The following is a 50133-nucleotide window of genomic DNA, read 5'->3' as shown; positions in this document are numbered from 1 at the left end:
GTTAAGCCTGTACAAACTGCCGCTATCCCGAACATCAAGGTTAAGCCGGTACTAACAGCCGCTATCCCAAACATTAAGGTTGTTAACCAAGCATCAGCTTAGTTAAGGAGAAGCATCATGATTGACTCAATTATTAAAGCACTTGGTTTTGTAAAACCTGTACGCAAAAAAGAACCATTACCTGCGGGGTTAGAACATCTAACTGTTGTTCCAGCTAAACGTTGGTGGAACTAAAAAAATAGCGAGGTGAAATTATGTTTAATTCGTTATTAGTAATGCTTGGACTAGCAAAGCCAAACCGTAAAAAAGTTAAGCTTCCTGAAGGGTTAAACCATTTAGAAGTGATCCCAGCTAAGGGCTGGTGGGGTTAAACTTAACGATAGAGCAATTTCATATTGCCTGAAAGCAAAAAAGGAGCCTAGGCTCCTTTTTGTTTTTATCATTGAATGACTTTACAAACAGATCGATATCCCCTGTTTTCCCATCGCTTTACGATAGGCTAGCTGTTTATGCGAGTTTAATAGTGGGTATGCCACTGGCCCAACAAGCAAACCTAAAAACGCCCAGCGCTTTACAGGTAATCCAGCGTTAAAGGCACTGTTACCAATCAAGTAACTCGAATAAGCTAATATTACGCAAATAACTAGTTCCACTTATCTACTCCCCATTACAAATAAGTAGCCATCCTAGCTAAACAGTCATAAAGGGTATTGTACAAGCAAACCGCACCTTAAACGAACATTTTTTAGGCACATCTTTACCTTGCGCATAAAAAAATGCGGCATTATGTTGCCGCATTGTTAATTAACCTAATATCGTCGATTCGTCACTTATAGAACTAGACGATTATGTTTGGCTCATTTGTAGTGAGTTAATTAAAAAACTTAGCTCCGTCTGCAGCCATCTGTTTCAGCTTTTCTGCAGGTTCAAATCTGTCACCATAACGGTTTTTATAATTTTCTAAGATATTAACTAAATTCTCTGCGCCTAGTGTATCGATATAGTGGAAAGGACCGCCTAAGAATGGCGGGAAGCCTATACCAAAAATCGCACCAATATCACCATCACGCGCTGAAGCGATAATTCCTTCATCAAGACAACGAACAGCCTCATTGAGCATCTGTACTACGCAGCGCTGGGCGACTTCTGAAGCTTCAGTATCTACCCCCGGCTTAAGGCCTAAAACAGTGTAAACTGTTTCATCGACTTCTTTAGCCTTCTTCTTGCCACCATAGAAATAGAAACCTTTACCATTTTTACGGCCTTTTCTATCATCTGCTAATAACTTATCAAATGCTGCCGGAGCCATAAAACGTTCACCTAGCTCTTTCTCTAAGATAGGCGAAATTTTAGCACCAACATCAATACCAACTTCATCAAGCAATGTCATTGGGCCAACAGGGAAACCAAATTTAACCAACGCTTTATCAAGATGCTCAACACTCTGCCCTTCTAGCAAAAGCTGAGCGGCTTCATTCATGTAAAGCGCTAAAATACGATTAACATAAAAGCCTGCACCATCTTGCACTACGATGGGTGTCTTGCCTTGCTTTTTCGCAAATGCAACTGTGGTCGCAATGGTTTCTGCTGATGTTTTTTCGTGGGCAATCACTTCTACCAAAGGCATTTTCTCTACAGGAGAAAAGTAATGCAACCCAATAACATTTTCAGGTCGGCTTGCAGCTTGTGCAATTTGCGAGATTGGTAAAGACGATGTATTTGAAGCAAAAATAGTATGCTCGCCACACTCTCGCTCAACATCTTTAACCATTTGATGTTTCAAACTTAAATCTTCAAATACTGCTTCAACAACAATATCAGCATCTTTGATGCCTTTATACTCTGTTGTTGTGGTCATTAATGCCATGGTGTTATCACGCACAGCTGGCGTCATATGGCGGCGTTTCACGCCTTTATCAAGCAGTTTATACGCGTAAGCCAAGGCATTACTCAAACCTGCCTGATTAATATCTTTAACCCGCGCAGGTATTTTTGCTTTAGTCGTTGTAACCGATGCAATGCCGCCGCCCATAAGACCACCGCCTAACACCATAGCCTTTTTAATCTGACGTGGCTTAGCATCACCTGCACCAGACTCTTTTTTCATCTCTGTTGTAGCAAAGAAAATACTGCGTAGCGCAGCAGACTCTTTCGACATAACCAGTTCTGCAAAATGACTAGCTTCAACTTCAAGCCCTTTAAGCATCCCCTTAGTCATACCTTGTCTAACACAATCAATAATTTTGTTTGGCGCGGGATAATTACCTTGAGTCTTCTTAGCAACTTGTTTAGCAGCCTGATCAAAAATAATATTGCGCCCTGCACTAGTCCCTTCTAATAACTGATTAATTAATGACTGTTTTTTCTTCTTTGCAGGACGTTTGCCCGCCAATGCCATTTCAATTGCAGTACGTAACAGAATTGATTCAGGCACAGCATCATCAACCAAGCCTAATTTAACAGCTTGCTTAGGTCGAAGTTGCTTACCAGTTAGCATCATATCTAGTGCCTTGGTCACGCCAACCAAACGCGGTAAACGCTGAGTTCCACCGCCGCCAGGTAGCAGGCCTAATTGCACTTCAGGTAAGCCCATCATGGTTTTACTATTTAACGAACACACACGCTGATGGCAAGCCAGTGCAAGCTCTAAACCACCGCCTAAACAAGCACCATTGATTGCAGCAACAACGGGGATTGATAAGTTTTCAAGCTCATTAAAAACCACGTGTCCTTGTTGCGACAACAACTTAGCATCTTCTACCGTATCACAGGCATCTAGCATTGAAATATCAGCGCCGGCGACAAAAGAATCTTTTTTACCTGAGATCAGGACTAAACCTTTAATACTGCTATCAGATTTGACTTCAGCTAATACATCAGAGATTTCAGGACCAAACTCGCTACGCAGTGTGTTCATGGTTTCACCAGGAACATCCATTGTTAAGATCGCAATGCCGTCTTCACGGCGGCTTAAATTAAATGTCTTTTCCATGTGATTACTCCACCTCAACAATCATAGCTGCACCTAAACCACCCGCAGCACATGCTGTTGCGAGACCTGTACCACCACCGCGGCGTTTTAATTCATGGCATACTTGTGTTACCAAACGCGTGCCTGTTGCAGCGAATGGATGACCATAGGCAAGTGAGCCACCAAGTACATTAAACTTAGCCATATCAATTTCACCAATTGCACGGTTACGGCCAAGTTTTTCTTCGGCGAACTTCTTTGAAGCAAACATCTGCATATTCGCTAATGTTTGTGCCGCAAATGCCTCATGCATTTCAATAAGCGTTAGATCTTCAAGCTCCATACCCGCTCGTTTTAACGCTAGCGGTGTAGCATAGGAAGGCCCCATCAGCATATCTTCCCATACATCAATAGCAGTAAACGCATAACTGCGAATGTAGCCAATTGGCGTGTAACCTAAGGCCTTAGCGCGCCCCTCACTCATTAACAATACAGCAGAAGCACCATCGGTTAATGGCGTACTATTTGCGGCCGTAACAGAACCATGCTTACGATCAAATGCTGGACGCAATTTAGCGTATGATTCAAGTTTAGAATCTTCGCGAATATTATTATCACGTTCAATAAATGCTTTGTATGGCGGAACATGAGCAGTCATGACTTCTTCTGCTAGTTTTCCAGCGTTCCAAGTTTCAGTGGCCAGCGTGTGAGAGCGATGAGCTAACGCATCTTGATCGGCACGGCTAATATTATAAGTCTTAGCCATCTGCTCAGCTGTTTGCCCCATTGATAGCCCGGTAGAGTATTCAGCAACAGCCGGCGGCACAGGTAACAAATCTTTAAGCCCTAAACGACGGAAAATAGCCAGCTTTTGACCAAAGCTGCGAGCTTTATTGAGATCGACTAATGCGTGGGCGAGTTTTTTTGATACCCCAATTGGTAATACTGAAGAAGAATCGGCTCCACCAGCAATACCAATATCAATGTTACCAGTGATGATTGATTCAGCGACGTTAGCCGTTGATTGAAAACTCGTCGCACAAGCGCGAGTGACACTGTAAGCATCAGTGCTAACATTCATGCCAGTGCCCAGTACGATTTCACGGGCGATATTTGGCGCCGCAGGCATTTGCACTACTTGACCATACACGAGTTGTTCAATCTCTTTAGGATCAAGCTCTGAGCGAGACAGCAGCTCGTTAACAACCATCTTGCCCATATCCAGTGCTGATACACCATGAAAGGCTGTCGCTTGCTTTGCAAATGGTGTGCGCAGGCCGGAAACTATCGCTATCCGCTCACCTCTAGCATTTGTCACCTGTTGTCTATCACTCATTTCTTGCCCTCTTATTCTACATGTCGTTTTTTGACATGCTTTTTTATATCCTTGAGAAACCTATTTGCCGCTTATTAAACAGGTCTGACCATTTAAAGTGTGATCTGATTCTAACTTCTTAACGGCAAGTTTTAAACACCTGTTTGTTTTTTTGTCTATAAAATATAAGAAAAATGTTAGTTAACAATGATTAATCATTGGCTTTCACCCTCAACCTTTGAGTTATCCACCGCAATAAAAGCTTTGTAAAGCAAAAGCTAGCGATCAAGGCAGCTATTTTCTCAGCAACTAAAACACTTGCAGGTTTATTAACATCAATTGCCACTAGCCAAACCCATAGGGAATTTTTTACTATGTCGTTGGTCTATACCTTACTAACTTTAAATAAACCGAGTAGCATCATGCCTTTGAGTCGATTTCACGCGTTACGCGAATACTTAAATACTGTCATTCTAGGACAGCCTATTCTCACCGAGAATCTACTAATTGCATTAATTGCCGACGGACACTTATTAGTTGAAGGCCCACCAGGCCTTGCAAAAACTCGCGCCGTTAAAGCACTGTGTGACGGTGTTGAAGGAGATTTTCACCGTATTCAATTTACACCAGACTTATTGCCTGCAGATTTAACTGGTACCGATATTTACCGAGCGCAAACCGCGACTTTTGAGTTTGAGGCGGGCCCAATTTTCCATAACCTGATTTTGGCCGACGAAATCAACCGAGCACCCGCTAAGGTTCAATCAGCGTTATTGGAAGCCATGGCAGAAGGCCAAGTAACGGTCGGTAAACACAGTTACCCGCTACCTGAACTGTTTTTGGTAATGGCAACCCAAAACCCATTAGAAAATGAAGGTACTTATCCGTTGCCTGAAGCTCAGTTAGACCGTTTTTTAATGCACTTGAATTTAGATTATCCAAGTGCTGAAACTGAGTTTGAGATCATGCGAATGTCGCGTAACGAAGCGCTAAAACAAGCAGCCCCGCACGTAGAACCTATTATTCAGGGTGATATATTTGCTGCCCGTGAACATGCACTACAGATCTACTTAGCTGAGCCTTTAGAGAAATACATCGTTGATATTATTATGGCAACCCGCAAACCCGAAGCTTATAGCCAAGAGTTGGCTAGCTGGCTTGAATACGGTGTAAGCCCACGTGCCACCTTATCATTGGAGCGCTGTGCCCGCGCTCGTGCTTATTTGCATGAACGCGACTTTGTGTCTCCAGAAGATATTCAAGCCGTTGCGCCTAACGTATTGCGCCATCGTTTGCTATTGAGCTATCAAGCACAAGCAGACGGTGTTAGCGCTGATGACGTAATTAACCATATTCTTTCTCAAGTTGCGGTTCCTTAATGGTCGATACAGCACTGCCGTTGTTTAGCGACGGCATTCATATTACAGAAAAAGAGCTACTTGCCTGTCAAAGTCTTGCCAAAGCATTGCCAGAAAAACGCGCCAAAGCTAAGGCCAGCCTTGCTGGTCATAGAGCTAGCTTGATTAAAGGCAGAGGCATGGAGTTTGCTGAGGTTCGCCACTATCAAAGTGGTGACGATGTACGCACCATAGATTGGCGTGTCACAGCGAGAACCGGTCAGGCTCATACCAAGCTTTTTGTCGAAGAGCGCGAGCGACCAGTGCTTCTGTTGCTCGATCTAAGCAGCAGCTTATATTTTGGCTCTAGCTTGATGTTGCAGTCGGTCCAAGCCGCACACCTTGCAACGACATTAGGTTGGAATGCTGTAATGCATGGTGACAGATTAGGTGCATTAATTGCCACAGAAAGCGAGCATATAGAACTAAAGCCCCGTAGTCGTCAACAAGGCATTTTACAAGTCGTATCAGCGATTAAAAAGTTACATCACAACCAATTACAACATCTTGCCCAAGAGCCTGAACCTGAACATATGGTAAAAGCGTGCCAACGTTTACGCCGCCTAGCAAAGCCCGGCTCTTTGATTTGGATTGTGACTGACGGTAGCCACTTTTCACCAGCTTGTTTAGCTGCACTTTCAGATCTAAAACGCCATTGCGATATTGGTGCGTTTTTAGTGACCGACCCATTGCGTCAAGGTGAGCTAAATCTGCCTAAGCATTTTCAACTACCGGTTAGAGAAGGCGCAAAAGAGCTAATCATTGATCGTCACAGCTACGAACAATGGCTATTGGGCCAAAAAACACTGCAAAACAACTTTATTGAAATGATGCAAAAATTAAACGTGCAAACTCGTATCGTCGATGCTGGGCGTCGTTTAAATCAACAATTAGAGGCGTTGAGATAAATGACCACCCAAGCAAACCCAGCACTGGCAGCCCTACAAGATATACAAACTCCTGTAGAAATCGGCGCCTGGCCATTAGCATATGGCTATTGGATTACGCTAGCCTTAATTATTTGTAGCCTTGGCCTAATTACATATTGGCTAATAAAGCGACGCCAAACTCATGCAGCAAAAAATGCAGCACTAGCTGAACTTGCAGCGCTAGAGTTGCAGCACGAGCAATTCGTAGATCAGGTCAGTAGTATCTTAAAACGCGCCGCCTTAAGTTACTCACCACGCACTCAAGTTGCGCAACTTAGTGGTGATAATTGGTACAAGTGGTTAAATGCTCAAGTCAGTAGCCCACAAAATGAGTTGTGTGAATTATTAGCGAAGCGCTTTCAGGCCAACCCATTTAGTGACGCAGAGAAATCCAAGCTGAGAGCAAGTGCTCAGCGCTGGATAAAATCTGCTTTACCGTTAAAGAAAGCCGCTAAAAGTGAGGAAAGCACATGTTAACCCTTGCTTGGCCTTTCTTATTACTATTATTGCCTTTGCCGTTTATTTTTAAGAAAAAACAGCAAACCAAACCCATGACAGGACATTTAGTACTACCAGGTGCGAGCCAGTCGTCAGCATTGGCAAGTACTACAACACGTCAGTCACTGCAAAAACGCTACTGGGTGGTCTGGTGCCTATTGGTATTAGCTTGCGCCCGACCGCTCTGGGTTGGAGAGCCGATTGAATTGCCGAGTAAAGGACGTGATTTAATGTTATCAGTCGATCTCTCTGGCAGCATGCAGATTGAAGATATGGTACTCGACGGCAAAGCGGTTGATCGCTTTACGCTTATTCAGCATGTTATTAGCGACTTTATTGAACGTAGAAAAGGCGACCGCATTGGTTTGATCCTATTTGCAGATCATGCCTACCTACAATCGCCGTTAACCCAAGATAGACGCACAGTTGCGCAATACTTAAAAGAAGCGCAAATAGGCTTAGTCGGTAAACAAACTGCGATTGGCGAAGCGATTGCACTTGGGGTGAAGCGCTTTGATAAAGTAGAGCAAAGTAACCGAGTACTGATCCTGCTCACTGACGGCTCTAACAATGCCGGTGCAATCTCGCCAGAGCAAGCTACAGCCATTGCTAAGCAGCGCGGGATCACCATTTACACAATCGGTGTCGGCGCCGATGTGATGGAACGACGCACCCTATTTGGAAAAGAGCGTGTTAATCCGTCGATGGATCTAGATGAAGCCCAGTTACAGCAAATAGCCAGTACTACAGGTGGACAGTATTTCCGTGCCCGTAACACCGAAGAACTTGAAAAAATCTATCAAGTCATCGATAGCCTTGAGCCCGTCGCCCGGGATCAACTGAGCTATCGCCCGCAAGCAGAACTATTTTACTGGCCACTAGGTTTGGCCCTTTTAGCTTCAATTATGATCTCTTTTGGTTATGTATCTTTTGGTTTCAAGCGTAATAGTAAAAACGCTAACAAAGGGGGACGCTAAACATGCATTTTTTACGTCCTGAATGGTTTATCGCACTGGTTCCACTCGCCTTGCTATTACTCATATTGTTTAAAAGCAAAGCTGCTAGATCAAGCTGGGATAACTATATAGCGCCACATCTTGCCAAAGTTTTAGTCAATGGCGTTAGCGGCAAAAAACGCAACAATGTCTACTACCTAGCAATAGCCTGGTTAGTTGCTGTATTTGCATTATCAGGCCCGGCACTGGAAAAACGCTCATTACCTGTTTATGAGTCAACGCAAGGCCGCGTGCTGGTGATGGACATGTCTCTATCTATGTATGCTGATGATTTAGCTCCTAATCGTTTAACCCAAGCTAAATATCGCGCAACCGATTTAATAGCTGAGCTCAGCGACGGTGAAACCGGTTTAATTGCATACGCTGGCGATGCGTTTGCCATCAGCCCATTAACTCGCGATAAAGCAACCTTATTAAATTTGTTACCTACGTTAACCCCCAATATTATGCCAACAAGAGGTTCAAACTTGGAGGCGGCGATAACTCAGGCACAGTCTTTACTTAGCCAAGGTGGCCACCTTCGCGGCGATATAGTGTTATTTACTGATGGCGTCTCAGCCGCACAATTTAAACGTGCAGAATCGGTGTTAAAAGATAGTCCATATCGCCTTGCTATCATGGCTTTTGGTAGTCAACAAGGCGCACCAATCAAACTGCCAGATGGTCAATTACTTCGAGATAATGCTAATCAGGTGGTTATTGCTAAAACTGATTATGCCCTACTTGATGAATTAGCCAATAATGCCGGTGGGATCATGGTGGCTAATCGCGCTGACGGCAGCGATGTTACACAAGTTAAACAATGGCTTGCAAACACCAAAGATACTAAAGCTAGCGATTTGCAAGGGGAGACATGGGTCGATCTAGGGCCTTATATTGCACTGCTTTTATTACTCCCCGCGCTGTTGAGTTTTAGAAACGGCATGTTAGCTACGTTAGCGCTGTTTGTTATCCTGCAGCCAAACGGTATTGCTGAGGCCAGTACTTGGGACAATTTATGGCAAACTCAAGATCAGCAAGCGATGCAAGCTTACAAAGCAGCTGAGTATGAAGCCGCTGCCAACCAGTTTATCGACCCGCAATGGCAAGCAAGTGCCTTATATAAAGCTGGGCAATTTGAACAAGCGCTAAACGGTTTTGAGCAAGATAGCTCAGCAAAAGGTTTATATAACCAAGGTAATGCACTAATGCAGCTTGAAAAATATCAACAAGCACAAAAACGTTATGAAGCAGCACTAGAGCAACAGCCCGACTTTGCCCAAGCAAAAAGCAATTTAGAGTTAGCTAAAAAGCTACAACAGCAACAGCAGCAACAGCAGCAACAGCAAGATAACGATCAAAATCAAGGTTCAGATCAGCAAAATCAAAGTGATGATCCTCAACAGTCACAGAATGAGCAATCACAAAAGCAAGAACCACAAGATCAACAATCGCAAGATAGTCAGTCACAAGGGCAACAAAATCAATCAGATAACGGACAGCAACAAGATAATCAGCCCAACTCAGAGCAATCTGAGCAGCAATCCGAAAAAACTGATGATGCTTCAAAGCCAAAAGAACAGCAACAGTCGCAGTCAGATGAAGCCCAAGAGCAGCAGAATAATAGTGAGCAGCAAGGCAATCAAAGTACGGACAATGAGCAGCAGCCCAACAATGATGCCGAAATGCAAGCTCAAGCCAGTGAACCACAAGCTCAGCAAACTGATGAAGCTAAAGAGCCATTAGCGCAACAAGCTCAACAAGGCGCAGCGACTAAAACGCAAGATCAGCCAGAGCAAACTGACAATGAAACTCAGCAAGTTGCCGCAACCGCGCTGCCTACTGACGAACCGCTGCCACCAGAAATGGAGCGAGCACTGCGTGCTATTGCAGATGATCCGCAAGTATTATTACGCAATAAAATGCAACTTGAATATCAGAAACGTCGCCATCAAGGCATCAATTCGAAGGAAACAGAACAGTGGTAATACGCTCAATTTTTGTGTTAGCGCTTCTCGCCCTAACCGCCTTTCCAGCAAGTGCGCTTACTCAGCTACAAGCATCAGTTGATAGCAATCCGCTTATGGAAGGAGAAACACTCGTTCTTACAGTAATTGCAGACGATGATTTAAATAGCGGTAAACTCGATACCTCTGCCCTACTTAAAGACTTTATCGTAGGACGCACCAGTATTAGCCGCAGTAAAAAAATCATGAATTTTGATGCGAGTAACGAAACCCGTTGGCAGGTTTTACTTTCGCCAAAATCTGCGGGGAATATCGAGATCCCTGCTTTTACTATTGATGGTGTCAGCTCAAATCCTATCACCTTATCTGTGCTAAAAGCTGGCTCCCAACCTCAACAGATGCAGAATATTTTTATGCGTGCCAGCCTTTCTAATGATGAGGCTTATGTCGGTCAAATGCTGACCTACAAGGTGAAGTTGTATCTAGCGCTCGAATTACAACGAGGCGTATTAAATGCACCAGATTTGAGCGGCGCACAAATAAAACAGCTGGGTGAGGACAGCGATAGTACCGAAATTGTAAATGGTCGCCGTTATCGCGTCATTGAACGTAATTACTCCATTATTGCCGATCAAGCCGGAGAGCTTAATATAGTCGGAGCCAGCTTTGCTGGAGATGTATTGGTGCAATCAAGACGCAGTGGTGCCATGTTTTCGTTTAACGAAAGTAAACCGACACAAACCAAAGCACCGGATATCAAGGTACATATAAAGCCAATTCCAGCTGACTATCATGGAGAGTGGCTAGTATCAGATTTAGTGGTGTTGAAAGAAGACTGGCCTGATACCGCAGTAGAATACAATATTGGTGATCCTATTACTCGCACCATCACTCTTTTGGCTTCCAATACCGATGAGACGAGTCTGCCTGAGATTAACCTAGCGACGCCGGCTGCATTAAAAACCTACCCAGAAAAGGCACAGCGCAATACCTTTTTACGTGATAACCAAATGGTCGCTCAGCTAACCCAAACCACGGCTATTGTTGCAACCAGTGGCGGCACTTATACGCTGCCAGAAGTTAAAGTACCTTGGTGGAATCCACATTTAAACAAGCAGCAATTCGCTACACTCCCTGCGCGCACTATTACGATTAAAGGAGCTGTGGCAGCCGAGCCTTCGCAGCAAGCAATGCCTCAACAAGCAGCAGTGACAACCACTACTGCTGGCTTTTGGCCGTGGCTATCTCTTATATTTGCCATATTATGGCTAGTCACCTTAATGTTATGGCTTAATGCCCGCAAACAAAACTCAAGGGTAACAGCGGCTAAACCATTTGCAGCAGCTCCAGCCTCAAGCTCAACCTTTGCTGAACTTAAAGCAGCCTGTGATGCAAAACAGCCGACTCGCGTCTTAAACAGTTTAACTCGCCACTATACAGAGCTCTATCAACAGCCTATGTCGTTAAACCAAATCGGCCTCACCGACGAGTTTATGCAAAACTGTATCGCAATGCTGCAAAAATCTGCATACAGTCAGAGCAAAACAGATGCACAACCTCAAGCCGATACTATTGATTACAACAAGTTAGTTAATATTGTTAAAGCAGCAAGGCCAATGCAAAGTCGCCATAGTCACTCAGCATTAAGTCAATTAAATCCTTAAGTTCGCGTCTATATTTGTTTCCCCTTTAGCGACAATCGAGCTAAAGGGGATTCTTCAGCCACTTGTCACTAGACCATAACCCCCACCACTTTTCTCATTAGACAAGAGTTCATTATTGGCAAAGTATCTGTAACAAGGTTAAGCTTGCGTTATCGCTCCAATTAGAAAAATAAAAAATGTTTGCAAGTTGGCGAAATAAAAAATCTAAATCCACGGTCTCTTCAGACATGGTTAGTAAACAACGACGATACGATAGCCTTGTCAGGGCACTTCATGCTGATATTTATCGATTCGCCTATTGGCTTTGCGGCGATAAACATATAGCAGAAGACATCACTCAAGAAACCTTTCTGCGTGCTTGGCGGTCGCTTGACTCATTAAAAGATGAGAAAGCGGCTAAAGCGTGGTTAATCACCATTTTGCGCCGGGAAAATGCCAGACGTTTTGAGCGCAAGCAGTTTAATTACTCAGATGTCGAACAAGAGTTTATCGAAGACACTTTTTCAGGTAGCACCGAAGAACATGCTGAGCAACATCTATTGCGTAGACAGATAGCAAAACTTGAACTCGAGTACCGTGAACCGCTTTTATTGCAAGTGATCGGTGGTTTTAGTGGAGATGAAATCGCCAGTTTACTCGACTTAAACCGCAATACCGTAATGACGCGATTATTTCGTGCACGCAACCAATTAAAAGATGTACTTGAACAACCAAGCCACAGGGGGCAGTCCAATGGATGATCTTAAGTTTCGCCGCCAGGCCTATAGTGATCCGCATAATCAAGATCCTGAGTTTTTAAAAGCTGCAATGGGATCCCCCGAGCATGATGCGTTTTTAAATGATCTTAGAAAGCTAGATAATAAAATCGAACAAGCATTAAAAGTTGACGTGCCTGATGATTTGGCTGCCAAGTTACTGCTAAAACAGCAACTGCAACAGCATCATTCACAGCGCCGCAAAACAGGATTTGCTTTTGCTTTAGTCGCCTCAGTTGCCTTTTTAGCGGGTATGACGTTTACCCTACTCAGAATGGCGCCAGTTGATTTAAGTCAACACGCTCTCGCTCATGTGTATCACGAAGATAAAGCGCTACACATTGATGAAGATGTTCAATTTGAACAAGTTAATTTTCAGCTAGCATCTTTAACTGGCAATCCAAGTATGCGATTTACTCAACAGCCCGGTAAGGTGTTTTATAGCACCTATTGTGATTTCCAAGGCGTACAAAGCTTGCACTTGGTCATGCAGGGTGAGCAAGGTAAGGTCACTTTGTTTATTGTTCCACTAGAAGACAGGTTAGTACTTGAAGAGGCATTTGCCGATAATAAGTACAAAGGTATGGGATTTGCTACCGATAATGCCTACATGTTACTTGTTGGTGAGCAGAAGCAAGATCTCAATTTTGTTAAAAACGAAATAAAACAAAGCTTCATCTAAATCCTTAACAACCAGTAATGCCCGAGTGGCATTATTGGTTGTATTCCATCATATTTCCGCCCTTTATTGGGCTCAAGCTCACACTTCTGTTAACATAGCGCTCCCACACATAGAAAACACAAGAAGCGTGAATCACACATGACAATTGAATTACCCATTTTGATTACTTTTATAGGCTATCTCTCTTTAATGATGGGAATTGGCTTATGGGCTTATAAAGCCACAGACTCTGTCGACGACTATATTCTTGGCGGTAGAGGCATGGGACCAGGAGTCACCGCATTAAGTGTTGGTGCATCAGACATGTCTGGCTGGTTATTACTTGGCTTACCCGGCGCGGTATATCTTGGCGGACTGGGGGAAGCTTGGATTGGTTTTGGCCTAGTATTTGGCGCATGGTTAAACTGGTTGTTTGTTGCTAAACGCCTTCGCGTTTATACCCAATTTACTGATAACGCCCTCACCTTACCTGATTTCTTTGAAAAGCGATTCGAAGATAACAAAGGCATACTAAAGCTGGTTTCTGCTATAACAATTTTAGTTTTCTTCACCTTCTATGCATCGTCAGGCATGGTCGGCGGAGCGATTCTATTTGAGAAAGTATTTGGCCTAGATTACACCCTAGCGCTTGTCATCGGCTCAACCATTATTGTTGCTTATACATTCGTTGGTGGTTTTTTTGCCGTTAGCTGGACCGATTTTTTCCAAGGCTGTTTGATGTTAATTGCGCTATTAATAGTACCTATTGCTATTATGAGTCAGCCAGAAACACAAGCAGGATTGGAAAACATCGATCCAAAAATGCTTGCGTTTATTAGTGACGACACAACTGTTGTTGGCATTATTTCACTACTTGCGTGGGGCTTAGGTTACTTTGGCCAACCGCATATTTTGTCACGTTTTATGGCGATAGCCTCGCCTAAAGATATTCCGGTATCACGACGTATTGCTATGAGCTGGATGTTGCTTGCTCTTGTCGGTGCACTAGCCACCGGTATTGCAGGTAGTTTGTATTTCGCAGCAGAGCCACTTACTAACCCAGAAACAGTATTTATCCATTTAGCTCATGCAGCATTTAATCCTTGGATTGGCGGCTTGCTGATTGCAGCCATTCTTTCAGCAATTATGAGTACTATCGACTCTCAATTGCTCGTATGCTCAAGTGTTATCACTGAAGATTTCTATAAGAAATGGCTACGCCCACAAGCACAAAGTAAAGAGCTGATGCTAGTGGGTCGGATCGGTGTACTTGCTATTGCCGTAATTGCCGGCGTTGTAGCCCTCAACCCTGAAAGCAGCGTTCTCGGATTAGTAAGCTATGCTTGGGCTGGTTTTGGCGCAGCATTTGGTCCTGTGGTTTTGTTAGCCCTATTTTGGCGCGATTATAGCCGCAACGGCGCTGTTGCCACCATCGTAGTAGGTGCGTTAACGGTTGTGGTTTGGAAGCAACTAGAAGATGGTATTTTCAGCATTTATGAAATCTTACCAGGGTTTATTTTAGCGACGCTTTCAGGTGTGATTGTTAGCATGATTAACCGCCCTTCAGATACGATAAAACAACAGTTTGATCAATTTGAAGCTAAGCTGTAGTCTCAAAAATTAACCGAAATAGATAAAAAGCGTACACTTGTACGCTTTTTTTATTTTCAAAAATTCGTCCTTAGATTTCTTACAGTTACATCTCATTAACTAATAGTGAAACCTGCTGGTTACTGCAAGTCCGTGTTGGCTATACTTTCTTTTTGCTGTTTCAATTGTTCGCGTGTTATATCACCAACTAAGAATTCGTTAATTAACTAATAATTAACAAAAAACAACTTCTGGTCGGAGTTGTTAGCTTGCCATCTACTACCTACTATGCACGGGTCTAAAAAGTGGATCTTGCCGTCAATCACAATGAATTGACCTAGAATAAGCAAGACCAAAAATAATAGAGATGAATAATAATGAAGTATTTCAACAAGACTCTTATTGCAGTATCAGTAGCTCTAGCAAGCACACAGACAATGGCGGCTGGCTTTCAACTAAACAGCCAATCAGCAACCGGTATTGGCCGTGCATTTGCTGGTGATGCTGTCATTGCAGATAATGCATCAGTTCTATCACGCAACCCAGCCGCTATGGCGTTGTTTGATGAAAAACAACTTTCTATGGGTTTAACTTATGCAGACGTACAAGTTGAAGTACAAGATGTATTTGTAAACTCAAACTTAGGTGAACTTCACTACGGCAGCATCGATGATGCCGCTGAAGCGAAAGTTATCCCTAACTTTTACTATGTTAGCCCAGTAAACGATAAGTTTGCTTACGGTGTGGCTATGTTTAGTAACTTTGGTACAGGTACTGATACTAGCGATCTATCGAAGCCAAAATCTATCTTAAATGGCGCAGCTCAGATCCCTGCTCCAGTTGATCTTCTTGGCAAAACCGAAGTGACCACAATTAACTTCAACCTAAGTGCTTCTTACCGCTTTAATGATCACTTCAGCGTTGGTGCTGGTCTTGACGTAATTTACGGTTCTGGAGTGTTAACTCGCTCTGGTGAGCTACCATTTGGCGAAAATGGTGCATATGTACCTGTAGATTTAGTTGATGTTGATGCTGATGGTATTGCCTTTGGTGGTATTGTTGGTGCGGTTTACGAAATCAATGCTGACCACCGTTTTGGTGTGAGCTATCGTTTCAGCCCAGAGTTCACTGCTGATGGTACAGTGAATTATGGCGGCACTAACTTTGAAGAAATCAATATCCCAATTCCAGATATCTTCCAAGTTGCCGGTTTCCACCAGCTAACAGATACATTTGCATTGCACTACACTGCACAGATGACAACTTGGGGTGATTTCCACGAAATCACAGTTAGCGATCCTGCAGAAGCACAACTTAAAAAGTACGCTTGGGATGATTCTTGGTTATTCAGTGTAGGTGGTACTTACACGCTAAATGATAGCTGGACATTACGTGCTGGTTACATGTTCGACCAAGGTGTTGTTGGTGAAGTAAGCTCTATTTCAATTCCTGACTCAGATCGTCAATGGTACACAATGGGTGCAACTTACAACCTATCTAAGCACACCAGCTTAGACTTTGGTATCGCATTCGTTCGCGGTGAAGAAACTCAGCTTACTGAGCAAAGTGCGGTACTTGCGCAAGTTGGTCAGCAAATGCCAATCTTGGGTAATGACTTAGGTACAGTGCACGCGACAACCACGTCAAATGCAACTTACTACTCTATCCAATACAACTACAAATTCTAAGCTAAACGCTGAATTGTTGATTGATAAAAGCCGCACTCAGTGCGGCTTTTTTATACGTAAAACTAATTTCATTTGTCTTACTTGGTCAATCCTTGTTAACGTAAAGGCATAATTTTTCAGCGAGAAAATACCATGCCTAAAAACAATGCCCTACCAGCACTTATCCTTGGCAGCTTATTATGTCTTGGCCTAATCATGTTAGGCACGACAGTTGGCGATAAGCTAATAAAAATGAAAGCAATGGAGAGAACCGTCACCGTTAAAGGTTTAGCTGAAAAAGAAGTACGTGCCAATGTTGCCATCTGGCCAATTCGCTTTACTGAAGTAAGTAACGATCTCAATCAGCTCTATCAAACAGTAGAAATCAAAACCAATAAAGTGGTCAGCTTTTTAAAGCAGCAAGGCTTTAGTGATGATGAAATTACTGTGGCACTTCCAGCGATAGATGACAGACAAGCTCAAGGTTATGTCGATCCCAATGTGAAATACCGTTACGCAGCAAAAGTCTCTATCTCTTTATATACTAACAAAGTCGATTTACTCTTAAGCACCCGCACAAACATGCTTAGCCTAGCAAAAGATGGTATCGCTATTTCAGATCAAGATTACAACAGCAAGGCACAGTTCTTATTTACCGAACTTAATAATGTCAAACCTGAAATGGTTCAATCTGCCACCCAAAATGCACGTCAAGTTGCAGAAAAGTTCGCTAAAGATTCCGACTCAAAACTGGGGAAAATTAAGAATGCTTCCCAAGGCCAATTTAGCATTAGCGATCGCGACAGTAATACACCGTACATTAAAAAAATAAGAATCGTTTCTACCTTAACCTACTACCTTAACGATTAGTCGAAATTGTTATGTGTGGCTCAGCTTTATAGGACATAAGCTGAGTCACGTCACTGCGCTAAGCCAACTCTCCACCTCAATGACTCAAGCCAAAACTTGGCTTATCTAAACTAACAACTGCAATTAAAAACAACAGTATAACCTCAGTAACTTGAAGGGTACTCCCACGCTCTAGTCATACCAAACCAATTCATCGTATTTTCCTAATAAATAATTATTGCATACAAGTTAAGCTTCCATTAGAATTTTTGCATGGAATGAATTTGGTGAAATTACTATGCTAAAACAGAAAAACAAAAAGGCAGTTATCGGGCTTTTTCTCGGTACATTGCTCACAACACAGCTATCTGCAGCATCTTCGCTTGCAGCTGAAACCATCGAATCAATTCAAATTAAACCACGTTCTATTGCAACTCGCGTAACTCTCGACGCCTACATAGAGCCTGTTAAGGCTGCAACGGTATCAGCGCAAACATCCGGTCGTATTATCAAGCTCAATTATGATATTAATGATGTGGTTGATGCAGGTTCACCATTGTTAGAAATCACTAATATCGAACAAGGCGCGCAACTCTCTGCGGCAAATGCGGAATATGCCAAGGCACAAGCAATCAATATCGAGACCCAACGTCAACTCGCTCGCTATCAAACACTGTTTCCACAAGGCGCTATTTCTCAAGGTGCGATGGATGAAGCACTGGCCAATGCCAAAGCTGCAGAGCAACAGCTCAGTGCTGCTAATGCTAAGGTCGCTCAAGCTAAAGAGTCAGTAAAATACACTGTGGTAAATGCGCCGTTTTCAGGAGTAGTGACCCAACGACACGTAGAGGAAGGTGAAACGGTTAGCCCCGGACAAGCTCTGTATTCAGGCTATTCATTAAGCCAAATGCGTGCTGTCACTCACATTCCGCAGCGCTATGTTGCAGCAGTAAAACGTCAACCGCAGTTTCGCTTAATCTTGGCAACGGGTGAACAGATTGAAAGCGATGAATTGACCCTATTTAGCTTTATCGATCCCAATACCCATAGTTATAAAGTCCGAATCAACCTGCCGCAAAACCAAACAGATGTTATTCCCGGCAGCTTAATCAAGGCGCAATTTGTTAGTGATAACCGCACAGCAATATACATTCCTAAATCATCAATTATGACCATGAATGCGCTTGATGCTGTGTACCTTAAGCAAGATAAAAACTGGGTCCTCACCCAAGTAAGAGTCGGCAGTAGCGATAACGGCCAAATAGAGATATTAGCGGGATTATCTACTGCTGATGTCATCGCTAAAGACGCCTATCAAGCGCTACAAATTCTCAATAACCACCATTAGCTTATTGATGAATTACCACAACAAAAGCAACAGCGTGTTTAGCTATCAAACATCAAGCCTTATTACTTGCCGATGTTTTAGCTCTACCAACAGCTTACCTAAGCACAATGTTTGATTGAAAAGTTAGTACTAGGATAGTTTATATGCCAACGCCAGCCAATTTAGGAATTTCAGGGCGCATTGCCCAGACCTTTCAAGCAAATGCCATTACACCGTTATTAGCACTGTTAGGGTTACTATTCGGACTCTTTGCCATTGTGGTCACGCCAAAAGAGGAAGAACCACAAATTGATGTCACCTTTGCCGATGTATTTGTCCCCTTCCCCGGTGCAACACCAAGGGAAGTTGAAAGCTTAGTGACCTTACCAACCGAGCAGATTATTTCAGAAATCAAAGGCATTGATACCCTATATTCTTTCTCTCAACCTGATGGCGCACTGTTTATTGTGGCATTTGAAGTCGGAATTTCACGCAATGATGCGATTGTAAAGCTCTATAACCAGCTCTATTCAAACCAATACAAGTTGCCGCTTGCTGCAGGCGTCGGCGAACCGCAGATTAAGCCACGCGGCATCGATGATGTACCGATTGTGAGTCTAACCTTATGGTCAAAAGATCCATCAATGTCAGCAGAAACGCTTACTCAAGTCGCAAATGGATTAGAAACTGAAATTAAACGTATTCCTGGCACCCGAGAGATCAGCTCATTTGGCGATCAGCAGTTGAGTTTAAACGTCAGGATCGATCCGGTAAAAATGAATTACTACGGTGTATCCTTCGATGAAATGAACCAAAGCTTACTCAACAACAACCACATTTCAACGCCAAGCTCACTGGTGCAAGCTAACCAAGAAATTAAAGTGCAAGCAGGACAATTCCTACAAAATATTGAAGACGTTAAACAACTCGTTGTTGCAGTAAAGCAAGACCAGCAGGGTCATTTAGCGCCTGTATACCTCGCTGACTTTGCGGATATTAGCCTCAAAGCAGCACTACCGACTCAAAGTGCTTGGCATAGTGATAAACAAGATATCTATCCAGCTGTCACTATCGCCATAGGCAAACAACCCGGTGAAAATGCCGTTGATGTCGCCAATAACATTATGCAGCGGATCGACAAGGTACAAAACCTACTAATCCCAAAAGGGGTTGAGATCAGTGTTTCACGTAACTATGGCGAAACCGCTGGTGAAAAAGCCAATACACTTATTTTAAAACTGATGTTTGCTACCGCGGCTGTCGTACTATTAGTTGTAATGACTATGGGGCTGAGAGAATCAGCTGTCGTTGGCATTGCCATTATAATCACCTTAGCACTCACTTTGTTTGCCTCTTTGGCGTGGGGCTTTACCTTAAATCGTATTTCTCTGTTCGCACTGATTTTTTCGATAGGTATTCTCGTCGACGATGCCATTGTTGTCGTTGAAAATATTCATCGCCATATGGCAATGGGCAAACGCTCATTCACTGAGTTAATCCCTGTCGCCGTTGATGAAGTTGGCGGCCCCACGATTTTGGCGACCTTTACTGTGATTGCAGCGCTATTGCCTATGGCCTTTGTGTCAGGACTAATGGGGCCTTATATGAGCCCTATTCCAATTAACGCCAGTATGGGAATGCTAATTTCACTCGCGGTTGCTTTTTTGATAACCCCATGGCTTAGTCGTAAGTTCTTACGCAAAGCCGCTGGTATGCACACAGAGAATCATGCCCTTGATGATAATCAGGGCCTGATGTTTAGGCTGTTTAATCATTTAATCGGCCCCTTTGTACAGGGGCGACATGCTCGCAAAGCACGATTTGGCTTAGCCGCGGCTATTTTCGTTTTAATTGCTGGCGCCGTTGCTTTACCCATGGCAAAACTGGTGGTGCTTAAAATGCTACCTTTTGACAATAAGTCAGAATTTCAAATCTTAGTCGACCTACCTGAAGGAACACCGGTTGAACAGACTCAAAAAGCGCTAAAAGAGCTTGGCCGTTATCTCAATCAAGTAGAAGAAGTTGCAAGCTATCAACTCTACGCTGGTACCAGTGCGCCAATAAACTTTAATGGTTTAGTGCGTCACTATTTCTTACGTCAAACCCAAGAACTTGGTGATATTCAAGTTAATTTAGTTGATAAGAAACAACGTGATCGTGACAGCCATACAATTGCGCTTAGTGTAAGACAACCACTGCAAGCTATAGGCAAAAAATACAATGCCAATATAAAAATCGTTGAAGTGCCGCCTGGCCCACCGGTGTGGTCACCTATTCTTGCAGAGATCTACGGTCCTAGCGAAGCTATCCGTGAACAGGCCGCAAATCAGATCTTAGGCATATTCAAGCAAACTCAGGATGTCGTCGATATTGACATCTATCTACCTGCAGCAGCGCAAAAGTGGCAAATTATCATAGACAGAACTAAAGCCAGCTTATTAGGCGTACCATATCAGCAAATTGTTGACTTAATCGCTACCTCTGTTGGTGGCAAAGATGTCAGCTATCTACATAAGCGTAATCAAAAATACCCTGTACCAATTAACCTACAGTTACAGGAAGGCGCAAAAGTTGATTTAGACCAAGTGTTAAACCTCACATTACGCGGCACTAACGGACAAACAATAGCTGTATCAGAGTTGGTGAAGATCAACAAAGAGCATATTGATGCGCCTATTATCCATAAAAATATGATCCCGATGATCATGGTGGTTGCCGATATGGCGGGGCCACTCGATAGCCCGCTGTATGGCATGCTCGATATGGTGGGACAAATCAATAAGCAAAATGAATCGAATCACCATTCAGGCTTTACCTTTCAACAGCATTATGTAGAACAACCTAGCGGTATAGATAACGTAGCAGTACTTTGGGACGGCGAGTGGAAAATCACCTACGAAACCTTTAGAGACATGGGCATAGCTTATGGCGTAGGTATGATTGCTATCTACCTGTTAGTCGTCGCCCAATTCAGATCTTATCTGGTACCACTCATTATCATGGCGCCTATCCCGCTTACCATCATAGGGGTAATGCCCGGCCACGCGTTGTTAGGGGCACAATTCACTGCAACCTCAATGATAGGCATGATTGCTCTTGCAGGAATAATTGTACGCAACTCCATACTCCTAGTGGACTTTATTCAACAAGAAACCGCGGCAGGAGTTCCGTTTCAACAGGCGGTAATCCATTCAGGCGCGGTGCGGGCAAAGCCCATCATGCTTACAGCTCTCGCGGCTATGATAGGAGCATTATTTATTATTGATGACCCTATTTTTAATGGACTCGCCATTAGCCTTATTTTCGGCATTTTGATCTCCACCCTACTTACATTAGTGGTGATCCCTGTGCTGTATTTCGCCGTGATGAAAAAGCGTTACCCGTAATTTATGACTAATAACAGCTTGGTTCGCTAGAGCCAAGCTAACTTGCCAAAACTAATCACTCAACCAAAATCAACAATAAGGAAGCACTATGTCAGTCGAACGCGTAACTATGGCTTTTGCCGGATTAATGGTATTACTGTCTGTTATGTTAACTATATGGATTAACGATAATTTTATCTGGTTCACAGTTTTTATAGGGGCAAATTTATTCCAAAGCGCCTATACTCAGTTTTGTCCCGCGGCGATTATTTTACGCAAAATGGGCTTTCAATCTGAAGCCCAATTAGCAAGAGCCAAACAACATTTATGAATAACAAAAATAAGGTATTTTGATGAGTAACGCGTTTAAATTAAACTATTCACAGCCAAAAATAATGGCTGTTTTATTAGGGTTAGGCCTACTACTTACAGTATTTAGCTCTGTAGTCAGTGCCGCAGAGCTTGACGCAAAAGTCGCTTGGCAAAAAATTGACTCAGGCGCACTGATTGTCGATGTGCGTACACCTGAAGAGTTTGCCCAAGGCCATCTGCCAAATGCCATCAATATTCCTTACCAACAGATTAACCAAGCCTTTAGCCAGCAACAAATAGCCAAAAACCGCTCAGTAGTGGTTTACTGTCGCAGTGGTAATCGTAGTGGTATCGCTGACAAAATGTTAGAAAATGCTGGTTACACCAAGGTGTATAACGGTGGTGGCTATCAAACATTAATGATGGAAAAACGTTAAAACCAAACCACTTTCTTTAATTTACGCCCAAAAAAAGCTGCTTACGCAGCTTTTTTTATATGGAGGACATCTTGGTTTTATAAAAACAATTAAATTAGCGAGTTCACCCACCAGCTTTATTCTAAATAGCAATAATATATAACAAGAATTGCATTCTCTATTTCAACTATGATTTCAGGCACTTAATATTAGTTGAATCTAAATAAAACTTTTTGACTACTTTATACAAATAAAGCAAATCATAAATTGAAAAATAACCACCGACAATACTAACTCACCAAAATCGACTAAAAAACCAAATAGAACACATAGTAAGCATAAATAATCATTATCTGTTTTTAATATGCCTAGTATTTTCTATTTATTCCTTCGCCACCATTTAGTTAACATTTTATTTACATTTAACATTCCCACGGATACATTCTTTATCCCAAGAGCAATATTTCAATATTTTGCTCTGCAAAAAATACTAAAAACAAATAAATAACCTAACAAACATGGAAGACAGTAATGACTATAAGACATGTCAAACAGACAGCGCTATCGCTTTCAGTAGTAGCACTTGCTATCTCTACAAGCATAAATGCGGCCCCCTCTTTGAACTTAACCCTTCAAGGTAATTCCCAGCAGCTCACTCAAGAAAACCCTTTACCTAAGCGTTATATCGTCAAATTTAAAAATGCTAGCCCTAGCGCAGGATTTACCCAATCTATTGATCAAGTTGCAAATGCGCAATATGAACCAAGAACCAATGAGGTGTTCTCACATTTTCGTGCTCTTAACAGTGTTGCAGCGAAAGAAATGAAACGTATCGGTCGCAGTAATAGTTACTCTGTAAAATTAGATGATAACAAGCTTCAGCAACTACGATTTCGCGCCGATGTAGACTATGTAGAAGAAGATGTTCCGCGCAGATTATTAGCAGAAACAACTCCTTGGGGGCAAACCTATGTTGGAGCAACCAGCATTAGCGATAATCTAGCAGGTAACCGCACAATTTGTATTATTGATTCAGGATATGACAGAGCTCATAACGATCTTAACGCTAACAATGTAACCGGCAGCAATAATTCAGGGACGGGTAACTGGTTTGATCCCGGTGCTGGTAACGCTCATGGCACACACGTAGCAGGTACCATTGCCGCAATAGCAAATAATGAAGGCGTAGTGGGTGTAATGCCGAATCAAAATGCCAATATTCATGTGATTAAGGTGTTTAATGCGTCGGGATGGGGTTATTCATCATCGTTGATCTCAGCAGTAGATACTTGCGTCAATAATGGCGCAAATGTAGTAACAATGAGTTTAGGCGGAGCAAGCTCAAGCAATAGCGAAAGAAATGCATTTTCTGCGCACCAAGGTAATGGCGTACTGTTAATTGCCGCCGCAGGTAACGACGGTAATAGCAGCCATAGTTACCCGGCATCATATGATTCGGTGATGTCTGTAGCAGCGGTTGACAGTAATAAAGATCACGCAGCGTTTTCACAATATACCGACCAAGTTGAAATATCTGGCCCAGGTGAAGCAATTCTTTCTACAGTTACTCGCGGCGAAGGACGCCTCGCAGATATCACCATAGCAGGCCAGTCATATTTTGATAATGGCATCGTCCCCCACAATCGTTATGTAAGATCAGGAACCAGCCATGTAAGCTCACCATTTATCGGCACTGCCAGTGGGACGCTAGCTGAATGTAGCGTCAATGGTAGCAGTTTTAGTTGCGGCAACATGAGCAATAAAGTCTGCTTAGTTGAACGTGTCGGCAATCAGGGAGCCAGTTACCCTGAAATAGACGCAGTAAAAGCCTGTGCTAACGCTGGCGCACAAGCCAGTATTGTCTACAGTAATAGTGCACTACCCGGCCTTCAAAATCCGTTTTTAGTCGACAGTAATAACGAAGCCCCAATTGTATCCGTCTCTGTTGATCGCGCTACAGGTTTAGCACTGAGAAATCAATTAGGTAACAATGTTACTGTGTCTAATACAGATAATGAAGACTACGAATATTACAACGGTACCTCAATGGCAACACCACATGTATCTGGTGTTGCAACATTAGTTTGGAGCCATCATACCCAATGTAACTCAGAGCAAATTCGACAAGCACTAAAAGCCACAGCAGAAGACTTGGATGTTGCTGGGCGCGATAACAAAACGGGTTATGGTCTAGTCAATGCTGCTGCAGCAAAAGCCTATTTAGACGCCTCTTGCGATGGTCCAACTGATCCAGGTACAGGTCCTGGAGATAATGTGCTAACAAATGGCGTTGCTAAAGTTAACTTAGCTGGCGCTAAAGGTGATGAACTTTATTACTCACTTGACGTTCCTGCGGGTGCCAGCGGATTGAGCTTTAATATGAGCGGTGGTAGTGGCGATGCGGATCTTTATGTGCAATACGGTGCTTCACCGACTACCAGCGATTACGACTGTCGACCTTGGAAAAACGGTAACCTCGAGTCCTGCCCAATCGCAACCGCACAATCAGGTACTTACTACGTTATGGTACAAGGTTATAGCGCCTTTAGCGGAGTCAATCTTGTCGCAAGCTATAGTGAGTCTACAGGTGGTAATACCGGAGGCCCAGCAACTTACAGCAACACCAACAGCTACAATATCCCAGATAACAACAGTGTGGGTGTTGAAAGTGTAATTACAGCAACACGCTCGGGTGATTCAGGAACAGTAACCGTAAAAGTAAATATCAGTCATACCTATATTGGCGATTTGCAAGTTGAACTGCATAGCCCATCGGGGGAAATCGCCATACTGCACGACAACTCTGGCGGCAGCAGCAATAACATTGTTAAAACCTACAATGTTGATATGTCTGGCGTTGATTCAGCTGGTAACTGGAAACTAAAAGCCGTGGATAGTGCACGCCGAGACATTGGTAGCATAAATTCGTGGGAACTAAGCTTCCAATAAATACTAAATAGCGTTGAAATAATAAAAGAGAGCCACTTAGGCTCTCTTTTTACTTATTTTGTGCAAATCAGCCAATCTGCTATGTAAACTGATATAATTATGCCATTAAGCTAAGTACCAACAGATGATAGCAACCACACTATGACTCAAGTAAATAACCCGCTACACGGCATCAAGCTCGAAGACCTATTAAATGATCTTGTTGATCATTATGGATGGGAAGAGCTAGGACAGCGCATCGACATCCGCTGCTTTAATCATGACCCAAGTATAAAATCTAGCTTGAAGTTTTTGCGTAAAACTCAATGGGCACGTGACAAGGTTGAGTACCTTTATCTGAAGATGAATAACTTACCACTACCGGCACCAAAAGCCTATGATGGTGAATATAAAGCTAAATCACCTAAACCGCAAAAGCCTAAACAGCCACTACCTGAAATTAATGCCAAGATCTGGGGCAAGTAATTTAAGCGCTAAAACTAAATACGCATTGATTTAATAGCAATGCGTATTTTGTCTTCAAAAACATTAGCGCAATAGAATTAGATAGGAAACTCAAATATCAAACGCCAGACTTCAACACCATCTCCTGCTCGGTAACTAAAACCAAAACGTTCGATACTAAATAGATCCCAACCCACTGGTTTGGAAAACGCGAGTGTTAAACCCACCTCATAGCTACTAGCAACCAATACATCATCTTCAAATGGTGTAGTAAAACTCAGTTTGTCAAAATACCAATATCCTGCGGCGAAAAATCGCGGCTCAATTTCAACACCTTTTACTTGCAGAAAGTAGTTGCTACCAATATCCACACCAGACTGCACTGCAGAATAGGTTTCACTGCTGTTATCGTGCAAGGTGGTATAACCGGCAAAAAACACCCTGTTAACCCAAATAGGCCTAGTATCCGCGAGCTCGAAATCAAGTAAACTCGACATCCCAGCCGAATAGATCAACACATCATTACCATTGGTAAAATTGGTGCCAAAGCCTAAATCTGCATAGGTTTGAAACTCATGACTTTCGGTGTTTCTTATTCGATATTCGATACCTGGGGTCACTGTTAGCGTTCCCACACTCGAGGGAATGTCACCATCAGGTAAATCACTCCATTTGAAGTTAAAAAAACCTAATGAAACCGGTGTTTTTAACACTAGAGATTCAGTATCACTGCGCTGTAGATCAAAACTAATGGGGATATTGGCGACGGTAGCGTCTTGACCTGAGGTACGATAGATCCCGCTCCCAAGGTAGTTAGCAAACGCGTAATGGGTATAATCCGTTTCAGCAGCGACAGGAAGTGCACAAACTAACGCAGAAGAAGTAAGGTAACGCAATCGGGCCATAGACTAAATTAGCGATAATAAACTACTAAGTGATAGCCCGAATATAGCGGTATAACTGGGTAAAAGCCAAGAAAATTAACGCTTTTACCCATCTAGGCTTAGTCTTTAGTGTCGCCCAGTTCGGCTTCAGTAAAGTGATGTTCTGACATCATGTGACCCAGTTGGGTCGATTTGGTCTTTAGATAATTTTCGTTATAGCGGTTCTTACCTACTTGCAGTGGTACACGCTCAACCACTTCTAAACCAAAGCTTTGCATCGCTTTAACCTTACGCGGATTGTTGGTCATCAAGCGCACTTTATCGATACCGATTTTCTGCATCATCGGAATGATCATGTCGTATTTACGCATATCCGCTTCAAAACCTAAACGCTCATTAGCTTCAACGGTATTGGCGCCTTGATCTTGCAACTCATAAGCACGAATTTTATTCAGTAAGCCAATACCCCGCCCTTCTTGGCGTAAGTAGAGAATAAAGCCTTGGCCTTCTTCAGCAATATTTTGCATCGCGGTTTGCAGCTGAAAACCGCAATCACAACGTAAACTAAACAGTGCATCACCAGTAAGACATTCTGAATGAATACGCCCTAAAACTGCAGCGCCTGGAGAAAACGTACCAAAGGTAAGCGCAACGTGCTCTTTACCCGTCTCACTATCTTCAAAACCATGCATTTCGAAAACACCCCAAGGGGTTGGTAATTTTGAAGACGCGATGTATTTAATCGACATGAAAAAACCTTAACGACAACTCTCATTCCTTGAGACTGCAAACATCCTGATAAAGAAAATAAATGCTTGAGACGAAACTCTTGCTAGCTCTATGAATATAACGACTAAGTGCACCAAGTAAATGATGTCCCCTTAATCTATCATCGAGCCAGCATAAGCCTACTACCTAGTGATAACCTTGAAGCGGCTCACTAAATCGATAACTAAACCGACTTAAAACTCTTTTGGGGCAAAACCTGTGACTTGCTTAATTCCCATTTCACGGCCTAATGCCGTCATAGGGTGCACAACAACTAAGCCTTTCACTGACTTTTTCAATTTACCCATGTCAGCTTGCTCAGCTTTGGTCAATACACGATTAAACTTAAGCCCAGCAACAGTGCTACCCTGCTTGCTTAATTCACGTGTTTGTTGTGCTTTAACGCTGCTGATCCGTTTAGTAATCGCGGCAATCTCTTGCTTAAACTGGAACACGACTGTTGGATCGCTGCGTTTTTCAGCTGCTGCTAGCTTACGACGAAATTTATCTAACTTATCGTTGAGCGTTTGCAGCTCCTGCTTTAAATTCATTTATAAACCTTAAATTCAGATCTAAATAGCTTTAGAAACAAAACAGCACCATAAACTGACGCTGCCTTTCAAATATCCAGCCATTATAACAGCATCTAGGCCTATTTTGCCTAGGTTTATGACTAAACTGCTTAGCGTTCAAAAAAACAGCGTAATTCAGCGCTTAACGCAGGTAATGGATCTGCTGATTGCTACTGCCTTTAAACACTAAGCTTGGATCAGCTAAGGCTTGCTCAAACTTACCATCAACCACCACGTTAACTCGATCAACAACCTGTTGCTGTGCTGGCGTTAGACTATCGAGTGTATAACCAGTCCAAAGCCAAATATCTTTTCCCGGACACTCCTCATTCACACGCTTAACCAGTGCCAATATCGCATCCAAATTAGCCGGAAATAACGGATCACCACCAGATAAAGACAAACCACGGCGCTTAATACGGTTATCATTCAAATCATCAATGATGCGTTGCTGCATCTGCTCGTCAAACTCATGACCAGAGCAAGGGTTCCAGGTTGACTGGTTATAACAGCCGCGGCATTGATGCTCACAGCCTGAAACAAATAATGTCGCTCTGGTACCAGGCCCATTGATGACATCGGTTTGATAGTATTGATGATAATTCATAGTAGACTCGTTTCAGCCAATAAAACAAAAAGGTGCTGATAACAGCACCTTTAATTTGGCTAACACCTCAATTGAGTGATAGCCAACCCGAATACACACTAATCTTTCGATTATAAATGTTTAACGCGGCGCTTCACTTCTTCTTGCTTACCGTAGTTAAACGGTCTTGCATCTGGGCTACCTAAGTAACCACATACGCGGCGAGTTACCGATACACGGCTCGGCTCATGGTTGCCACATTTAGGGCAAGTAAAACCTTTGCTGGTACAACTAAATTCGCCAGTGTAACCACAGTCATAACACTCATCGATAGGCGTGTTTGTACCATAATATGGCACGCGGCTATAACTGTAATCCCATACATCTTCTAACGCTTCCACGTTGTTCTGCATGTTAGGGAACTCACCGTAACAAATGAAACCACCGTTCGCTAACTCTGGGTATGGCTGCTCAAAGTCAATTTTATCGTATGGGTTGACTTGCTTTTCAACGTCCAAGTGGAAACTGTTTGTGTAGTAGCCTTTTGCTGTTACGCCTTCAACAACACCAAATACTTTAGTATCTAATGCGCAGAAACGACTACATAGGTTTTCACTTGGCGTACTGTATAAGCTAAATGCATATCCTGATTCAGCTTTCCACCTATCAGTCGCTTTCTTCATGTACTTGATTACTGCAATCGCTTTTTCACGTAGTAGTTCACTATCGTAAACATGCTCTTCAGTGCCATAAAGTGCGTTGATGGTTTCGTGTAAACCAATATAACCCAGTGAAATTGACGCACGGCCATTTTTGAAGATTTCAGAAATATCATCATCAGCGCGTAAACGTACACCACATGCACCTTCCATATAAAGGATTGGTGCAACGCGAGCTTTAACACCTTCAAGGCGAGAAATACGCGTATCTAGCGCTTTACGAGCCATCACTAAGCGCGCATCTAAAATACGATAGAACTCAGCTTCATCGCCATTTGCTTCAAGCGCAATACGTGGCAAGTTCAAGCTCACAACACCAAGGTTATTACGGCCTTCATGTACTAACTCACCATCTTGCTCGTAAGTACCTAGGAAGCTGCGGCAACCCATAGGCGTTTTGAATGATCCCGTTACGCGTTCAACTTGTTCGTAGTTCAGAATATCTGGGTACATACGGGTTGAAGCACACTTAAGCGCGAGTTGCTTAATATCATAATTGCAATCACCAGCCTTGTGGTTAACACCGTCACGAATAGCAAATACAAGTTTAGGGAATACCGCTGTTTTACGGTTTTTACCAAGACCTGCAATACGCACTTTCATCATCGACTGTTGAATTAAGCGCGACTCCCACGATGTACCTAAGCCAAAACCAAAGGTCACAAATGGCGTTTGGCCGTTAGCAGTGTGTAGTGTGTTAACTTCATACTCTAGTGACTGGAACGCATCGTGACACTCTTTTTCAGTTTGCGCAGTCGCAAAAGCTTTAGCGTCAGTAATGCCCCAGTTTAAAGCGATTTGGTAATGCTTGTCGTAGCTTTTAGCAACAAAAGGCGCAAGGACTTCGTCAATACGGTTAATGGTTGTGCCGCCATAAATATGACTTGCTACTTGAGCAATAATTTGCGCTGTAACTGCAGTTGCAGTTGAAATTGACTTAGGTGTTTCAATTTCAGCATTACCCATTTTAAAGCCATGAGTTAACATGCCGCTTAAATCGATAAGCATGCAGTTAAACATAGGGAAGAATGGTGCGTAATCTAGGTCGTGATAATGAATTTCACCCGACTCATGAGCAGCAACCACGTCTTTTGGCAGAATATGACACTTAGCATAGTGCTTAGCCACAATACCTGCTAACAAGTCACGCTGAGTAGGAATAACTTTAGAGTCTTTGTTGGCGTTTTCATTTAATAAAGCTGCGTTGCTTTGTTCTACCAAGCCGCGGATCTCTTTATTTAAACGACTGCTCACTTCACGATGGGTATCGCGATCATGGCGGTACTCAATATACATACGCGCAAGTGACTTGTATGGACCTTCCATAAGCAAGTTTTCAACCGTATCTTGTAAGTCATGGATCTTAACTTCATCCAATTCTGCGACACTGTTTTTTACTTTTTCTGCCACTTGTTGTGCATATTCAACGCACTCAATGCCTGCCGAGTTAGCAGCTGCTATCACGGCATCTTTAATCCTTGTTTCGTCAAAAGGCGTACGGTAACCATCCCGTTTTATAACCACTGGCATTGTATAAGTCCTCTTTAGCTCTCGTTACTAAGTAACACTATATATAGTGCCACTTTTTCAATACATCACAATATGTGGCGCATTAAGCTATAAAAACCGATTCAGTACTTTGATCCAGATCATTATTTTAAAAGAGGAAGACAATAAGAAAACAGTTCTGCAAATAAACCCGCTTATCTCAAATTATGACCTTGACGAGAAACGTTTAGCACGTTAGTGACAGGATAATATAGGTATAAAATGTGGATAAAAAATAGTTGAAATCACTAACCAGCCAGTTCAGTAATTGCAACTTATTGGCTGGGCTGACAAAGAGGTAAAAGTAAGTACTAACTGGTCACTTTAGTACTCACCTTTTGTACTGTGCTGTAGTCGAATATAAGTTGCAATTGAAGACATGATCCGCTTAGCTTAATGACGTTTGGCTAATGCAAGATAACTATTAAGTTGACCGTGCGCTTGTTGATGCTCTCCGGTCATAGCGGTTAATTGCATTAAGGATTTGATCCCTTGATATTGATTTCTTTGCTCATCCGTTAACGGTCTGTCTGACTGCAACAGTGCCGTGATCTGACTCGAAACACGATTAGCCTTTTGTGCAACAAGTGGAGATTGTGACACATCCATTGCGCCCATTACCCATTTTGCATCATCAAGCATCTCTGCTAGCTTTTTATCTTCATCACTATCGCTTAATCCTTTACGCTGCTCATCAATAAAATTTGCTAATGATTGTTCACTGGCGGGTGGAATATCAAAACCACTGTGAGATAAACGATTAAGCTGCCCTTCTGACAAAATACCGTCTTGATATAAACGTTGGATCAACTGTGGTAACTGCGCAGTATTAAAATGCCCGCCTTTAAAGAAATCATTGGCCATGGCTTCAATTTTTTGTGCCCGTTCGGCGCGGCCTGACAACACCAAAGTATTGTCATTTTTGGTTAACTCACTATTAGCAGTATCAGGCGTTTTTGCCGGCAAACTAGCCTTAGCTGCAGTGCTACTGACATTTGACTGACCACTATTAACACCATAGGCGTCTGATAGCGCATTACTATTAATCGAATTGTTAATACTGCTCAATGGATTCATCGTCAAAATGCCGGCGTAAAATAGAATTACCCCGAATGAAGCATTTAACGTGCCGATTTAACCAAATAAAATTCGATTGCCTATTTTTAAAGCAGCTGACGCTTTAGCGCCGCTAATTATGAGTCAACTCTTGAGTAAGGGTAAGGCAAAGCTGCCTAAGCTGCTCAACCTCACCACTACTCATGGCCACTTTATCAAGTAAGGTTTGCTTTAGCGCCAACGCCTCTAGTTTTAACTGTTTACCAGACTCGGTAAGCACGATAACCTTTTTACGTTCATCTGTAGCATCGGCATGACGTTGTAAAAATCCCTTAGTTTCAAGACGCTTAACGATTGGTGTTAAGGTTCCCATATCAAGCCGTGTTGACTTTGATACTTGGGTTAAGCTCATTCTGTCTTGCAGCCATAGCGCCTGCATGACCAAATATTGAGGGTAAGTTAATTCATAGCGTTCTAGTAACGGTCGGTAAGCGCGCATCAATGCATTGGTTGCAGTATAAAGTGCAAAACAAACATTATCAGAAAGGGTGGCATCGGCCGGTGTATTTGGCAGCTTGTCAGTCACAACGAATAAGTATTTATGGCGAGATAATAGCAATATTAACGTACATTATTCGCTAACACTAGCCAACGACCAATACTAGTTAGTTTGCGCGCAAAGCATTTGCAATCGCTATTAGCTTTACCTATGATACGGACAAATACTTTGCGCACAAATTAAATTAAGGACTAGGATGAAATCTCAAGTTATTCAACTAAGCTCTCGCCCTGAAGGTATGCCAACAAGCGATAACTTTAGCCATGCAGAACAAACACTCGCGGCGATTCAGCCAGGCGAGTTTCTAGTTAAGAACCAGTGGATGTCAGTCGACCCTTATATGCGTGGACGAATGATTGATAGAAAAAGCTACATAGCACCATTTGAGATTGGGGCTGTACTTGAAGGTGGTGCAATTGGCGAAGTTATTGAGTCACTCAACCCTGATTTTCCTGTGGGATGTAAAGTCAGCAGTATGCTTGGTTGGCGCAGCCATTTTGTCAGTGATGGCACAGAGATCACCCGCCTACCAGAAACACCACTGTGTGCATCGCATTTTTTAGGCGTGTTAGGTATGCCGGGAATGACAGCCTGGACTGGCCTCAAGCGGATTGCAGAGTTAAAAACAGGTGAAACCTTGTTCGTTTCAGCTGCATCTGGCGCCGTTGGCAGTGTTGTGGCACAAATAGGTAAATTGATGGGCGCGAGAGTTGTCGCTTCTGTCGGTAGTGATGACAAAGCGCAATATCTGACTAACCTAGGTATAGATGCAGTGATTAACTACAAAACCAGTGGTGACTTAAATGCAGCGCTCGCTCAAGCGGCGCCAGAAGGTATCGATGTTTATTTTGAAAACGTTGGCGGTGATCACTTAACTGCAGCACTAAATCACATGAAAGATCATGGCCGCATTGCTGTGTGTGGCATGATTGCACAGTACAATGATACAACGCCAACACCTGGTCCTAATAATCTTGCACAGATTATTATCAAAAAGCTAAAAATTGAAGGCTTTATTGTATTTGAACATTGGGATCACTATGGCGAGTTTGCAGCACAAATGGGGCAATGGCTCGCTAATGGCGAAGTACAAGCTGAACAAACTATCTATGAAGGTTTACAAAACGCACCCGCTGCATTTATCGGCTTATTTGAAGGTAAAAACAGAGGCAAAATGATAGTTAAAATCGCTTAATTATCCTTTAAACATATGAAAAAGGCGCTAACAGCGCCTTTTTCATTTTTCACACAAGCATCATAGCAGTTACTAGCTGTTTGACTTTACCAAGCCAGTTGAATGTTGCGCTAAAGCCGCTTCAATTAAATGTGCGACCTTTTCTACCGCAGCTTCACCGGCTGCTATCGCCTCCTCTGCACGATGAAACTCCATGGTACCGATATCCCCTAAATCTGGCACAATGCAGATATCTGGCGGATCGCCCATTAAACGAGCACGCTTATGGCGCTGCTCTAAAATATCCATCGATTGTGACATCACAGCTAGCATGCCTGGGTTCGGGTTTTGCGGCGCCCCTGACTTGCCACTTAAAGAAAATTTATCCGTTAAGCCAGTAATATAGTCACGGCCACGAGCAAGTAGATCAGTAAAGCCTTTATCTTGATGCTTTTCAGCTTCTTCAACTTGTTCTACTGTCGGCTTATCGCTTTTCATATTAACAGGCAATACTTGCATACGTCCGCGCTTTAAACCGTGTAAATCAACCGCAATAACTAAGTCAACATCCATCGCTCGGCTTACTGAAACCGGCACAGGATTAACAACTGCACCATCAACAAGCCAGCGGTTACCCACTTTTACTGGCGGTAAAATCCCAGGCATTGAACACGATGCACGTACAGCATGGCGTAAATCGCCTTCAGTAAACCAAATCTCTTGTCCTGAATATAGATCTGTCGCTACCGCCGCAAAAGGTCTCTTTAAATCGTCAATTTGCAAATCACCAATGCGCTTTTGCAAAACATCAAAGACTCGCTCACCGCCAATTAATCCACCACGGCCCCAACTCAGATCCATTAAACCTAACACGTCCCAACTACTAAAACTGCGCACCCAATCTTCAAGTTCAGCAAGGTGATCGTTGGCATAAGCGGCACCAACCAGTGCGCCAATCGAACAGCCAGCTATTTTATCTGGATAAATACCGAGTTTAGCTAAACCATTAAGTACACCAATATGGGCCCACCCTTTTGCCGCGCCACTGCCGAGCGCTAATCCAATTCGTACAGCTTGTTTATTTGTCGACACTAAAATGATCCCATAACTCTAATTAACAAAAGCCAAAGCGCATGCTGACTTATCTAGGCTAGACAAGTCAGCAATCTCAAAGTTTATCGCCAAATCATTAACCATTAATGAAAGGCCTTTTAGCCCACTTTGTTTACAAAGCCGGATATTTTAGCAGATATATGAAGGTCCGTAGTAGAAAGTTGCAGACTATGCATAGCGCAACCACAAATCTGTAGGTTATAATATGCGGTCGTATCATTTATGGAGTACACCTTTGCAATTTACCGATTTCGCACTGGATCAACGTCTGTTAAAAACCCTTAAGCACATGGGCATTGACACCCCAACAGAGATCCAAGAGCAAGCCATTCCTGTCGCCTTAGCGGGTAAAGATCTAATGGCATCTTCTAAAACAGGCTCAGGTAAAACATTAGCCTTTTTATTGCCGGCGATGCAAAGACTGATTTCGTGTAAAGCATTGAGTAAGCGCGATCCGCGTGTGGTCATTTTATTACCGACCCGCGAACTAGCCACTCAAGTGTACAGCCAACTACGTTTACTCGTTGCCAACACGCAATTTAAAGCCACTAAAATTTTAGGTGGTGAAAACTTTAACGATCAAGCTAAAGCGCTAGCACGTGATCCCCATTTTGTTGTGGCAACACCGGGTCGTTTAGCCGACCACCTGAAACAACATCATCTACACCTTAATGGTCTAGAACTGCTTATTTTAGATGAAGCAGATCGTATGCTTGATTTAGGTTTTGCAGAGCAGCTAAAAATGATTAACGCCGCAGCTGATCACAAACGTCGTCAAACTCTGATGTTTTCAGCCACGCTAGATCATAGTGATATCAACGACATCGCCAATGAGCTATTAAAGTTCCCTGAGCATGTTGCCATTGGTGCCAGTAACTTGGAACATAAAGATATTACTCAGCGCATCTTCTTATGTGATCACTTAGATCATAAAGAAGCGCTACTAACGCGCATTTTGAAAGAAGAGCAGCAAAAGCAAATTATTATCTTTACTGCGACTCGCCAAGACACAGACCGCTTAGCCAAAAAGCTAGCAGATGAAGGCTTTAAAACCGCCTCATTGAGTGGTGAGTTAAAGCAAAATGCTCGTAACCAAATTATGGATGAGTTTAGCCGTGGGTTGCAGCAAATTTTGGTTACCACTGATGTGGCTTCACGTGGACTAGATTTACTTAACGTATCCTTAGTAATTAACTTTGATATGCCAAAGTTTGCCGAAGAATACGTACACCGTATTGGCCGTACTGGCCGTGCTGGTGCCAAAGGTGATGCTATATCATTGGTAGGCCCAAAAGACTGGGTTAACTTTACCCAAGTGCAAAGCTTTTTGAACAAGAAGTTTAGCTTTAGCGAACTAGAAGGGTTAAAAGCCAAATTCAAGGGCTTAAAGCCAAAAACAGCGACTAAAGGTAAAACTAAACCTGCTGCAGTCGCCAAGAAAAAAGCGGCCATTGCTAAGAAAAAGTCAGCAGCTAAGGCCGCCGCTAATCGTGATAAACGTTATGCTACGGGTATTGACGTCGGTGATGCGCCAATGCTGAGAAAGCCAAAAGCGAAACTACAAGAAACACCTGAAGATTAAGCTGCAAGCGATAGCTTACAGTGCTGTTATACAAAGCCGTAGTGATTGCCTCACTGCGGCTTTTTAATTCATACCCTCTATGTATTTAACACAATTTATACTGCTCAATCACTAATACCGAAAAAATTGATTTGAATAGATGAGAAAGCACATTAAAACGCTGACCGTTTGGCGAAATCGCGTTACAATACAGCCAATATTGTTTTTTTAAGGTTTATCATGAGAGTTTGTGGCGTAGAGTTAAAAGGTGGCGAAGCCATCATCAGTTTATTAAGTTATGAAGGCGAAACCTTTAACGTGCCGGATTGCCGTCAAAAGTCGTTCGCAATTTCAAACTCAGAAAGCACCGAAACTATGCGTGATTTCCACTTTGCTTTCGGTAAGCTAATTGAAGACTACCGTGTCGATGAGATTGTTATCATCCAACGTGAGCAAAAAGGTAAAGGCGCTGGCAGCGTAACGAGTTTCAAACTAGAAGCATTAATCCAAATTCTACCAATACCTGTATCTATCGTATCGCCAGTCGCGATTAAAGAGCAGCTAAAGCGTAATCCACCGCAAGTAGATTTTGAAGGATTAGAGTTAAAGCGTTTCCAAAAGAGTGCATTTGAAGCCGCTTACGCCTACCACAACATGACTATCTACAAGACTGACGAAGCCTAAGCTTTTAAGCCAAAGTAGAAATGATGGGCGCAATTAATGCGCCCTTTTTGTATCTACGTTTTTATTAAGAGACTAAGTACAAGATGCAGCCACTGAAATACCTCGCAGGCTATTCAAGCGAAATCCAAGCGCAAGTACAAGACTTATTAGCGCAAGACAAGCTTGGACAATTTTTACTAAAACGTCATCCTCAAATCCATGATGTACGTACAGACAAAGCCCTATACGACTACACTATAGAGATTAAAAACCAGTACTTACGTAAATCCCAACCACTATCTAAAGTGATCTTTGACGATAAAATCTCACTCAGCCACCAAGCGCTGGGATTGCACTCTTATGTGGCTCGTAAACAAGGTGCCAAGATTAAAGCTAAAAATGAGATCCGCATTTCATCTAGACTGAAAAGAGTCCCTGAAGGACTTTTACGCATGGTCGTCGTGCATGAATTGGCGCATTTAAAAGAGAAAGACCATAACAAAGCTTTTTATCAACTTTGTTGCCACATGGATGGTGATTACCATCAGCTAGAATTTGAATTAAGGTTACTGCTAACTTTAATTGATGCAGGTAAAAATCCTTACAACTAACTTAGCTATCAGTTTTCACAGCTCTTACCAACAAGCTAGCATCACAGTTACAAGAGTAGCGCTTAGTCTAAGTGCTACTTACGCTTAAAAATGACGATGCTGGTTTTTATCGCACCAATATCATCCGAACAATAACAGCTCCTACTAATCTAACCATCCCGGTAACGATAATGATTTTCATTTGAATCAACTTACATTACACTATTCACATTGGCGCTAAGCGCGAATTAAAGACGCTCTATTTAACCCTAGAGAGTCAGTTAACTTAACATAATCAAAGGTCGCTTTTGGGTAGTTGATAATGAGTGATGATTTAATAAAAAAGCAGCATAAATCACGCCGCAAGCTGGCTAAATATCAGCAAAAAATCAGTTATTATACGCAATTGAGTGATAGCGAGATCTCACTTAAAAAACGTGCTGCAAAACTATGTAAATACCGCCTAAAGATGATTAAGCGCCAATTAAAGCTCAAGCGAATTGAGGCCAAAATCAATCAATTATCAATTTATACTAAGCTCACTCCCGCAAACGACGGCTTGAGTGTCGGTGTAAATGCGCTTAATGCGGCTAGCACTGGCCACACTAATAGCAACATCAACTACAACATCAGCAACCACATCAGCAACATCTATACCGTCAAACATACGGCGGAAATAAATCTGTACCAACCTTTTAAAACCAAGCCATGCCAAAGCTGCCCTGCTCTGCGTGGTAAAGCCTGTTTGTGTGCGCTAAAAAGTCAGCAGCGTAAACAAGCTTAGTTTCTGATTTTAAATAAAGCCTGCTTTGCACCAACCTTATATTTAGCGGCTCCTGAATAGTCAGCTCTGTAATTGCCCTCCTACAGCGATGGCCGTAAACGTCGCTAGATTAATTTTTTGATTCGTTTTTAAGTTCATAATAAGCTGACTTACAAACGCGAATATTAGCGTCAGTAAACTCCGATAATGGTTGCTATTAGAGTGATTTGCTTGACCTATTTTGCCGTAAATTTTAGGTTGATATGTCGTATTTCAATATAGAGGTAATAATGAAACTAGATGCAGTGTTATGGGACTATGATGGAACCCTTGTAAATTCAGTCCCTAAGAATATTGAAATCACCAAAACCATCTTATCCATTGTTGCACCACACCTAACAGGGGAGTTTCTGCCTAAATATTTACACAATGAAGCCTCATACCATGAAGCAAACCATGGCGCTAAAAACTGGCAGGAACTTTATGTCGATTATTATGGGTTAACACATGAGGAGATGTTAATTGCAGGCGGGATGTGGGCCGAGCACCAAGAAAAAAATACTACCGAAGTATCACTATTTAAAGGCATTAAAGAAGTCATCACTGAGTTTTCTCATCTTCCCCATGGTATTTGCTCGCAGAATTCGCAAAACAATATTCGACGTTTATTAGAGAATAACGCGATAGCCGAGCCATTCAAATCAATTATAGGGTACGACGATGTGTCAAATGGCAAGCAGAAGCCTGATGCAGCTGGTGGAATTAAGTGTATTGATTCAATTTTCGGCCACAGAAATAGCCAATGTTTAATGTATATCGGAGACCATGAAGCTGATGCAAAATTTGCACGCAACCTACAAGCTGCACTTGGTGGTCATACTCAAGTCATTGCTGTGGCAGCGGCTTATAGTCGCTCAGAACCACAGTCTTGGAAGTGCCAACCGGACTATACCGCACATAGCGTCGATGAGCTTTTTAATATCATTGGAAAATACGCCTAACAACCAAGTTTAGCCGCAAAAGCATTAATAGCTTAAGCACTGTTTCTGTAACCAGCCCTCCCTTAATGCAGTGCTGCCTCAGTGCAAAACATAGCCTCATGTCCACAAATTAATGGCTTACAAAGCTCACCTTTGTAGACCCTTTGCCTCATAGAAAACAACTGCTACAGGCCCGTTGTCATAAACTAAACCTCTACAGTCCCCTATTGATACAAGTCAAAAATTCGCCGTAATCTATTGGTATTATATATTTTTTGATAAATAATGTTGCCAAGCTGATGAGCATTTAGGACGATTTTAAATTGAAAATGTTTTTTCTTAGTTTAACCGCATCGCTTTTGTCTTTTTCGTTACTTGCTGGTGATGTAACTAGCTGGCAAGGACACTATGAACGCTATCATGATGGTCATATCGATGCAGATTATGCCGAGATCACGTTAGTTAAGCTTGATTCGAACAAGTACACACTATCAGGTATGGCGACTTGGGTAGGCAACCCTGCTACAGGCCAAATCAATATGGGCGAGATTGAAGGAGCTGTCACTCTTAAAGGCAATCAAATGCACTATGATGTCGACGGTTGTACGCTGCAAATTGTATTAGGGTCAAATAGCCTCTCTGTTAGCAAAGATAACGGATGTGGCGGTTTGAATGTCTCCTTTAATGGCCAATACCTAAAGACTGAGCCAAATAAATAATTTGTTGATGATAAGCAAAATAAGCTTATGTTCACCTCCCTACTAACACCTTTAAATCAGAGTAGTAATATGCAAGATATCCAAGAGTTGAGTCGAGTTTACCAAAAGCTGATAAGCCAACTAATAACAGATAACATTGAAGGATTAACATTCTATGTTAAACAAGAAGCCTTCTCACACATGACCATCTCAGCAGCCTTTTGGCATGGCGATTTATACTGGAACATTTGGAATAAAGACGGTAGCAAGTTTGCGCCACACCCAAGACTCTCACATGATGAGTTTATTGTTGAAGGGGTGCACTTTAATGACGATGATACATCTAAGCAACTGAAAGCAATTTATGACAAATGGAATCAAGCTACAGCTGACGACGATGGTGAAGAAGATGACGAAGGTGAAGATCTATTCTCACGGCTGATCAGACAGTCACATGAGGCATTAGCAGCGGCATTTCATAGCGATACAGTTACTCAGCAACTCATGACTATATTAGTGCAAAACCCCAACTTTGAAGCGGCAAAATTTAACCAAGTGATCCGAGTTGAAGATCCAGACGGCCAATTTGAATTTAACTTTCTAGATATTACCGGTAACAACATCAATCAGAAGTAACGATTCCGAGTCTTTATCAACCATGGCGCAGTGCGTAATTTAATGACATTAGCAGTCTAGACGTTGCAGTAAGTTATCAACACATAATCTAACAGTAGCGAGAGACTTTTTACTAGACTGCTATCGCCAGCAATCAAATATTTTTTCACCTGTAAATTTAAATGTCATATCATTTAGGATGTAGCGTCTCTGCTTAACAATTCCACATGTGTTCGCATTGACAACCCCTCCTTCTGACTCTTGCGTACTATATAAAAACTTGGATGATCGTGCATATTTAAGACGAGTCACTTCAAATTTATTATGCTGATTTAAAATTCCGCCACAATACAGCAAGCCTTTATAATCTGGACTTCTCTTTGTGAAATCCCCCACATCTCCATGGGAAAAAAACACATCTACTAAGTTTGAATCAGCATAGGCAATATATACTCTATCGGCGCTATCAAGCACATTATCCTTAATATGAAATTTATAGACATCCATACACTCACCTATCGCGTCTTTATAAGCATCATCCGTTGCTAATGTTACATCCCGACTTTCACAAGCAGCAACGAGCGCAAGACTAACCATCAAAAGTATGTTTAAGTTTCTCATTGTAGTACCTTATCTGGATATGTTCCGAATGGATTGGCATAACAAGTAGAAGCAGTGCCATACCATGTATCCTCCATTCCCTACGCTCTTTCTATCACACCGACTAATTTATCGTGACTCAGTGACGAAACCCTAACTCCAAGCACATTTTCTGACAGCCATCTCATTGCTGCCCCATTCTTCCCTATTTGACTAGATTCATTCTTCAGTATGTCTCCATACCCATTACGGATTAACCATTCTCTTGTTGTTGAGACTGGCCAGCTTAATAACATCACTTAACTGTAATTCGGTACTCAACAGGATAAAAATAAATCGTATATTCGGTTGTTTCACCCTCTTCGATAAAAGGTAGCGTAAGCGTAAAGAACCCTTGTTCACCTGCTAGGTTGGTATTCATTGCAACCAAGTTTCCACATAAAATATTGGTGTCAATACGAAGCAAATTTGAAGGCAATTTATTAAAATCAAATTGCCGATAGGGAATAGCAATACTTTCATCTTTGTAGAAATCATACAAATAATCTGGATATCTCTCTTCAGGCGGTGACATACACACATCAATACCATAATGACTTTTACCTTTACTTGGATATCGCTTCAGCTCCAAAAAGTTAACTTTGGTCTTTTTCCCTATGCGGTATTGGTCCATTATCATATGCTGAGTGTCTAACCGAATGCCCTCCTTTAAAGATGTAATAAAAATTTCCATCCTTAGGTTGTTGAAATGCACTGAATTATTTTCCTTTATAGGGCTATTGTAGAGCCCAGAGATACGAAATTTCACCTGAACCAAATTATCCAGAGTTATAATGGGGCTAAATATGGGCGAGTCATACCCTTGGTATTGCACATGCCCAAGAAATTCGGTGGTCTCAACTTTGGTTAACCCATACACACTTCGAATGCCATAGTTGTAATAAGCGCTGCCATTAAGATATGTCTGCTTATAAAGCAATGTCTGCATAAATAAAACTGGCACCACTTATGCTCTGAAGTGCATAGCCGTTGAAGTCGTAACTTGATGGCATCTTTAATGCTATGGCCACGTTCTACAACTTAGGGGATTACCGCCGTCATCAAAACCCCAACTTTTTATAATATATGTATTAGCTTCAACGATGTAATAAGTTAGACATTTACCCACCCATTCTTTTTCTGTCCGAGTATTTTCAAGTATTTCTTGATCACTAAAATGGTAAATCAAATTACCGTTCTCATCTTTTCTTATGTGAGTGAGGCCTTGACCACCTTTCACATAATCAGCTCTGATCAATTTTCCAGCATTCTCGAAAGCAAATGGTTCTTTATAAGGCATAACCTTACCAACTCTACTGTTTTTAAAATTGATATATTCTTCATGCCCTACCGCACAACTACACAAGAGAACTAAACCGAAGCTTACTGTTACTAAACGATAAATATCCATTACCGACTCCTTTCATCAAGTAAGTCTAAATAGTAGAAATGTGAGTAGGGGCGAGCTGCCGCAGCTAAAGTAAGCACATATGATGGCGGCATAGTGAGGACTAGCGAAAATTGATCATCTGGTACAAAAGTATAATCATGTAATCCGTCATGAAACTCAGCAAAGGCATCCACATAAGGCCCTTTTGCCACTGTTTGCATTAAGGCAGATTGGTCAGATCCTAAAGGAGCTTTCATTTTACCAGCTGTCACTAGAGCAAACTCTTCACCTGACAATTGTTTACCAACGTCAGGCTGACCTTTTTGCCACAAATGCGGTTCACCAATTTCATTATATGGCTGTCCTGTTGGTGTACTCACCTTGGTACTTACTTTTTTATAAATAGTTTCAGCCCCCATAGTCAAAGCTTGTGCTATTGCCGCAATTTTCGCACCTTTACTACACGAATTACCCGATGCTTTACCGGCTGCACAACCACCTAAAGCAGAAACTCCTATTCTAGCTGTCGCATCCCCTAGCCCTGCCACATTGCCAAAATTAGCCTATCCACCTGCGGCACCAGCAATTGCCCCTGCGAGTGCACCTCGAAATGCCCCATCTATACTTCCTGTAGTCAACGCACCGCCAACAAAGCCTCCGGCAGCTCCTGCCAACGCACCAGTTGCAACAGCCCCTGTAGTTGTTAATGTCGCAGTTGCTGCGGTTCCCCAAGTCGCCCCCCAACCAGCAACCCAGCCAGATGCTGCTCCGTAAGTCACAACAGTTGCAACGATAGCGACTATCGGTTTCCAGTACTTTTTAATTGCCTTCCAAATCTTATCGAAAAAGAATCCACTGGGATCAGTGTAAGACATAGGGTTGTTCAATACATACGCATAACGGTTATAGTTCTGCAAGTTATCCGCCTGCTGTATAAACGGATCGGCCTGTAAAAAGCGGCCTATTTCAGCATCATAAATTCGGCCATTCATATGGATAATATCCATATGCTCTACAGTTTCATGGCCGGTATAGCCTTTACTTGCTGAGGGTGAGATTAGCCCATTAAGTAATGAGTGAGTGTAAGCAGCGGTCTGTTTACCCCATGGGTCATAGGTAAACTGCTGCACTACGCTACCTGCGGAGTTAGTCACCGTTGTTGTCGAACCTTGATGGTCTTTATGCAGATAGAACACTCGTTTGGTATTAATACTCCGGTGAGTAATGCTTGACATCCATCAGGCCGCACTGCCTTTTCGTACAACAATCCACATCACTGCCTGCAAGGCTGATAGCACTATAGGGTCGAATCAAACAAATTTTTAGCATTGAAACCGCGAACTTAAAATTTATTATTTAATAAACTTCTTAAATAATATCTTTCCAGTTATCCCATAATGCAAAAACAATCCCCCTATTAATAACATTGTGATGGCATTTAACCTCTCTTTGAAACCACCAAATATTGGAAATAACATAATTTCGACCCCGAAAAATATGAGCCCCACACCAAGAATTACACCTAACACTCTAATTATTTGTCTCATTCTAATTACCCTTTAAAGTGCAATTAACCCTACAATAGCCATATGCTCCAGCCTGAAAACCTAAAGCCCCCGCACCAACAACGGCATTAACAGCATTGAATCGACTAAACTGCTTAAGGGTTTTTAATTGCCTTTCACCAGTAATGAATTGCTTACGTGCACGTCCATAAGAATTACGATTACCTTGATTACTTAACTCATCTGCCACACCTACCGCAAACTCACTTGCAGCAAAAGAAGGCAGGCTAAGAGGGCTCAAATTACCAGCCCAAGTATACATATCCCCATAATAAGAACTTATACAGCTACTGATACATTGTTGAATGTTCTCCCCGCGCCAATCCCAATTTGAAGCATAAACATCGCCATTTTCTAAATCTATCGCAGTTTGCGCCATGGTTTCTTGCAGCCATGCTTCATCCTCTTGTGTCCAACCATCAACTCGGCTTTCCGTTACACTCGATTTCAATCATGGTGCTTCAGCCTGTTTTCAACAGGCAATAACTCTTCCTTTATAAATTCGAGTTTTATCAACTCTAACTTTTCAACCTTCACATTAAGGTACTGATGATTTGCATCCAATACTGTAGAACGCTCATTTGGGTCTAAACTGTCATACCACTCTAAATTCGAGGCTAATTCTGCAGGACTATCTAGTGTCCATAAATCTCCATCTTCATGGAAAATAACTGTCAATGGGTACTTAATTGTCATTATTATAAACCTCCTTGATACGGTCTATGCTTCCTTACTTGAGAATTTGTTTTTCCTCTGTGATAGTGGAATCTAGCCTTTTCTACACCTTTGTACTTAAATTTATGGAACTCAATAGCAAAGCGTCTTACGTCATTTTTATACCAATTAAAGCCTCCACCACCTGCATTTTTATATCTCATATATTTAAACGAGTATCCAGCCGCTTTGTAGCCCGCATATGGGGAGAGCCATGAAGCCCCTTCCAATGCCAACCCACCAGCATGGCTCATTACATCAGTGTAAGTACCAGTACCAAACTCACCATCGAGTAATGCACGTTCCTGTTGTCGCATCCAACCAGGCTCGTACGCATAAACATCGCCATTTTCTAAATCTATTGCTGTTTGTGCCATGGTTTCTTGCAACCATGCTTCGTCCTCCGTAGTCCAATTATCGACTTCGTTGGTTCTTGTATCGTTTCCACCAAATTTGGATAAGCCAACTTGACTGACTACTGTCGCAAATGCAGCACTAGCCGCCCCATTGGCAAACTTACCTCCAGTAATTTCTGAGACGGTGCCGCCGATAACTGCTGCGGTTATAAAGCCTCCAGCTTCATTTCCTGCAAGGCCGATTGCACTCGCACCTTGCACACCTAGCATACCAATTCCTGCTGTGATAAACCCATGGCCAAACTCACCACCTTGCACGACGTTAAATATTCCGCCTGCAGTCCCTTGAACAATAAACTGCTCAATGCCACCTAGCCCGTCAGCCATTCCACCTATGCTTGCTGCAGCATAACTAATCACACCTGACTTAACCGCTGAACTTAAGCGACCTGTTGCAACAAAAGAAGCATCAAAGGCAAAATGCGCCGAAGCAAGTTGCCCAAAATAAGGGGGCATAAACAGCCATCTACTGCTTTATTAGCTTAATAACTCATTCTGTGTCTTAAGGTTTAATCCGAGTAGCCTGAATTGTTTTTCCTTCTGGTGGCCAATGAATAGATCTAAGTCCATTACCTCTAAAATGCACATGACCAAGAAAATACCAACACTTTATCCACCTTGAGCACCTGCAGCTTTATTAGTGTCACCAAGGTTGATAATTGACTGTTTTTATTTCTAACATATTATTTGGCTCTAACGGCATCTTATCGCCAATGATAATATCAAGCTCACCATCTATATGAACAAATGCCTTATAAGCAACAATCTGACTCCCCTTTTTCATATAGACTTCCTCCACATTCCCTTCAGAAACTGCTAGCAACAAAGAACCAATAAACACATTATCTTCTGGCAAAGTTATTCCCTCATACTCTTCATAAACAATTTTATCACCAATAAGAATAGTTAAATGTTCATCTCCATTTAAGCCTACTGTTAACTCCAATCCACATGCCATTTTATTTTTTGGTTGAATTTCAAATACAATGCAGTACAAGTCTTCAACCACTTTAAATGATACCAAGTCTTTACGATCATCTAATAGAAATGACTCTATAAGTCTATGAATTGTCTCTCCTCGGCTATTCAACGCTACCATTTGTTAACATCCTTCACATCAATAGAGATTATGGGTTTAGATTCTGTATGAGATCCGACTCTTCTTTCAAAATGGACTTGCCCTTTATAGCGTGACCAACCAATCCGTTTTTGCCCAGTATTCCAGAAACCTGATTTCGAGTTTATACGAAAATATCTATTTCCAAACAACGGACCTCTTGGTCCTACAATCCATTTGCCTACTCTGAATATAGGAATTGGTGCTAAGTAACTCGCCCCCGCAAATGCAACCTCACTAGCATCATCCATTACGTCTGTATATGTGCCTGAACCAAATTCACCACATTGCACAACATTAAATATTCCGCCTGCTGTCCCTTGAACAATAAACTGCTCAATGCCACCTAGCCCGTCAGCCATTCCCCCTATGCTTGCTGCAGCATAACTAATCACACCAGACTTAACCGCTGAACTTAAGCTCCCTGTTGCAACAAAAAAAGCATCAAAAGTCTTGACGCTGCCAACAAAGTCAGCTCAAAAAATAGCAGCCCTTTCTAAAGCTATTCCGCCAGCATCTATGAGTCTGCGTCAAGCGAGGCCTACAGACTTGATGACATTCAGGCCTCATTGGTATACCAACATCAATTAATCTACGATAAAAATCATATCGGAATCATTACTACGAAAAAGCAAGCTGCCACCAACCTCCTTGGTTAACCGATCATACAAACTACACCTATATCTAAATCCCTTATATTCATCACTGTTTATTCTCTCTTTAAGACTAGAAGTACTTATTTTCGAGTCTACTAACAAAAATGCATCTGTCGCGTCGCCCAATGAATCAAGCTTTGAAAATAAAAACTCACCGTACATGTCAAAATGCATATCGCTAATTTTTGCCTCGCCATCATCAAATAAAATTAGCATCAAATTTGTTCTTTTTTTTATCAAGTTATCAAAAGAATCTACGACCTTCCTTTTAATCTCGTTATCAATTTCAACATATAAAGGTTCAGAATACCGCATGAAATCTTTCATAATATCCTCTTAATACTTCTTCCAAGGTACATTCCATGGCCTGTGGTGCTTCATCTCTCCAAAGTGCATATGCAGTTTAGTTGGGGCTGGATTTGGGTGATAATCAAGTCTAAAAACAGGTCCCTTTTTAGCAGTTCTAACTTGAAAAATTCGACCATTTCCATACTTTAAACCTTTAGAGAAACCATCCACTCTAAACCCAGACCACCGATATAAGCCATAGCCTCCTCGCAATACACCATACCCGCCATAAAGAAAAGCAGCCCCTTCCAAAGCTATTCCACCAGCATCATCCATTACGTCTGTATATGTGCCTGAACCAAATTCACCATCCAACAATGAACGTTCTTGTAAACGCAGCCATCCGGGCTCATAGGCATAAACATCGCCATGGTCTAAATCTATTGCTGTTTGTGCCATGGTTTCTTGCAACCATGCTTCGTCCTCCGTAGTCCAATTATCGACTTCGTTAGTTCTTGTATCGTTTCCACCAAATTTGGATAAGCCAACTTGACTGACTACTGTCGCAAATGCAGCACTAGCCGCCCCATTGGCAAACTTACCTCCAGTAATTTCTGAGACGGTGCCGCCGATAACTGCTGCGGTTATAAAGCGTCCAGCTTCATTTCCTGCAAGGCCGATTGCACTCGCACCTTGCACACCTAGCATACCAATTCCTGCAGTGATAAACCCATGGCCAAACTCACCACCTTGCACGACGTTAAATATTCCGCCAGCAGTCCCTTGAACAATAAACTGCTCAATGCCACCTAGCCCGTCAGCCATTCCCCCTATGCTTGCTGCAGCATAACTAATCACACCTGACTTAACCGCTGAGCTTAAGCTCCCTGTTGCAACAAAAGAAGCATCAAAGGTCTTGACGCTGCCAACAAAGTCAGCTCATAAGAAGGAGGTATAGATACTACTAAACCTATCCCGTTATTAGTAATAATGTCACCTTTACCGAGCACATCAGTAAAGGCATCATGGAGTCCGTCATGAAATTCAGAAAAAAATCCATGAACATTCCTCATATTTTCCTATCTCATTATTTCTGTTTTCCTTTTTGTTGAGATTCGTCAGACTCTGAGAGTTCCCCACAAAGCCATTGAAGTGGAAAATTACTTATCGACTAAAGGCTTTAAATTCAACTGGAGCAAAGTAGAGCCAATAACCTTGTTGAGCATCTGAGCCTTCATATTTAAAGCTAATGTAAAATCTATAACTATCTCTAGGGCAACCTACGAAGCTTTCCGTTTCTATAACTAAACTTACCCCACCAGAGTTATCCTTTAACTCTCGATAATTGTTACTCTTCCACAAGTTTAAAATTTCATTTTTAGATAATTTTACTTTTCGCAATTGAATTAAAGAACTTTGCTTATTTTCACTAAATAATTTATCTTTCCTAAGAGTTGAATGTACAGACTTTATAGCAACTTTATCTTCTTGTTCAGTAAGAAAGTATGAATTTTCAAAATCAACAACAGTATCGGTATTAGACCAGAACTGAATAAAAAATTTACTCTGATTTGTTGAACAATTTTTTGTCCCAAATGTTAATGATTCCCATGAATCAGGATGCACTTTAACTAACACTTCATTTTTCAACCTAACTATCGGCCAAAGCTCTTTCCACTCATCTTTATAGCCTACCTTCTGGTAAAAAATAGGCGAAGTTGAGTATGTGTTAACAATATTTACATGTTGGCTAGTTGTACAACCAACCAATCCCATAAACACCACCAAAAATAAAAATATTTCTTTACTCATCAAGCTCACCGCTCAAATAGTTATAGTAACTAAGGCCCAGTGCTTCGTAGTTAATATATACAGCCGGAATAATTGTGCCTCCCAAAATGAAAGCATTATTTACGTTCCATTTAGCCATCCAAACATCGTGAAATACAGCCATCGAATTCACCCCTGGAGCTGAATTAGCAATTCTAGTAAAAGTGTCACTTCCTTCACTATCCCAAGAAAAACGTACGAGTCCGCCATCTACTATTATTTTTCCTTGATTCAATAAGTTATTAGATAGTAATAGTTGAACTTCTTCAGCGGTTAAACTGCTTAAAGACCTTCCAACTAAGTGATCAGCTCCTTTTCCTTTAACTACTTCAATAGACTTACCTACATTAGAAACGCTTGGTTTTTCTACACCGTTACCTTTGAACTTCACAACCCCTTTACCATCAGCAACATCCCAAGTAGGTTTGCTTTTAGAAACCATTTCCATACTAACTGAAAGAGCTTGCATCATTGCAGCTATTCTAGCCCCTCTGCTGCAAGAACCGCCAGACGCTTTACCGGCTGCACAACCACCTAAAGCAGAAACTCCTATTCTAGCTGTCGCATCCCCTAGCCCTGCCACATTGCCAAAATTAGC

At 42.2% G+C, this 50133-nt stretch carries 50 protein-coding genes; 25 read left to right on the top strand and 25 right to left on the bottom strand.

Going from position 1 to position 50133, the window contains the following annotated elements:
• Window positions 1-452 precede the first annotated feature (452 nt).
• The 3 genes from L884_RS0115510 to fadI all read right to left on the bottom strand — a co-directional run bounded on the left by L884_RS0115510 (window position 453) and on the right by fadI (window position 4307).
• Window positions 453-653 (bottom strand): hypothetical protein, encoded by a 201-nt coding sequence (locus tag L884_RS0115510; RefSeq protein WP_028768352.1) that lies wholly within the window; start codon window positions 651-653, stop codon window positions 453-455.
• A gap of 218 nt (window positions 654-871) precedes the next feature.
• A complete protein-coding gene (gene fadJ, locus L884_RS0115505; RefSeq protein ID WP_028768351.1) occupies window positions 872-2992 on the bottom strand; it encodes a fatty acid oxidation complex subunit alpha FadJ in 2121 nt (706 codons plus the stop codon).
• Between the two features lie 4 nt (window positions 2993-2996).
• Complete coding sequence (gene fadI / locus L884_RS0115500; protein ID WP_028768350.1) at window positions 2997-4307, bottom strand: acetyl-CoA C-acyltransferase FadI; 1311 nt, start codon at window positions 4305-4307, stop codon at window positions 2997-2999.
• A gap of 401 nt (window positions 4308-4708) precedes the next feature.
• Here fadI and L884_RS0115495 point away from each other — a divergent pair, with 401 nt between their 5' ends.
• From L884_RS0115495 to L884_RS0115415, 17 genes are all read left to right on the top strand, one after another.
• A complete protein-coding gene (locus L884_RS0115495; protein WP_028768349.1) occupies window positions 4709-5665 on the top strand; it encodes an AAA family ATPase in 957 nt (318 codons plus the stop codon).
• Complete coding sequence (locus L884_RS0115490; RefSeq protein WP_028768348.1) at window positions 5665-6591, top strand: DUF58 domain-containing protein; 927 nt, start codon at window positions 5665-5667, stop codon at window positions 6589-6591. Before L884_RS0115495 ends, L884_RS0115490 begins: the two co-directional genes overlap by 1 nt.
• Window positions 6592-7089, top strand: a complete 498-nt coding sequence (locus L884_RS0115485) for a DUF4381 domain-containing protein (RefSeq protein ID WP_028768347.1) — start codon at window positions 6592-6594, stop codon at window positions 7087-7089. It begins immediately after the preceding gene.
• The gene (locus L884_RS0115480; protein ID WP_028768346.1) at window positions 7083-8087 is read left to right on the top strand and encodes a vWA domain-containing protein; all 1005 of its coding nucleotides are present in this window, start codon (window positions 7083-7085) and stop codon (window positions 8085-8087) included. The genes L884_RS0115485 and L884_RS0115480 overlap by 7 nt, the downstream gene beginning before the upstream one ends.
• A 2-nt stretch (window positions 8088-8089) precedes the next feature.
• Window positions 8090-10093 (top strand): vWA domain-containing protein, encoded by a 2004-nt coding sequence (locus L884_RS0115475; protein WP_028768345.1) that lies wholly within the window; start codon window positions 8090-8092, stop codon window positions 10091-10093.
• The gene (locus tag L884_RS0115470) at window positions 10087-11736 is read left to right on the top strand and encodes a BatD family protein (protein WP_028768344.1); all 1650 of its coding nucleotides are present in this window, start codon (window positions 10087-10089) and stop codon (window positions 11734-11736) included. Before L884_RS0115475 ends, L884_RS0115470 begins: the two co-directional genes overlap by 7 nt.
• Window positions 11737-11912: 176 nt before the next feature.
• Complete coding sequence (locus L884_RS0115465) at window positions 11913-12476, top strand: sigma-70 family RNA polymerase sigma factor (RefSeq protein WP_028768343.1); 564 nt, start codon at window positions 11913-11915, stop codon at window positions 12474-12476.
• Window positions 12469-13173 carry a DUF3379 domain-containing protein gene (locus tag L884_RS0115460; RefSeq protein ID WP_028768342.1) on the top strand — a complete coding sequence of 235 codons (705 nt, stop codon included), beginning with the start codon at window positions 12469-12471 and terminating at the stop codon, window positions 13171-13173. The genes L884_RS0115465 and L884_RS0115460 overlap by 8 nt, the downstream gene beginning before the upstream one ends.
• Window positions 13174-13311: 138 nt before the next feature.
• A complete protein-coding gene (gene putP, locus L884_RS0115455; protein WP_028768341.1) occupies window positions 13312-14763 on the top strand; it encodes a sodium/proline symporter PutP in 1452 nt (483 codons plus the stop codon).
• A 356-nt stretch (window positions 14764-15119) separates the two neighbouring features.
• On the top strand, window positions 15120-16430 hold the full coding sequence (locus L884_RS0115450) for an OmpP1/FadL family transporter (RefSeq protein WP_028768340.1): 1311 nt from the start codon (window positions 15120-15122) through the stop codon (window positions 16428-16430).
• A 132-nt stretch (window positions 16431-16562) separates the two neighbouring features.
• Complete coding sequence (locus L884_RS0115445) at window positions 16563-17279, top strand: SIMPL domain-containing protein (protein WP_028768339.1); 717 nt, start codon at window positions 16563-16565, stop codon at window positions 17277-17279.
• 277 nt (window positions 17280-17556) lie between these two features.
• Window positions 17557-18606 carry an efflux RND transporter periplasmic adaptor subunit gene (locus tag L884_RS0115440; RefSeq protein WP_051435651.1) on the top strand — a complete coding sequence of 350 codons (1050 nt, stop codon included), beginning with the start codon at window positions 17557-17559 and terminating at the stop codon, window positions 18604-18606.
• Between the two features lie 143 nt (window positions 18607-18749).
• Entirely contained in the window at window positions 18750-21971 is a 3222-nt protein-coding gene (locus tag L884_RS0115435) for an efflux RND transporter permease subunit (protein WP_156925703.1), read from the top strand.
• Window positions 21972-22059: 88 nt separating this feature from the next.
• Window positions 22060-22281 carry a YgaP family membrane protein gene (locus L884_RS0115430; protein WP_028768336.1) on the top strand — a complete coding sequence of 74 codons (222 nt, stop codon included), beginning with the start codon at window positions 22060-22062 and terminating at the stop codon, window positions 22279-22281.
• A gap of 22 nt (window positions 22282-22303) precedes the next feature.
• Window positions 22304-22699, top strand: coding sequence for a rhodanese-like domain-containing protein (locus tag L884_RS0115425; RefSeq protein WP_028768335.1), 396 nt, complete (start codon window positions 22304-22306; stop codon window positions 22697-22699).
• 510 nt (window positions 22700-23209) lie between these two features.
• Window positions 23210-25627, top strand: a complete 2418-nt coding sequence (locus tag L884_RS0115420) for a S8 family serine peptidase (RefSeq protein WP_028768334.1) — start codon at window positions 23210-23212, stop codon at window positions 25625-25627.
• Window positions 25628-25768: 141 nt separating this feature from the next.
• Window positions 25769-26092, top strand: coding sequence for a VF530 family protein (locus L884_RS0115415; protein ID WP_028768333.1), 324 nt, complete (start codon window positions 25769-25771; stop codon window positions 26090-26092).
• 77 nt (window positions 26093-26169) lie between these two features.
• Here the strand turns inward: L884_RS0115415 and L884_RS0115410 are convergent, their stop codons facing one another.
• From L884_RS0115410 to L884_RS0115380, 7 genes are all read right to left on the bottom strand, one after another.
• The gene (locus L884_RS0115410; RefSeq protein ID WP_028768332.1) at window positions 26170-26976 is read right to left on the bottom strand and encodes a hypothetical protein; all 807 of its coding nucleotides are present in this window, start codon (window positions 26974-26976) and stop codon (window positions 26170-26172) included.
• Window positions 26977-27074: 98 nt separating this feature from the next.
• Window positions 27075-27704: a GTP cyclohydrolase II gene (gene ribA / locus L884_RS0115405; RefSeq protein ID WP_028768331.1), complete on the bottom strand. Its 630-nt coding sequence runs from the start codon at window positions 27702-27704 to the stop codon at window positions 27075-27077.
• A gap of 213 nt (window positions 27705-27917) precedes the next feature.
• Window positions 27918-28274: a YibL family ribosome-associated protein gene (locus L884_RS0115400; RefSeq protein WP_028768330.1), complete on the bottom strand. Its 357-nt coding sequence runs from the start codon at window positions 28272-28274 to the stop codon at window positions 27918-27920.
• A 163-nt stretch (window positions 28275-28437) separates the two neighbouring features.
• Window positions 28438-28902, bottom strand: coding sequence for an anaerobic ribonucleoside-triphosphate reductase-activating protein (nrdG, locus tag L884_RS0115395; protein ID WP_028768329.1), 465 nt, complete (start codon window positions 28900-28902; stop codon window positions 28438-28440).
• Window positions 28903-29012: 110 nt separating this feature from the next.
• Window positions 29013-31130 (bottom strand): anaerobic ribonucleoside-triphosphate reductase, encoded by a 2118-nt coding sequence (nrdD, locus tag L884_RS0115390; RefSeq protein WP_028768328.1) that lies wholly within the window; start codon window positions 31128-31130, stop codon window positions 29013-29015.
• A 411-nt stretch (window positions 31131-31541) separates the two neighbouring features.
• The gene (locus L884_RS0115385) at window positions 31542-32225 is read right to left on the bottom strand and encodes a hypothetical protein (RefSeq protein WP_051435650.1); all 684 of its coding nucleotides are present in this window, start codon (window positions 32223-32225) and stop codon (window positions 31542-31544) included.
• A 112-nt stretch (window positions 32226-32337) separates the two neighbouring features.
• On the bottom strand, window positions 32338-32823 hold the full coding sequence (locus tag L884_RS0115380) for a MarR family winged helix-turn-helix transcriptional regulator (protein WP_425423497.1): 486 nt from the start codon (window positions 32821-32823) through the stop codon (window positions 32338-32340).
• Window positions 32824-32959: 136 nt separating this feature from the next.
• On the opposite strand from L884_RS0115380, the gene L884_RS0115375 reads away from it, so the two are divergent.
• A complete protein-coding gene (locus L884_RS0115375; protein ID WP_028768325.1) occupies window positions 32960-33958 on the top strand; it encodes an NADP-dependent oxidoreductase in 999 nt (332 codons plus the stop codon).
• A gap of 72 nt (window positions 33959-34030) precedes the next feature.
• Here the strand turns inward: L884_RS0115375 and rssA are convergent, their stop codons facing one another.
• Window positions 34031-35029, bottom strand: a complete 999-nt coding sequence (gene rssA, locus L884_RS0115370; RefSeq protein ID WP_028768324.1) for a patatin-like phospholipase RssA — start codon at window positions 35027-35029, stop codon at window positions 34031-34033.
• 256 nt (window positions 35030-35285) lie between these two features.
• Here rssA and L884_RS0115360 point away from each other — a divergent pair, with 256 nt between their 5' ends.
• From L884_RS0115360 to L884_RS0115330, 7 genes are all read left to right on the top strand, one after another.
• Entirely contained in the window at window positions 35286-36632 is a 1347-nt protein-coding gene (locus tag L884_RS0115360; RefSeq protein WP_028768323.1) for a DEAD/DEAH box helicase, read from the top strand.
• 219 nt (window positions 36633-36851) lie between these two features.
• A complete protein-coding gene (locus L884_RS0115355) occupies window positions 36852-37295 on the top strand; it encodes a DUF3010 family protein (RefSeq protein ID WP_028768322.1) in 444 nt (147 codons plus the stop codon).
• An 83-nt stretch (window positions 37296-37378) separates the two neighbouring features.
• The gene (locus L884_RS0115350; RefSeq protein WP_028768321.1) at window positions 37379-37885 is read left to right on the top strand and encodes a M48 metallopeptidase family protein; all 507 of its coding nucleotides are present in this window, start codon (window positions 37379-37381) and stop codon (window positions 37883-37885) included.
• Window positions 37886-38186: 301 nt separating this feature from the next.
• Window positions 38187-38648 (top strand): hypothetical protein, encoded by a 462-nt coding sequence (locus L884_RS0115345; protein ID WP_028768320.1) that lies wholly within the window; start codon window positions 38187-38189, stop codon window positions 38646-38648.
• Window positions 38649-38917: 269 nt separating this feature from the next.
• Window positions 38918-39628: an HAD family hydrolase gene (locus L884_RS0115340; protein ID WP_028768319.1), complete on the top strand. Its 711-nt coding sequence runs from the start codon at window positions 38918-38920 to the stop codon at window positions 39626-39628.
• A 302-nt stretch (window positions 39629-39930) separates the two neighbouring features.
• A complete protein-coding gene (locus L884_RS22215) occupies window positions 39931-40326 on the top strand; it encodes a hypothetical protein (protein ID WP_156925701.1) in 396 nt (131 codons plus the stop codon).
• A gap of 69 nt (window positions 40327-40395) precedes the next feature.
• Complete coding sequence (locus L884_RS0115330; RefSeq protein ID WP_156925700.1) at window positions 40396-40941, top strand: hypothetical protein; 546 nt, start codon at window positions 40396-40398, stop codon at window positions 40939-40941.
• 120 nt (window positions 40942-41061) lie between these two features.
• Here the strand turns inward: L884_RS0115330 and L884_RS0115325 are convergent, their stop codons facing one another.
• The 14 genes from L884_RS0115325 to L884_RS23185 all read right to left on the bottom strand — a co-directional run.
• Window positions 41062-41541 carry a hypothetical protein gene (locus L884_RS0115325; protein WP_028768317.1) on the bottom strand — a complete coding sequence of 160 codons (480 nt, stop codon included), beginning with the start codon at window positions 41539-41541 and terminating at the stop codon, window positions 41062-41064.
• 274 nt (window positions 41542-41815) lie between these two features.
• Window positions 41816-42526, bottom strand: a complete 711-nt coding sequence (locus L884_RS0115320; protein ID WP_156925699.1) for a hypothetical protein — start codon at window positions 42524-42526, stop codon at window positions 41816-41818.
• 54 nt (window positions 42527-42580) lie between these two features.
• The gene (locus L884_RS0115315) at window positions 42581-42970 is read right to left on the bottom strand and encodes a hypothetical protein (RefSeq protein ID WP_028768315.1); all 390 of its coding nucleotides are present in this window, start codon (window positions 42968-42970) and stop codon (window positions 42581-42583) included.
• Window positions 42970-43497: a hypothetical protein gene (locus tag L884_RS0115310; RefSeq protein ID WP_028768314.1), complete on the bottom strand. Its 528-nt coding sequence runs from the start codon at window positions 43495-43497 to the stop codon at window positions 42970-42972. The genes L884_RS0115315 and L884_RS0115310 overlap by 1 nt, the downstream gene beginning before the upstream one ends.
• Before the next feature lie 15 nt (window positions 43498-43512).
• Window positions 43513-44184 (bottom strand): RHS repeat domain-containing protein, encoded by a 672-nt coding sequence (locus L884_RS22655; protein ID WP_028768313.1) that lies wholly within the window; start codon window positions 44182-44184, stop codon window positions 43513-43515.
• 313 nt (window positions 44185-44497) lie between these two features.
• On the bottom strand, window positions 44498-44965 hold the full coding sequence (locus tag L884_RS0115295) for a hypothetical protein (protein ID WP_028768311.1): 468 nt from the start codon (window positions 44963-44965) through the stop codon (window positions 44498-44500).
• Window positions 44962-45210, bottom strand: a complete 249-nt coding sequence (locus tag L884_RS0115290; protein ID WP_028768310.1) for a hypothetical protein — start codon at window positions 45208-45210, stop codon at window positions 44962-44964. The genes L884_RS0115295 and L884_RS0115290 overlap by 4 nt, the downstream gene beginning before the upstream one ends.
• A 2-nt stretch (window positions 45211-45212) precedes the next feature.
• The gene (locus L884_RS0115285) at window positions 45213-46100 is read right to left on the bottom strand and encodes a hypothetical protein (protein WP_028768309.1); all 888 of its coding nucleotides are present in this window, start codon (window positions 46098-46100) and stop codon (window positions 45213-45215) included.
• A gap of 187 nt (window positions 46101-46287) precedes the next feature.
• Window positions 46288-46743 carry a hypothetical protein gene (locus L884_RS0115280; protein ID WP_028768308.1) on the bottom strand — a complete coding sequence of 152 codons (456 nt, stop codon included), beginning with the start codon at window positions 46741-46743 and terminating at the stop codon, window positions 46288-46290.
• Complete coding sequence (locus L884_RS0115275) at window positions 46737-47123, bottom strand: hypothetical protein (RefSeq protein WP_028768307.1); 387 nt, start codon at window positions 47121-47123, stop codon at window positions 46737-46739. Before L884_RS0115275 ends, L884_RS0115280 begins: the two co-directional genes overlap by 7 nt.
• A gap of 225 nt (window positions 47124-47348) precedes the next feature.
• Window positions 47349-47744, bottom strand: coding sequence for a hypothetical protein (locus L884_RS0115270; protein WP_028768306.1), 396 nt, complete (start codon window positions 47742-47744; stop codon window positions 47349-47351).
• Between the two features lie 9 nt (window positions 47745-47753).
• Window positions 47754-48530, bottom strand: a complete 777-nt coding sequence (locus L884_RS0115265; protein ID WP_028768305.1) for a hypothetical protein — start codon at window positions 48528-48530, stop codon at window positions 47754-47756.
• Between the two features lie 339 nt (window positions 48531-48869).
• Window positions 48870-49517 (bottom strand): hypothetical protein, encoded by a 648-nt coding sequence (locus tag L884_RS0115255; protein WP_028768303.1) that lies wholly within the window; start codon window positions 49515-49517, stop codon window positions 48870-48872.
• Window positions 49510-50133: hypothetical protein (locus tag L884_RS23185; protein WP_028768302.1), on the bottom strand; the 624-nt coding region annotated here is incomplete at its 5' end. The genes L884_RS0115255 and L884_RS23185, both read right to left, overlap by 8 nt.

This window comes from Shewanella fidelis ATCC BAA-318 (genome assembly GCF_000518605.1).
Lineage (GTDB): Bacteria > Pseudomonadota > Gammaproteobacteria > Enterobacterales > Shewanellaceae > Shewanella > Shewanella fidelis.
This window is presented reverse-complemented; position numbering and strand designations above follow the sequence as displayed.

Bases quoted from the DNA above. Each gene is read 5' to 3' on its own strand.
- fadJ (WP_028768351.1), bottom strand. From the start codon at position 2,992: ATGGAAAAGACATTTAATTTAAGCCGCCGTGAAGACGGCATTGCGATC.
- fadI (WP_028768350.1), bottom strand. From the start codon at position 4,307: ATGAGTGATAGACAACAGGTGACAAATGCTAGAGGTGAGCGGATAGCG.
- L884_RS0115495 (WP_028768349.1), top strand. From the start codon at position 4,709: ATGCCTTTGAGTCGATTTCACGCGTTACGCGAATACTTAAATACTGTC.
- L884_RS0115490 (WP_028768348.1), top strand. From the start codon at position 5,665: ATGGTCGATACAGCACTGCCGTTGTTTAGCGACGGCATTCATATTACA.
- L884_RS0115485 (WP_028768347.1), top strand. From the start codon at position 6,592: ATGACCACCCAAGCAAACCCAGCACTGGCAGCCCTACAAGATATACAA.
- L884_RS0115480 (WP_028768346.1), top strand. From the start codon at position 7,083: ATGTTAACCCTTGCTTGGCCTTTCTTATTACTATTATTGCCTTTGCCG.
- L884_RS0115475 (WP_028768345.1), top strand. From the start codon at position 8,090: ATGCATTTTTTACGTCCTGAATGGTTTATCGCACTGGTTCCACTCGCC.
- L884_RS0115465 (WP_028768343.1), top strand. From the start codon at position 11,913: ATGTTTGCAAGTTGGCGAAATAAAAAATCTAAATCCACGGTCTCTTCA.
- L884_RS0115460 (WP_028768342.1), top strand. From the start codon at position 12,469: ATGGATGATCTTAAGTTTCGCCGCCAGGCCTATAGTGATCCGCATAAT.
- putP (WP_028768341.1), top strand. From the start codon at position 13,312: ATGACAATTGAATTACCCATTTTGATTACTTTTATAGGCTATCTCTCT.
- L884_RS0115450 (WP_028768340.1), top strand. From the start codon at position 15,120: ATGAAGTATTTCAACAAGACTCTTATTGCAGTATCAGTAGCTCTAGCA.
- L884_RS0115445 (WP_028768339.1), top strand. From the start codon at position 16,563: ATGCCTAAAAACAATGCCCTACCAGCACTTATCCTTGGCAGCTTATTA.
- L884_RS0115440 (WP_051435651.1), top strand. From the start codon at position 17,557: ATGCTAAAACAGAAAAACAAAAAGGCAGTTATCGGGCTTTTTCTCGGT.
- L884_RS0115435 (WP_156925703.1), top strand. From the start codon at position 18,750: ATGCCAACGCCAGCCAATTTAGGAATTTCAGGGCGCATTGCCCAGACC.
- L884_RS0115430 (WP_028768336.1), top strand. From the start codon at position 22,060: ATGTCAGTCGAACGCGTAACTATGGCTTTTGCCGGATTAATGGTATTA.
- L884_RS0115425 (WP_028768335.1), top strand. From the start codon at position 22,304: ATGAGTAACGCGTTTAAATTAAACTATTCACAGCCAAAAATAATGGCT.
- L884_RS0115420 (WP_028768334.1), top strand. From the start codon at position 23,210: ATGACTATAAGACATGTCAAACAGACAGCGCTATCGCTTTCAGTAGTA.
- L884_RS0115415 (WP_028768333.1), top strand. From the start codon at position 25,769: ATGACTCAAGTAAATAACCCGCTACACGGCATCAAGCTCGAAGACCTA.
- L884_RS0115410 (WP_028768332.1), bottom strand. From the start codon at position 26,976: ATGGCCCGATTGCGTTACCTTACTTCTTCTGCGTTAGTTTGTGCACTT.
- ribA (WP_028768331.1), bottom strand. From the start codon at position 27,704: ATGTCGATTAAATACATCGCGTCTTCAAAATTACCAACCCCTTGGGGT.
- L884_RS0115400 (WP_028768330.1), bottom strand. From the start codon at position 28,274: ATGAATTTAAAGCAGGAGCTGCAAACGCTCAACGATAAGTTAGATAAA.
- nrdG (WP_028768329.1), bottom strand. From the start codon at position 28,902: ATGAATTATCATCAATACTATCAAACCGATGTCATCAATGGGCCTGGT.
- nrdD (WP_028768328.1), bottom strand. From the start codon at position 31,130: ATGCCAGTGGTTATAAAACGGGATGGTTACCGTACGCCTTTTGACGAA.
- L884_RS0115385 (WP_051435650.1), bottom strand. From the start codon at position 32,225: ATGAATCCATTGAGCAGTATTAACAATTCGATTAATAGTAATGCGCTA.
- L884_RS0115375 (WP_028768325.1), top strand. From the start codon at position 32,960: ATGAAATCTCAAGTTATTCAACTAAGCTCTCGCCCTGAAGGTATGCCA.
- L884_RS0115355 (WP_028768322.1), top strand. From the start codon at position 36,852: ATGAGAGTTTGTGGCGTAGAGTTAAAAGGTGGCGAAGCCATCATCAGT.
- L884_RS0115350 (WP_028768321.1), top strand. From the start codon at position 37,379: ATGCAGCCACTGAAATACCTCGCAGGCTATTCAAGCGAAATCCAAGCG.
- L884_RS0115345 (WP_028768320.1), top strand. From the start codon at position 38,187: ATGAGTGATGATTTAATAAAAAAGCAGCATAAATCACGCCGCAAGCTG.
- L884_RS0115340 (WP_028768319.1), top strand. From the start codon at position 38,918: ATGAAACTAGATGCAGTGTTATGGGACTATGATGGAACCCTTGTAAAT.
- L884_RS0115330 (WP_156925700.1), top strand. From the start codon at position 40,396: ATGCAAGATATCCAAGAGTTGAGTCGAGTTTACCAAAAGCTGATAAGC.
- L884_RS0115325 (WP_028768317.1), bottom strand. From the start codon at position 41,541: ATGAGAAACTTAAACATACTTTTGATGGTTAGTCTTGCGCTCGTTGCT.
- L884_RS0115315 (WP_028768315.1), bottom strand. From the start codon at position 42,970: ATGGATATTTATCGTTTAGTAACAGTAAGCTTCGGTTTAGTTCTCTTG.
- L884_RS22655 (WP_028768313.1), bottom strand. From the start codon at position 44,184: ATGTCAAGCATTACTCACCGGAGTATTAATACCAAACGAGTGTTCTAT.
- L884_RS0115290 (WP_028768310.1), bottom strand. From the start codon at position 45,210: ATGACAATTAAGTACCCATTGACAGTTATTTTCCATGAAGATGGAGAT.
- L884_RS0115285 (WP_028768309.1), bottom strand. From the start codon at position 46,100: ATGCCCCCTTATTTTGGGCAACTTGCTTCGGCGCATTTTGCCTTTGAT.
- L884_RS0115280 (WP_028768308.1), bottom strand. From the start codon at position 46,743: ATGGTAGCGTTGAATAGCCGAGGAGAGACAATTCATAGACTTATAGAG.
- L884_RS0115275 (WP_028768307.1), bottom strand. From the start codon at position 47,123: ATGGCTGACGGGCTAGGTGGCATTGAGCAGTTTATTGTTCAAGGGACA.
- L884_RS0115270 (WP_028768306.1), bottom strand. From the start codon at position 47,744: ATGAAAGATTTCATGCGGTATTCTGAACCTTTATATGTTGAAATTGAT.
- L884_RS0115265 (WP_028768305.1), bottom strand. From the start codon at position 48,530: ATGGCTGACGGGCTAGGTGGCATTGAGCAGTTTATTGTTCAAGGGACT.
- L884_RS0115255 (WP_028768303.1), bottom strand. From the start codon at position 49,517: ATGAGTAAAGAAATATTTTTATTTTTGGTGGTGTTTATGGGATTGGTT.